The organism is Bradyrhizobium sp. 187, from assembly GCF_023101005.1.
Lineage (GTDB): Bacteria > Pseudomonadota > Alphaproteobacteria > Rhizobiales > Xanthobacteraceae > Bradyrhizobium > Bradyrhizobium canariense_D.
In genome coordinates, this window is sequence record NZ_CP064693.1 from 506,142 (window position 1) to 561,098 (window position 54,957).

Here is a 54,957-nt window from a genome sequence, read left to right on the forward strand (position 1 = left end):
GCGGCTGGCACACTACCAGCCCGCGACGTAGCCTTTAAAAGCCGTAACCTTTAAAAATTGTGCGGCAGTCCAGGCGTCACCGCCACCCCAGCGCAGGCGCCACATGCGTGAGGATCGCCTCGATGGCGTGCGCGCAATAGTCGACGCCGAGCTGGTTCGGAATCGTCAACAGCAACGTGTCCGCCTCGGCGATCGCCTCGTCCGCTCGGAGCTGCTCGATCAGCACATCAGGCTCCGCCGCATAGGAGCGGCCGAAGATCGCGCGGGTGCGCGGGTCGATGAAGCCGACCTGGTCCTCGCTGCCGCGCTCGCCGCCGAAATAGGCGCGGTCGCGATCGTCGATCAGCGCGAAGATGCTGCGGCTGACGGAGACGCGCGGCTCGCGGGGGTGGCCGGCCTCTTTCCAGGCTGCGCGATAGGTACGGATTTGCGCGGCCTGCTGCACGTGGAAGGCTTCGCCGGTCTCGTCGTTCTTGAGCGTCGAGCTCTGCAGATTCATGCCGTGCCTGGCGGCCCAGACCGCCGTGGCGTTCGAGCCGGCACCCCACCAGATCCTCTCGCGCAGACCTTCCGCATGCGGTTCGAGCCGCAACAGCCCCGGTGGATTTGGGAACATCGGCTGCGGGTTGGGTTTTGCAAAACCTTCGCCGCGCAAGATGTCGAGAAAGACCTCGGCATGACGCCGGCCCATGTCGGCGTCGCTCTCGCCGTCGGCCGGCCCGTAGCCGAAATAGCGCCAGCCATCGATCACCTGCTCGGGCGAGCCGCGGCTGATGCCGAGCTGGAGGCGCCCGCCGGCGATGAGATCGGCAGAGCCTGCGTCCTCCGCCATATACAGCGGGTTCTCGTAGCGCATGTCGATCACGGCCGTGCCGATCTCGACCTTGCTGGTCCTGGCGCCGACCGCGGCCAGCAGCGGAAAGGGCGAGGCGAGCTGGCGCGCGAAATGGTGCACGCGGAAATAGGCGCCATCGGCGCCGAGCTCTTCCGCCGCAACCGCAAGCTCGATGGATTGCAGCAGCGTGTCCGCAGCCGAGCGGGTCTGCGATTGCGGCGAGGGCGTCCAGTGCCCGAAGGAGAGGAATCCGATCTTTTTCATGGAGGCAACATATGGAGGACGGGAGGAGTTTGCGACACTTCGGCCGGAGGAAAGATGACGACCTGGGAAGCGCGTATGGGTAAGTGCCGCTCCTCGAGGGGGAAGCGGACCGAAGCAGACATCGCTGCCAGCTGGCCTTTTGGCCTAACTGAGACATGTGCGCCGCAGGATTGTTGCGTTGCAGAGCGCGTGGATATAAAAGGACGGCGGCGGCAAGATCCTCTGCAACGCCGGCTGCGCTACGCCCCTCCCCGGCATGCGGTACCTGATCCCATGACAAAAGCGCGCGCCGTGCCGATGCCCAGCAACAGCGTGCTTGCGCCGCTTTACGCGGGCGCGGACCTTTTGGACGCCTTTGCAATTCAACTGCCGGCGGGCGCCAGCGATGATGTAGAGGTGCTGGCACGCGCCGCGCTCGAGCGACAGGCGTGGTGGATTCGTGCGCTCACGCGTGTCCGCGATGTGGTGATGGCGGCAGTCGCGGTCAAATCGTCGCGCGCCGTCGGTCTTGCCGCGGCGGCGCGTGGGCCGGTTATCGGCTTCTTCCCGGTGCTGTCAAAGAGTGCGACGGAGTTGGTCGTGGGTGCGGATGACCGGCATCTCGACTTCCGCGTCACCATTCAACTTCGCGCCGATGCAGCAAATGGGCGCGAGCTGGTCGCGGGTACCGTGGTGCATTGCCATAACCGACTGGGGCGCATCTATCTTGCTACGATAGCACCGTTTCATCGCGTGATCGTTCCGGCCAGTTTGGAACAGGCGGCAAGAGCAATGAAGAATTGAGCAGGCTTGGTGGTCGTGACCGGCTGCGGTCGACCAACGAGTCGGCTTCTGGCCCCTCAGCTGACTTGCCGCGCAATCTGTCGAGGACCGCTTGTGACCCGGAGCAGACTTTCGGTGTCCCAAAACGATCGCTACTCGATCACTCTGTCCGCGAGTAAGAGCACTTGCTCCGGGACAGCCAAGTGCAATGCTTTGGCCGTTCGGAGGTTGATCACAAACTCGAATTTCGTCGGTTGCTGAACCGGCAAGTCCGCTGGATTCGCCCCTTTTAGGATGCGATCGACGTAATCGGCCGCTAGTAGAAATAGAGCCTTGATGTCCGGGCCATAAGCCATCATCCCACCTAGGTCTGGGTAATTGGTGACCTGATATACGGTGGGCAGCCCGTATTTGAGTGCAATTGACGGCAATGCCCGCCTCGGCGGGTCCGCCAGTACGTAAACGATTTCGCACTTCGACACCTGCATATCGGCGAACGCCTTATCGAGGTCCTCCGGGTTGGGAGCAACGAAGGGTTGGGCCAAAACGCCGATCGCGCTCGCTGCATTAGCGGCCACTTCGGCCATGGCCGGATGCACTGGGTTGTTTGAAGTGAGCACACAGATTCTCTGGAGCTTGGGAAACACAAGCCGAATGATGTCGAGCGTCTTGGCAGTGAGGTCAGCGAACATGTTCGCCACGCCAGTGATATTGCCCCCGGGCTTGGCAAAACTTTTGACGAAGCCAGAGCCTATGGGATCAGTGGATGGCGACATGATGATCGGAATCGTCGAGGTCACTCGTTGTGCCGCTGCAACCGCGGGTGTTGCTTCAGCAATTATGACGTCTGGCTTTAGCGAAACGAGTTCTTCAACCAGAGTTGGCAACAGCGCGTAACGGCCCTTGGCTTCTCGCAGTTCGATTATCAGGTCCTTGCCCTCCCGATAACCCTTGGCTTTGAAAGCTTCTCTGAACCACCCGATAATCCGGTCGCTTTGCCCGGAGGTAACCAGTCCGACGCGCCATGGCCGCGACGACTCAGCGTTCACAGCGGTGGCAATGGCAATCGAACAGGTGGTCATAAGCAAGGCACGACGACTTATTAAACGAGCCACGTGTCCCTCCTTCAGTCCGCAGCGCGAGGTTAGCAAGCGGCTTTCTCAAAGAACATGGTTTCGCTTGCTGCGGTGCAAGAGTCTGGAACTGGCCCATTGCTTGACCTGCGGCGGGCAGCCGGTCGAGGACTGCTTGTGACCCGAAGCGGACGTCACCCCTCCGGTATTCCGGCAAGACGCATGCCGGCACAAATTCGGTCGCGCCCGGCAAGGTAAATCGAATTGTCGCTGGAGGCGGAGGCGCGGAAGCGACGAATTGTGAAACTTGGATTAAGCGCAAGTCCCGCGTTTGCAGCGAATCGCGCTTCATCCAGAGAACCGACCAAGCCCAAGGCAGCGGCGAGCGTAAAATAGGCGAATGGATAATTGCGGTTGCCCTCAATACTTCTTCGTATCCAACCGAGAGCTTCTGAATCCGCTCCGATCTGCAGCTTGGCCTGGCCGACGACATTCATCCACCGGTAGTGAAAGACGTCGCGAGGAGAGAGGCGGAGAGCCTCGCAGATGTGGCCCTCGGTCTCAGCAGCACGCCCCATGCAATACTTCGCGAAGGCGATATAACAATGAGCTTCGGCCAAATTGCGATTAAGTGCCAACGCATGCTCGCATTCAGCAATCCCTTGGGCAGCGCGGCACGTAAAAATATAGGCGTCTCCTAGGATCAGGTGAGCCACGGCATCGTCCGGAGCCAGCGACAGTGCTTTGATCGCATTCGCTTCCGCTGCGGAAAAGCGCGCTGCCCGGTCATCAGTTAACATCTCGCCACCGGTTGTCAGATCGACGAATGCCGTGCCGACCAGCGCCGCAACAGATCGGGGATCGATGGCCAAGGCGCGTTCGAAAAAGCCGCGCGCTTCATTAAGGTGCTCGATGGTTAGACCCTTGAATATTGAAGCCATGCCCTGGAAATATAAATCGATTGCATCGGGATGGAGCGAACGTTCCGCTCGTCGCGCCTCGGCAACAATGAGCTGGGCATCTAACGTGTTAGCGAGCCTCGATACGATTTCGTCCTGCATGTCGAAAAGGTTGACGAGCGGCTTCTCGAAGCGTTCGGCCCAAAGATGTTTGCCGTTTTCAGCGTCGATGAGTTGCACGTTCACGCGAAGCCGATCACCGCTGCGCTGCACGGACCCTTCAAGCACGTAACGGACGTTTAACTGGCGTCCAACCTGCCGGACATCTGTTGACTTCCCCTTGTACGAGAAGGCGCTATTTCGGGCGATGACGAACGAGCCACTGATGCGTGACAGGTCCGTTGTTAGAGATTCAGTTACGCCATCGACGAAGTAGTCTTGTTCAGGATCACCACTAAGGTTGGCGAACGGCAGCACAACTATAGAAAGGCGAGGCGGTGAAAGTGGATTTGAGCTTGAGCGATCAAATCGTGACGCCGAGTCAGACCGATCCCGAACTACCGTATAGGCTCTGACCGGAACGGCGATGTTCTTGAGGTTCTGCTCACCCAGACTAGCGAACTCAATTCCGACCTTACCTCGGACGTGATCGTAAGCAGAAGACGAGATGCAGATGCCGCCAGGGTCTGCGATGCTCTCAAGCCGCGCGGCAATGTTGACATCGTCTCCGAAGATGTCATCGGGCTCAACGATTACGTCCCCGATATTGACGCGTACGCGGAAAGCAATACGCCTGTCTTCCTTGTCAGCAATCGTAACTTCTGTGATGTGGGTCTGGAACTGCACCGCAGCCCGAACCGCTTGGACCGCGCTTGGAAACGTTGCCAGGAACCCGTCGCCGGTGTTCTTCACGATATGACCACCATGTTCGGCGATCGCGGGCTCGACTGCCTCCGCTAGAAGCGTTGTCAGTTTGAGGTGCGTAGCCTCTTCATCAGTGTGCATGAGTCGCGAATAGCCGGCGACGTCAGCTGCCAATATCGCCGACAACTTACGCTGGATCCGGACTGGCGGTTGTTGCTGCATGCAGGCAACCTCTTCACGGTCTACCTTGTACGACGGAAGCAGCTGCTGTGCCAGCCGTCGCCCAGAGTACGGAGTGGAGGGTAGCCCGGGCATTGAGCTCGGGAGGATCCAAAGCGGGCTGGTCATCTACCGCACAGCCAATGGTTTTCGCGATCCGTCTACCCCGGGACGCTTTGCCGGAAGATTCGTGACGTGGCTCTCTACACGAGGACGTGAAGTCGCTTATTGGCCCCTAGCTGACTCACAAGGCGGGACTGGCTATGTCCGGTTTCGCGGACAGAGCGGACACCGGTTACCCCGCGAGCTATCGGGTTTACGACTACGCTCCCCAGCGCATCCGGGCGCGCATCGACGCCTGCTGTGTTGAATGGATTCAAGTCGGAGGACGGTTGCTTCGAGCCTCCGCGCGGGACGCGGTGTGAAGCTCGAGGATATCGATACGGAGTAGCGGTTGGAGCTCGCCCTGCCACGCGTGCCGCGACAATGGCATCTTGCGCCTGTTTTGCCCGACGAGTCAATATTTCGTCAAAACATAATTTCGGTTTTTCCGTTATCTCACCCCGCGGATTCAACGGATTCGGCAATCGCCTAAGTCATTGATCCCGCTCATGCCGGCTACTGTGCATGGGGTTGTTTTCGAGGTTTTTGTTTTGAGGGCGACAATGCGAAGCTGAACTGGACCTGATCCGGCTCGCCCGCTACTTCATCACCCGCAAATTCTTGGTCGTGAACCGCTGCGTCTTGCCGTCTGGACGAACCGGCCGCCGCGTGCCGGCGGCCTTGCCGGTGCCGGGCGGCTGGTGCGCGGGGACCAGCCGGTCGGGGCGCGAACCGATCAGATCGGCGCGGCCCATCTCTTTCAGGGCTTCACGCAGCACCGGCCAATTGTCGGGGTCGTGGTAGCGCAGGAACGCCTTGTGCAAGCGGCGCTGGCGCAGGCCCTTGATCGCCTCGACCTTGCCGCTGCCACCGCGCCGCACGCCGCGCAGCGGGTTGACGCCGGTGTGGTACATCGCCGTTGCGGTCGCCATCGGCGAGGGCAGGAAGGTCTGCACTTGATCCGCGCGGTAGCGGTTCTTCTTCAGCCATAGCGCCAGGTTCATCATGTCCTCGTCGGTCGTGCCCGGATGTGCCGCGATGAAATACGGGATCAAATAGTATTTCTTGCCGGCCTGTTCGGCCGCGGCATCGAACATCCGCTTGAACTGGTTGTAGGCGCCGATGCCGGGCTTCATCATCTTGTCGAGCGGCCCGCGCTCGGTATGTTCGGGCGCGATCTTGAGATAACCGCCGACGTGATGGGTGACGAGCTCCTTGATGTATTCGGGGCTCTCGACCGCGAGGTCGTAGCGCACGCCGGAGGCGACCATCACCTTCTTGATGCCCTTGGTCTCGCGCACCTTGCGATAGAGCCGGATTAGATCGTCATGCGAGGTGTTGAGATTCGGGCAGATCTCGGGGAAGACGCAGGACGGCCGCCGGCACGCGGCCTCGACCTTCGGGTCCTTGCACGCCATCCGGTACATGTTGGCGGTGGGACCGCCGATGTCCGAGATCACGCCGGTGAAGCCCGGCGTCTTGTCGCGGATCTTCTCGATCTCGCGCAGGATCGAGCCCTCGGACCGGTTCTGGATGATGCGGCCCTCGTGCTCGGTGATCGAGCAGAAGGTGCAGCCGCCAAAACAGCCGCGCATGATCGTCACCGAGAACTTGATCATGTCCCACGCCGGGATCTTCGCGTCACCGTAGGACGGATGCGGGGCGCGCGCGTAAGGAAGATCGTAGACGGCGTCCATCTCCTCGCTGGTCAGCGGAATCGGCGGCGGGTTGAGCCAGAGATCGCGATCGCCGTGGCGCTGCACCAGCGGCCGCGCATTGCCGGGATTGCTCTCCCGGTGCAGCACGCGGGACGCGCGCGCATAGGCTTCCTTGTCCTGCTCGACCTGCTCCAAAGCGGGCAGCCGGATCACGGTCAAGCCTTTCGTCCGCGATGCGCCCTCGTCGGCGGAGTCGAGATCGTCGGCGTGCAGCTCGGTGTAATCGTCGGGCACGTGGCGGAACAGCGCGACGCCCCTGATGTCGCCGAGCTCGCGCGGCGCCTCGCCGGCGGCAAGACGGTTCGCCACTTCGACGACGGCGCGCTCGGCATTGCCGTAGAGCAGCAGATCCGCCTTGGCGTCGGCCAGCACCGAGCGGCGCACTTTGTCGGACCAGTAATCGTAGTGCGCGATCCGGCGCAGCGAGGCCTCGATGCCGCCGAGTACGACCGGCACACCCTTGAACGCCTCGCGGCATCGCTGCGCGTAGACCACGGTGCAGCGGTCCGGCCGCTTACCGCCTTCGCCGCCCGCGGTATAGGCATCGTCGCTGCGTATGCGGCGGTCCGCGGTGTAGCGGTTCACCATGGAGTCCATGTTGCCCCCGGTGACGCCGAAGAAGACTTTTGGCTTGCCCAGTGCCTTGAACGGCTCGGCCGAATGCCAGTCCGGCTGCGAGATGATGCCGACCCGAAAGCCCTGCGCCTCCAGCAGCCGGCCGATGATGGCCATGCCGAAGCTGGGATGGTCGACATAGGCATCGCCCGTCACCAGCACGATGTCGCAAGCGTCCCAGCCGAGCGCATCCATCTCGGCGCGACTCATCGGCAGGAACGGCGCCGGCTTGTGCGGGCGTGCCTGCGCCATCAGGGGTTTTTCGGCGGCGATGATCTGGATGTCCATGGCGCATACGCATAGGACTCCGGGCCTCCGAATACAACCGACGGGCAGGTGAAAGATCCGGTTCCGCGACCGGCAGCCCGGGCGTGCGACCGCGTTAACCGTTCGCGAGCGCCGCCATCAGCTGTCTGCACCTTCTCGGGTCACGCGCAGGAACCAACTGCCCTCGCGAACATTCTGATGCAGGGTTGCGCTGGGCCCGGCTGGCGCGCGCTCGCCTCCGGGGTGTAATATTGCCTCGATGTTCGCCCCTGGCGGATGGGGGAGCCGTGAGTACAGTCATAGAGAACTTGCTGCTCCGAAAGCAGAAGCTGGTTGAGCAGCTCGAGAAGGCGCCCACGGCCGAGGACCGCGACAAAATCGAACACCAGCTCGAACAGATCAACACCGCGCTGGATTTTCTGGACAGGCCCGGCACGAAAAATGCGCGGTAGCAGCGCTCAATCGACCTGCAGCGCTTTGGCGTAGACCACGCCAGAATTGGTGACGTGCGTGGTCATCAGCGTCGCGAAGGCGGCAAACTCGCCGCGGGCGAACAGATCGAGCAGCTTGCGATGCTCGTCGAAAGACGTGCGCGTGCGCACGTCGATCGGCGAAGTCAAATTGGTGCGGAGTGCCGCGACGCGGCTAGATGCGAGCTGATAGGATTCGGCGAGATAGCGGTTGCCGCAATGGGCGAACAGCGCCTCATGGAAAGCGGCATCGGCGCGGCCATAGGCGATGTTGTCCCTGGCTGCAATCGCCGGCTCCATCGCCGCGATCGCCTCGCTCATCGTCGCGATCGCACCGGCGCGATCATGGCGGAAGGCGAGCTCAGCGGCCTTGGGCTCCAGCGCGATCCTGAACGTGCAGAGCGCGGTGATGTCTTCCGCGCTTGGCGTAAAGACAAAACTGCCGACCTGCGGCCGGATCACGACGAGGCCCTGCGCCTGCAGCTGACCCATCGCCTCGCGCACCGGGGTGCGGCTGACGCCGAAGGAGTTTGCCACCATCTCCTCGGAGATGGCGGCGCCGAGCGCGAACTCGCCGTCGATGATGGCCTGGCGCAGCCGCTGCATCACCCGCTGCGACAGCGATTTCGGCGCATCGAGCTTCAGCGATCGCATTGGCTCTCTCAGATCACCTTGCCGGGGTTGAGCAGATGATCGGGATCGAGCGCGGCCTTCAGCGTTCGCATCAGCGCGATCTCGGCCTCGCTGCGGGCATGACCCAGCCACTTCTTCTTCAACGTGCCGATGCCGTGCTCGGCCGAGACGCTGCCGCCCATCTCGCGCACGAGACCGTAAATGATCGCGTCCATCTCTTCCTTCGGCTGCTGCTCGACGGCAAGGCCGGTGACCCAGGAGACGAGATGCAGATTGCCGTCGCCGATATGGCCGTAATAGACGCTTTCGCATCCCTCGACGCCATCAGCCAGCGCCGCCTTGCAGCGCGTGACGAACTCGTCCATCCGCGCCACGGCGAGGCCGATGTCGTAGGAGATGTGCGGACCCAACACCTGGCCGAACTCGGCGCAGATGTCGCGCACGCGCCAGAAGCTTCGCGTCTGCGCCAGCGATTGCGCCACGGCGGCGTCGGCGAGCAGCCCGCGCTCCATCAGCTCTTCGAGCCAGCTTTGGAAGCGCGGCGCGTCGAGGCTCTCGTCGGCGCCCTGCGCTTCCACCAGCACGTAGAGGCCGTGGCCTGCGGCGACCGGCGGCTTGACGCCGGCGCGATTCGTGATCACGTCCCAGTAATCCGGCCACATCACCTCGAACGCCGACAGCAGCGGGCCGAGCCCGCTTCGCGCGGCGCCGAGCAGCGCGATCACCGCGGCATAGTCCTCGAGCGCGCAGAGCGCGGCCATGGTCGAGCGCGGCTTTGGAAACAGCCGCAGCACCACGCGGGTGATGATGCCGAGCGTGCCTTCCGAGCCGATGAACAGATGCTTCAGATCGTAGCCGGCATTGTTCTTCATCAGCTTGTTGAGGCTAGTGATGATGGTGCCGTCGGGCAGCACGACTTCGAGCCCGAGCACCAGTTCGCGCGTCATGCCATAGCGGATCACGCGATTGCCGCCGGCATTGGTCGAGAGGTTGCCGCCGATGGCGCAGGAGCCGCGCGAGCCGAGATCGAGCGGAAAGAAGAAGCCGGCTTCGTCGGCTGCCATCTGGATCGTCTGAAGCGGCGTGCCTGCTTTCACCGTCATCGTCATCGAGGCGTGATCGATCTCCTCGATCCCGCTCATGCGCTCGAGCGAGATCGCGACCCAGCCTGCTTCAGGCGATGCGCCGCGGCACAGCCCAGTCAATCCGCCCTGCGGCACGAACGGCAGATGCGCCTGCCGGCAGGTCAGAATCGCGTCGGCCACGCCTTGCGCATCGACCGGGCGGATCACCGCGAGCGGCGTTTGCGGCAGGCTCGCGCTCCAGTCGTTGCAATTGCGCGCGGGCACGTCGGTGCCGACAAGCACGGCAGCCGCGCCGAGGCTGTCGCGCAAGGCGCCGAGCAACTGGGTGGGCCGCTCGACCGGGGTCACCATGTCCATGCGAGACCTCCTCGGAATCTGGCTGCGTGTTATGCGCGCCATGACGGCGGAAAGGATTTGCGCCTTTGTTGTATGTAAGGTACAAGCCGCAAAGTAAAGCAAAAACAAGGCTTGCCAAGCTCTGGGTTTGATCGTCCGAGATCAGACGTGGTGCGAAGCCACAGCAACGGATGGTGCGATGACGGAGGCAATTCGCGGGTTCTGGGTGGCTTCGGCGACGCCGCTGGCGACGGACGGCAGCGTGGACTCCGCCAAGCTCGCCGCCCACGCCAAGCAACTCTTCGGTAAGGGCATCGACGGTGTCGTGCTGTTCGGCACCACCGGCGAGGGCACCTCGTTCAATGTCGCCGAACGCGTCGCGACCATCGAAGCCGTGCTCAAGGCCGGCGTTGCGCCGGACCGAATTGGAATCGGCGGCGGCTTCCCCGCGATCGGCGACAGCATCGCATTGACGCGTGCCGTGCTCGGTCTCGGCCTGCGCCACGTGCTGTATCTGCCGCCTTACTTTGACCGAAGCGTCAGCGCTGAAGGCATCGAGGATGCCTTTGCGGCGATCCTCGACGGCGTCGCCGACGATCGCCTGCGTGCCTATCTCTACCATATCCCGCAGATCTCGGGTGTCGCGATCCCGACCGGCGTCGCCGCGAATTTGCGCAAGCGCTACGGCAAGGTCGTTGCGGGCCTGAAAGACTCCAGCGGCGACTTCAAGCAATTCCAGGCCTTCCGCGCCGCCGCCCCCGAGCTCGCCATCACCGTCGGCAACGAGGTTGACATCACCCGCGCGATCGCCGCCGGCGGTGCCGGCACCATCTGCGGCATGGCCAACATCGCGCCGGAGCTGGTCAAGGCAATGATCGACGGCAAGGATGTCGAAGCACGGATGCAGGCTGCCGTGGACATCGTGGTGAAATCACCATCCTTCCTCACGACGCTGAAAGCCATCCTCGCGGCACAGACGGGCGACGCGAGCTGGCTACGCGTGCGGCCGCCGCTCCGGGCCTTGTCCGACGGCACCGCGCTCAAGCGCAAGCTCGACGAGCTGATGGCTCCCGCGATCGCGTGAGATCGCGCGAAGCCGCGACACGTTGCCGCGAATTCGCGCGCTGCGTGTCGCGGTCGCTGCGCAATCCATCGAGGATTGCCGAACAGCGCGATCAAAGCCTAGAACCATTCAACACTAGAGCGATTCAAGGCCGCTTGCGGTTCTCTTCACGAACAACGGCTGTTAGACGCGCCAGCTTCTGCGTCTGACTTGGAAGTGAATCGAAAGTGCGTGCTCATCTGGATGGCCAGCGCGTCAGCGGCGGTCGAACTCCTGCCGGCACGAGCTGCGCAGTCCTCCTCATTGGAGCAGCCGTTCTGCTCGGCGCACCTTCCTTCAGCGCGACGGCCGCCCAAGCGCAATCGGCTCTGCCGCCGGTGACGGTCGAGGCGCCGGCACCGCGGCCGAAAGCGGCGCGTGCATCGGACCAGTCCCCACGCCGCGCTCAGACCGCCGCGCGCCAGCGCAATCGCAATCCCGCACCCGCAGCGCCGACGCTCTCGGAGCGCGCGGCCGCGGAAGCCGCCGCGCAACAGGCCGCCAAGCTCGGCTACCGCGCGATGCCGAGCGCGACCACGCTGCGCAGCGGCGCTTCGCCGCTCGATACGTCGCAGGCTGTCAACGTGGTGCCCGAGCAGGTGCTGATGGACCAGCTCCCGCGAAACATCGACGACGCGCTGATCAACGTCAGCGGCATCACCCAGACCAACACGCTCGCCGGCAGCCAGGACGCGGTCATCCGCCGCGGCTTCGGCGACAACCGCGACGGCTCGATCATGCGCAACGGCATGCCGCTGGTGCAGGGGCGCAGCTTCAATCCCGCAGTCGAAAGCGTCGAGGTGCTGAAGGGGCCGGCCTCGCTGCTCTACGGCATCATGGATCCCGGCGGCATCGTCAACACGATCAGCAAGCGGCCGGAGCTGTACCAGCACGGCTCGGTTACGCTGCTTGGTTCGGCCTTCAGTGCTTCCAAGACCGGCGCCGACGGCTTGCTCGACATCACCGGTCCGATCGGTGATCAAGGCCTGGCCTATCGCTTCATCGGCTACGGCGTCAGCGAGGATTACTGGCGGAATTTCGGCCGCCATCGCGAGATGCTGGTTGCGCCGTCACTGGCCTGGTACGGCCAGGACACCACGGTGCAGCTCAACTACGAGCATCGCGAGTTCATCTATCCGTTCGATCGCGGCACGGCGTTCAATCCGGTGACGAAGGCGCCGCTGGCGGTGCCCAAGACGCGCCGGCTCGACGAGCCCTTCAATAACACGTGGGGCACGTCGGACCTGATCCAGGCGTCTGTCGAGCACCGTTTCAATCAGGATTGGAAGCTCTCCGCCGGCTACAGCTACAACACCGAGACCTTCAGCGCCAACCAGCTTCGTATCACCGGCATCAACTTCACGACAGGCGCCGAGACCCGCAGCAACGACGGCACGCAGGGTTCGCTCAGCAACGCAAGCTACGGAACGTCCTACGTTTCTGGCGGCTTCTGGCTCGGCGAGATGCGCAATGACGTGGTGTTCGGTGGCGACGGCCAGTATCGCACCATCTACCGGGACAATCTGATCCGGCAGACAACGCCCGCCTTCAATGTCTACAATCCCGTTTACGGCCTGATCGGGCCGGGAACGACGGTGTCCAATCCAGACAGTGCGCAGACCGACAAGCTTGGCCAGTGGTCGATATTCGTCCAGGACACGTTGCATCTGACAGAGCGGTTCGCCTTGGTCGGCGGCGTGCGCTACATGGACTACGACCAGATCGCCGGGCGCGGGAAGCCGTTTGTCACCAACACCAATGTGTCCCAGGACAAGATGCTTCCGCTCGGCGGCGCCATTTTCAAGCTCACCGACCAGATATCGCTCTATGCGAGCTATACTGAATCGTTGAAGCCGAATTCGACCATTGCGCCGATCGGCGTCACGATCGGCTCCAACGTCGCGCCGGAAGAAGGCGTGTCATACGAGACCGGCGTCAAGTTCGATTTGAACAAGCGCATCTCCGGAACGCTGGCGCTCTACGATCTCGACAAGAAGAACGTGCAGACGACCAAGACGAACAGCGCAGGCGTCGTGGAACTCCACACCGTGGGCCGTGCTCATTCGCGCGGCGTCGAGCTGGATGTCACCGGCAGGCTCACCGACAGCTGGGCCTTGATCGGCAGTTACGGCTACACCGATGCCCGCGTGACGGCATCCGAGGATGTCACGCTGCTCGGCAGGAAGCTGCAGAACGTCGCGCTGAACACGGCCTCGCTCTATCTGGTCTATGACTTCGGCACAGCCCTGCCGGGTCAGCTCCGCCTCGGCGGCGGCGCGCGTTATGTCGGTGATCGTCCCGGCGATTCGATCAACTCCTTCTTCCTGCCCCCTTATGTGGTCGCCGATATTTTCGCGACCTATGAGATGAAATACCAGAACACGCCGGTGATCTACCAGCTCAACGTCAAGAACCTGTTCGACACTGTCTACTATCCCTCCGCCGTCAATAATCTGAACGTCGCCCTCGGCGACGCGCGGCGGGTCTCGCTGTCGGCGACGGTGAAATTTTAGCGATGGGCATGTCGCGCAGGGACGCCCTTCGGATGATCGCGCCGAGCAGGAGGGCTCGCGCCGATGCGTGAGTCCTGGCGCGCGATCAAGGCCGCTCTGCTTCATGTCCATTCCATCGCGGGCCTCGTGCTGGCGCTGCTGCTCGCCGTGATCGCACTGACCGGTGCGATCATGAGTTTTGAGGACGAGATCGTCGATCATCTCAACGCCGGCATCATGCAGGTCGCGCCGCGCCAGGCACCGGCGCTGATGCCGGACGAACTGGTTGCGCGCCTGACTGCGGCGCAGGACGTCGGCAAAATCTCCGCCGTGACGCTGGCGAGTGATCCGTCCGCCGCGGTGCATGTGCGCTTCGCCCGCGACGAACGAGGCGCGCGGCCGTCCTCGCTCTATGTCGATCCCTATGACGCGCGCGTGTTGGGCACACCGGACGGCGAAGAGTTTTTCGCGACCGTGCGCAAGCTTCATCGCTGGCTGTTGATTCCCGGCGACGCCAAGGGCTGGGGGCGCCAGATCACGGGCGTGGCCGCGCTCGGCCTGATCGTGATGCTGATCTCGGGCCTCGTGCTGCGCTGGCCGCGTCGTGCAGGCAGCGTGAAGATGTGGCTGAAGCCGAATCTCGGGCTCAGTGGCCGCGGTCTGCATCGGTCGCTGCATGCGGTGATCGGCACCTGGGTCCTGCCGGTCTATCTGGTGATGACGTTCACCGGGCTCTGGTACTCGTTCGACTGGTACAAGGATGGCGTCGTCTGGTTGCTGTCGCGCCCGCAGATCGCCGCGGCGAAGATGCAGCCCAAGATGCCCACAAAGGCGTCGCGTGCTGCCGGTGTCAGCGAGACGGCACAGCCGATCGGCTTTGATCGCGCGTGGGCCGCCTTCCTGCACGAAGAGGGCGGCCGTTTCTCCAAGGCGTTGCTGACGCTGCCCGCCGGTCCGGGCACGGTGATACGGATCCGCTCCTGGGGGAAAGACTCGACCCTCGACACCACCCGTGACGAATTCCGCGTCGATGCCATCACAGGCCAATTCGTGTCTGCGGAGCGTTATTCCGATAAGACCCTCGGCGAGAAGACCATCGCGAACGTGCTCGATATCCACCGCGGCGCATTTCTGGGCTGGCCCGGCAAGCTCGCGTTCATGCTCGCGGCTGTGCTGATGCCGCTGTTCGCGGTCACCGGCGTTTTGCTTTATTTGTCGCGTCGAAAGCTGAGGCGGCTGGCGCAGCCACGGCTCGGGCGGCTTGTTCCCGGCGAATGAACGGGCTGCCGCAAAGGCTAGCCAACACTTCTGCAATCGTTCAAAAGCCCATGGCCAATCCTCGTCAGGGTTTACGCCATGAAGATCACCACCGTCACTCCCGCCGACATCCGCCGTGCACTGCTGCTCCGCGAGGAGATCGCGTTGCTTGATCTCAGGCACGAGGCTGGTTTCGCGACGGGACATCCGCTGTTCGCCGCCAACATGGCTGCCGATCGGATTGCGATCGAAGCGGACGTCAGGCTGCCGCGCAAGAATGTGCCGATCGTGCTCTATGATGACGGCGAAGGGCTCGTCACCGCGGGTGCCGAGCGGCTGGCCGCGCTCGGCTATACCAACGTCCGCGCGCTCGATGGCGGACTGAAGGCCTGGCGCGACGCGGGCTATCAAATGTTCGAGGACGTCAACTCCTACTCCAAAGCCTTTGGCGAACTGGTCGAGTCGCGTAGGCACACGCCCTCGTTCAGTGCCGACGAGGTGGCAAAACTCATCGCGGACAAGGCCAACATTGCCATCCTCGACGTCCGCCGCTTCGACGAATATGCTACCATGAACATTCCGGGCTCGGTCAGCGTGCCCGGCGCGGAGCTGGTGCTGCGAGCAGGACAGGCGGCACCCGATGCCGACACCACCATCATCGTCAATTGCGCCGGCCGCACCCGCTCGATCATCGGCACCCAATCGCTGATCAATGCCGGCGTGCCGAACAAGGTCCGGGCGCTGCGCAACGGCACTATCGGCTGGACGCTGGCGCGGCATACGCTCGACCACGGTGCTAACAGGCGTGGCGCGATCGGGCCGTTCGAGGGCGGTCCGGCCAATGCGCGCGATGTCGCCTATCGCGCCGGCGTGCGCCACATCGGTGCGAGCGAGATGGCTGCGCTTGTCGCGCAGACCGATCGCACGCTCTATCGCTTCGACGTGCGTGACGCCGAGGAATATGCAGCCGGCCATCTCCCGGGCTTTCGCCACTATCCCGGCGGCCAACTCGTGCAGGAGACGGACATGGCGGCGCCGGTGCGCGGCGCGCGTATCGTGCTGACCGACGATAAGGGCGTCCGCGCCGACATGACGGCATCCTGGCTCGCGCAGATGGGTTGGGAGGTCTATGTGCGGGAGGGCGGCTATGACGGCGCGCTCGAAATCGGGCCGCCGCACGTCCTCCCCAAGCCGGACCCCGCTCACCGCTACCGCCGCCCCTATGAAGGCACCGGCGTCGACGAGCGCGCGATGCAGGCCTATCTCGACTGGGAATACGGCCTGGTCGAACAGTTGCGTCTGGACGGAACGCACGGGTTTTACGTGATCTGACGACCGCCCCGCCATCTTCTCCCCGTATCCGAACCCTATTGTGCTGCGCGTCCCCCGCGGTCTATGAGCTGCGGCGAAGCTGTGACCCACGGAGATTCCATGCCAGCCCCAGGCCAAAGCCCTGAGCGGAACGCGAAGGCGCTGCTGCTCGAAGGCGTCAATGACAGCGCCGTGGACCTGTTCAGAACGGCGGGTTTCACCAATGTCGAGCGCCTGACCAAGGCGCTGGACGGGGAGGATTTGCGGCGGGCGCTCAAGGGCGTGTCGCTGCTCGGCATCCGCTCGCGCACCCAGATCACCGATCAGGTCCTGGAAGCGGCCGACCAGCTTCTCGCCGTCGGCTGCTTCAGCGTCGGCACCAACCAGGTCGATCTGCTGGCGGCGCGCAAGCGCGGCATTCCGGTGTTCAACGCGCCGTTCTCCAACACGCGCAGCGTCGCCGAGCTCGTGATCGGCGAGATCGTGATGCTGCTGCGGCGCATTTTCCCGCGCTCGGTGTCGGCCCATGAGGGCGGCTGGGACAAGTCGGCGACCGGCAGCCGCGAGGTGCGCGGCCGCACCCTCGGCATCATCGGCTACGGCAATATCGGCTCGCAGCTCTCGACCCTGGCCGAGGCGATCGGCATGCGCGTGATCTATTTCGACCGCACCGACAAGCTCCGCCACGGCAACACCGAGCCAGTCGAGAAGCTGGAGGAGCTGCTCGCGCAGAGCGACGTCGTCAGCCTGCACGTGCCGGAGACGCCGGAGACATCAGGGATGATCGGCGAGAAGGAGCTGCGGGCGATGAAGCCCGGCTCGCTCCTGATCAACAACAGCCGCGGCACCGTCGTCGATCTCGATGCGCTGGCGGGGGCTCTGCGCGACGGCCATCTCGCGGGTGCCGCCATCGACGTGTTTCCGGTCGAGCCGTCCTCGAACTCGGACCGCTTCAACAGCCCGGTGCAGGGCCTCGGCAATGTCATCCTCACGCCGCATATCGGCGGCTCGACCGAGGAGGCGCAGGAGCGCATCGGCGGCGAGGTGGCGCGCAAGCTGGTCGACTTTTTCATCACCGGATCGACCACGGGCGCGGTGAATTTTCCGGAAGTGCAGCTGCATCTGCGTCCCTCCGGCGCGCGCTTCAGCCACGTCCATCGCAACGTGCCCGGCATGCTGCGCCGGCTCAACGAGGTCTTCCTCCAGCGCGACATCAATATCGCCGCGCAATATCTGGAGACCTCCGGCGACCTCGGTTACGTCGTGCTCGATGCCGACCTCGGCGGCCAGGATTCAGGCGCGCTGCTGCAGCAGATCCGCAGCCTCGAGGGCACCGTCGGCGCGCGGCTGGTGTTTGAGCACTAGCACTGCATTGACGAGCGGCCGCAGGGCGCCTTGAATGCGGCCTGCTGGCACAACGAACAGAAACTCAAGGGGAAACGATGGCGCAAATCCATGTGAAGCTGTGCGCATTGCTGGTGGGCGCAGCGGGCGCGCTGGGCGCGAATTCCGCTTCAGCGGTGACGCTGACTGAGGATGCGGACACTGTCTGCAAGGGCCTCGTCGGCGGCGCTGACGCCGTGAAGGTGGATTCGGCGACGTTGGTGGCGCCGTCGCAACTGGCCGTCGCCGAACGCGGCCCGACGCCGTCGGGGCGCGTCACGCCCGCCAATCCCGGCTTCTGCAAGCTGCTCGGCCATATCGATCCCACCGATCCCAAGGCGCCGCCGATCAAGTTTCAGGTCAATTTGCCCGTCGAATGGAACGGCCGTTCGCTGCAATATGGCGGCGGTGGATTCAATGGCGTGCTGATCACGGGCCTGGCGCTGCCGCCGGCCTATCCCTTCGACAAGGCGTCGCCGCTCGCGCGCGGCTTCGTCACCTACGGCACCGATTCCGGTCACGAGTCCAAGCCGGGCGAGCCGCCGCAGCTGTTCGCGCTCAACGACGAAGCCTTCGAGAATTTCGCCCATCGCGCCTACAAGAAGGTGCGCGATGCAGCCGTCGCGCTGATGCAGCGCGCTTACGGCAAGGCGCCGGAGAAAATGTACTTCATGGGGTCGTCCGAGGGCGGCCGCGAAGGCCTCACCATGGCGCAGCGCTACCCTGATGATTTCGACGGCATCTTTGCCCGCGTGCCCGTCATCAACTGGGTCGGCCTGCAGCATGCCGGCACGCGTTCGGGGCTCGTGACCATGGGTGACGGCTGGATCAATCCGGCGCAGGTGAAGCTAGTCGGCGATGCCGTGCGGGCCGATTGCGACAAGGCCGACGGCTCCGATGACGCGCTGGTGCAAGATCCCGTTTCCTGCAAGGCGGCCTTCAAGGCGGAGACGCTGCGTTGCGCGAGCGGCAAGACGGGCGATCAGTGCCTCACCGACGCACAGATCAAGGCGATCGAGACCTTGCATGCGACCTACAAATTCCCGTTCGCGCTCGCCAATGGCCTCGACGATTATCCGGGCTGGGGCGTGTCGGGCGAGGACACGCCGGCGGTCGGCCCGACCGGCGGCTGGGTCGCGTGGTGGCTTGGCACGGCGCCTCCCGCGCAGCCGCCCGCGCCCAATAATGGCATCGCCTGGATCTACGGCGCCGGCGGCATCCAATACGTGTTCGCGCGCGATCCCAAGCTCGACGTGACGACGTATAAGCCCGAAGCACACAAGGCGCGGCTGCTCGAGGTCTCCAGCCTGATGGATTCCACCGACCCCGACCTCAGCCGCTTCCGCGCTCGCGGCGGCCGGCTGATCATGCTCGAACATATGGCGGACTACGCGCAAAGCCCCTATGCCGGCATCCGCTATTTCGAGAACGTCGAACGCAAGGTCGGCAAAGCCGAGACGGCCGAGTTCGCGCGGCTCTACACCGCGCCAGGGGTCGACCATGTCGGCTCCGGCGCGCCGGCCAATGTCGACATGCTGAGCGTGCTGGTCGACTGGGTCGAAAAGGGCAGGGCGCCCGGCGATTTGGAAGTCGCCGAGCAGAAGGTCGAGGCGCCGTCGTTTGCGACGCTTCGCGCGCTGCCGCTGTGCCGCTGGCCGGCCTGGCCCCACTACAAGAGCGGTCCGGTGACGGAGGCATCGAGCTTCACCTGCGCGCCGTAGCCGGCGCGCCACTTCGGAGCGTCACCCGGCGCCATTGCCTGCGCGCCGCCGAGCAGTTGCGCGTTGATCCGGCCGCCGGAGAACAGCATGTCGTCAAGGGCTTCGTCGATATCGGCGGAGATCACGGTGTTGCCGCCGTCCCGTGCGATGCTTCCTTGCGCCAGCCGCCGCATCAGCTCCTTGATGAAGGCGCAACTCGTGCCCTCGCTGCGTCGGGCAGCCTCCGCGATCACGGCCCCCTCGAGCGGCAATCCCCTGCCGTAGAGCCGGACCAGCTTGCCGCGGCCGGTCTCGTCTGGCAGCGGCACTTCGATGGCTTGATCGATGCGGCCGGGGCGACCCGCGAGAGCTCCCTCGAGGTCCTCCGGCCGGTTGGTGGTCAGGATGAACAGGATGTCGGCGTCTCCCTTCAGCCCGTCCATCTCGTTGAGCAGCTTGTTCAGCATGGATTCCTCACACGGCCCCATGTCATCGCGGTCGCGGGCGATGAGATCGACATCCTCGATCACCACCATCGACGGCTGGAGCAACCGTGCCAGGCTCATATAGGCGCCGAGCAGACCGATCTGCTCGGCCGTGATGATCAGCGTCGTATGCCCGGGCAAATGCGTTGCGAGATAACGGATCGTGTGGGTCTTGCCGGTGCCCGGCGGCCCGTACAGCAAGATGCCTTTGCGTGTCGATTGACCCAGCCGGCGCAATTGGTCTCGGGTGTTGACGAAGGTCAGAACGTTGCGATCGAGCAGCGGCAGGGTCTGCTCCGGCAGGATCACCTCGTCGCGCGCGACCTGCGGCAAGCGATGCACCGTGATGCCGCGCGAGCGACCGCGATAGTCGGAGTCGGCATCGAGCGACAGGATCTTGCCGCGATAGGTCCGCGCAGCCTGTACGGCTTCTTCCAATTCATTGAAGCATTGCTGGACCAGAGCCGCGCCTGCGGAACCTGAGGGTACCAGGATTTCGATCCGAATTCCGGGCTCGCGACTGTATTCGCGGTGTGCGCAGAGCAAAACCGCATAGCGGAGATGATCCTGCTCACACAGCCACAGCCCGTTATCCAGACACTTGACCGGGCTCTTCTCGCCTACGTCGACGTCGGAATATTGCAGCGGGGCAATCGCGATCGCATAGCGGCCCTCCTTGAGCAGTCGTGGAATCGACAGCGTTTCGTAGCGCTGCTCCTCGTTTAATCCCACCAGCCGGATGGCCTTGCCGAAGAGCCGGTCGACGGCGGCCTGGAGATCGACCCGCATGTGGCCAGGAAACTGGCGGATCGTGGTCACGAGTTTGCTGCGCGCGGTGCTGGCAAGGTGCCAATCGAGAACGTCGCAAGCAAAGTCGAAATCTTCCTCTTGTTCGTTCGAGGGTTCATCCGCCGCACGCATGCAGTCGCTGCACAGCCAGACCGTTCGGTCGCCGATACGAACGTCGGTCTGTCCCTCAGGCTTGCCACAGAGTTCGCAAGGAGTCTTGACCGCCTCTAGCGTGACCTGCAGTTGGTGGCCGGCCAATTCGATGGATTGTTGCGCAGATTTGAAAAGGGCTTCGGCAACCGATTGCGGGTAAGGTCCGCAAACCGCTTTTTCCTTCTGCTCGATCTGGGTGATCAGCGCGGTCGCTTCACGGTCTGATTTGCCGAAAACCTGCCGAAGCAGATCCATCACGAATTGGTCCGGCGTATCATCGTCATTATGAATTACGAGCTGGGTCGGCTGGTTCTCGCCACGCATACTGTTCATCACGAAAGGTCTCCGGGACAATCTATGATTGAATAGAACGAATAGAGAACATAAAAGGAAGCGGCCGTCAAGCGTGACGGCGGCGGCTAATTGCGATTGGTGGGTGAGGTCCTGGTGCGCCGGGGCGGCCCTGTTCCTCGACGACTCCCGCGGCACATGTCCAGCTGCCGTCCTTTGACAATCTGATCCGCCTCGATTATCTATTTCGCATGCGAAATAAAGACGCGGGCGCGAGACACCATCGGTTGATCTACCTGTTGAGCGTGGCGCAGCGGCGCGTGCAGCGCTGGATGGCGGCGCAGCCTTCGAGCGAGGTCACGCCGGCGCAAGCGGGGCTGCTGTTCATCCTCGGCAAGCAGAACGGCGCCCTGATGGGTGAGGTGGGCGCGGCGCTCGACATGGGGCCGGCCGGCATCTCGGGGCTGGTCGACCGTACGGCGGCGGCTAAACTGGTCGAGCGGCGCGCGGATCACGAGGATGGTCGCGCCTGGCGCGTCTGGCTGACGCCGAACGGGCGGACGGCACTGGCGCAGGCGAAGGCCAGCGCGGCACAGGTCAACGCGGCGTTGACGGACGGATTCACCAGTGCGGAGATCGATATCGTCGCGCGCTGGCTGACCAGCATTCAGGACAAGTTTCCAAGACAGCTTTCAACAGAGCTTTCTAGAGATCCATAGGAATAGAGGAGAGACCCATGACCGAGCACGTCCGGATCCGGAACGACGGCGGAATTCTCACGCTCACGCTGGCACGCCCCGACAAGAAGAATGCGCTGACGGATGCGATGTACGGCAAGCTCGCCGATGCCATCGAATCAGCCGAGCACGATCCGTCGGTCCGCGTGATCCTGATCCGCGGCGAAGGCGACATGTTTACCGCCGGCAACGATGTCGGCGAGTTCGCGGCGGTCGCGGCGGGCAAGTCGGAAGGAAGCCGCAACGTCGTGCGCTTCATCCAGTCGCTGGCGCGCTGCTCCCGGCCCTTGGTGGCCGCGGTGCAGGGCCGCGCCGTCGGCGTCGGCACCACGATGCTGCTGCATTGCGACCTCGTCGTGCTTGCCGCCAACGCGCAATTGTCGACGCCCTTCGTCAGCCTCGCACTGGTGCCGGAAGCAGCCTCCAGCCTGCTGATGCCGGCGCGCATCGGCTATGCGCGGGCCTACGAGATGTTCGCGCTGGGCGAGACGGTGCCGGCCAAATCCGCGCTGGAATGGGGGCTCGCCAACCGCGTCGTGCCGCTCGACAAGCTCGATGCCGAGGCGCTCGCGCTGGCGCAGCGTCTTGCCCGTCAGCCGGCCGGCGCACTCACCGCCACCAAGAAGCTGATGCGCAACGGCGAGACGCTGGTCGCGCAGATGAATGCCGAAGGCGAGCAGTTCGGGCTGCGCCTGCGCACCGCTGAGGCGCGCGAGGCCTTCACGGCGTTCGCGGAACGCCGCCCGCCGGATTTCACCAAGGTTGCGTGATATCCGGGACTGCGCTGAGGCTCGTCGGGCCGGAAACTCACGCCCATTCGATTAAAACCTTAACGGAACATTGGCATGTCGCGGGCAAGGTGGCGCTCGAAAGAATAGGCCCCCGACCCAGGCCCCCGACACCATGGCAATGTTTAAGAAATCGGTAAGTTCGCTCCTTCTGACCTTGATGGCCCTGCTGGCTGCGGGTGCGCTGGCCTCCACGGCGATCCAGATGGTTGGGGCGTTCGGCCGCTATAGCGACAGCCTCGAGACCGCGCGGCTTGCCGCGGCCGACAAGGCGATCTTCCATGGCGTGCTGGCGCTGCGCAACAATCGCGGCGATGCCCAGAGCGCGATCCTCGGCGAGGATGATCCGCGAGCAAAACTCGAGGCGGCGGAGAAGGCCGAGCAGGGCGGCTATGACGCCATCGGCGCCGCGCTCGCCACCGTCGATTTCGCCCGCCGCGACGAACTCGCCGGCACATTGAAGCAGGGCTGGAGCGCCGCCGCGCCGCAGTTCCAGCTGTTCTACGACGAGGCCAAGCGCCCGCGCGCGGAGCGCAAGATCGAGCGCACCAACTCCTGGTATGATGGCGTCACCAAGGTGATCGAAACGGCCAACCTCGCTTCCACCGCGGTGTCGAACCGCGCCTGGATGGACGACCCCTTCATCGCCCGCATGATCCAGGTCCGGCGCTTCGCCTGGCAGGTGCGCGACCGTTATGGGATCCATTGTTCGTCGCTTCGCTCCAACGTCAACAGCAGCAAGCCGCTCGACGACGCTCAGAAGCGGTCAGTGGCGCAATGGGATGGCACGATCGCCTCCGGTTGGGCGGGCATGGCCGAGTTGCTGGCCGCGCCCGGCGTGGCGGCGGAGCTGGTGACGGCAGCGGCGGACGCGAAGGCCAAGACCGACGGTGCCCTCAAGCAGATCGGCGACCTCACCAAGAATTTCGACGGCAGCGGTAAGCCCGCGATGCCCGCCGCGGAGTGGAATACGCTGTGTCAGTCACCCTTTGCGTCCATCGTCGCGGTGGCCAACAAGGCGCTCGACCAGTCAATCGTCCGGGCGGAAACGGTGCAGGCCAAGGCGCTCACCAATCTCGTCGTGCAGTCGCTCGCGTTCCTGCTCGCGCTCGCCGTGACCCTGACCGGCGTGTACGTGGTGCGCAATCGCCTGATGCGCCCGGTGCGCGCCATCCTGGACGCGATCGCCAAGATCAGCGCCCGCGACTACGCGACGCCCGTCCCGCAATCCAGGTATCCCGACGAGTTCGGCACCATGGCGGCCGCACTCGAAAGCCTGCGCGAGAGCGCGGCGACCGCGGAACGCCTGGGCCAGGAGCGCGAATCGCAGCAGGCGCTCCAGCTCGCCCGCTCCGGCACCGTCGATGCGGCCTGCCGCAGTTTCGACGACACCGTGCAAGCCGTCATTCACAGCGTTGCGGCGTCGACCAAGGAGCTCGATGCCACCGCGACCGACGTCCGCTCACTGGTTTCGGAATCGAGCAGCCAGACCGCGGCGGTCTCCTCCTCCGCCGAGCAGGCCACCAACAATCTCGAGACCATCGCAGCGGCGACCGAAGAACTCTCGGCGTCCGTCGGCGAGATCTCCGCGCAGGTGCAGGCCAGCGCCCGCGAGGCCCGCGAAGCCGTGTCGCAGGCAGCGCAGACCAATGCGACGGTCGAAATCCTCGATCAGACCGCTGGCCGCATAGGCGAGGTCGTGAAGATGATCAACGCCATCGCAGGGCAGACCAATCTCCTGGCGTTGAACGCCACCATCGAAGCCGCGCGCGCGGGCGAGGCCGGCCGCGGCTTCGCCGTGGTCGCCGGCGAGGTCAAGAGCCTCGCTTCGCAGACGGCGACGGCGACGGAAGAAATCTCCCGCCAGGTCGCGGAGATCCAGGGCGCGACGGGCCAGGCGGTCGCGGCCATCCGCGCGATCGGCGGCGCGATCAGCGGCATCGACGAAAAGATGACGGCGATCGCGGCAGCGGTCGAACAGCAGCGTGCGGCCACCACCGAGATCTCCCGCAACTTCCAGCAGGCCGCGCAGGGAACCCGCGAGGTCACCGACACCATCGGCAGCGTCGCCAGGCTGAACCAGGAGACGGGCAATGCCGGTTCGGCCCTGTCGGTGTCCGTGACGAAAATGTCCGCCGACGCCGATCGTCTCCGCGTCGCGGTCGAGGGCTTTTTGGGCGCGGTGAGGACCGCATAGCTTCGACAATCTTCCGTCCTTACGTCGTGCGATCGGCATTGCCGCCGATGCGCGCGGCGGGTACATCTGTGGCGCTGCGCGAGCGTCGCGGCAGATGTAAGAGATATCAGGGATGGAGAGTTCGATGCCGGTCACGCCCCAACACAAGGCCCAGCGCCCCTATCGCGGCGTGTTCCCGGTCGCGCCCACCATCTTCGACGAGCGCGGCGAACTCGACCTTGAGGGACAGCGCCGCTGCATCGATTTCATGATCGACGCAGGCTCGAACGGTCTGTGCATTCTCGCCAATTTCTCCGAGCAGTTCGTGCTCACGGATGCCGAGCGCGAGACCGTGATGCATGCGGTGCTGGAGCATGTCGCGGGCCGCGTTCCCGTGATCGTCACCACCACGCATTTCAGCTCGGCCGTCTGCGCCGCGCGCAGCCGGCAGGCCGAGGCGGCCGGTGCCGCCATGGTCATGGTGATGCCGCCCTATCACGGCGCCACCTTCCGCGTGCCCGAAAAAGGCGTCGTCGAATTCTTCAAGGTGCTGTCGGGCGCGATCAAGATTCCGATCATGATCCAGGATGCGCCTGTCGCCGGCACCCCCCTGTCGGTCGAACTGCTCGCGCGGCTGGCGCGCGATTTCGCCAACATCCGCTATTTCAAGATCGAGGTGCCGGGCGCGGCTGCAAAGCTGCGCAGCCTGATCGACGCCGGCGGCAGCGATATCGAGGGTCCCTGGGACGGCGAGGAAGCGATCACGCTGCTCGCCGATCTCGATGCCGGCGCCACCGGCGCGATGACCGGCGGCGGCTATCCCGACGGCATCCGCCAGATCGTCGATCCCTATTTCGCCGGCAAGCGTGAAGAGGCCAAAGCCGCCTACGAACGCTGGCTGCCGCTGATCAACTACGAAAACCGCCAATGCGGCCTGATCGCCTGCAAGGCGATGATGCAGGCCGGCGGCGTGATCAAGTCGGACACGGTGCGGCATCCGCTCCAGCCGTTGCTCCCGGCGACGCGGGCCGGGCTGCTGGAGTTGGCCAAGGAGCGCGATGCGCTGGCGTTGAGGTGGGGGAAGTAGCGCAACGCTGTCGTCCCGGCGAAGGCCGGGACGACGCTGAGTGTGAGGTGCGCACCCTGGCCTGATCCCGCCAGCTTCCATCTGGCTGAAGGCGTCGAATTAACGCGGTTCGGGCGGTTTCCCGCAGCCCGGCGATGACATATTGTACGCTCGCCAACCTGGCCCGCGGAGCAACTCAAGACATCGCGCAACAGCTCTTCATTATGCCGCTATTCCGAACCAGGTTGGTGCGAACCAACGAAACAGGGAGGCAGTGCCATGACGATGAGGCCGGATCCCACCTTTCACGCATCGCCCAAGCTTGCGATGGAAGCTCCTGCGGAGAACTTTGCCTACACGTTGCTGCTCAGTCCGGATTTCTCGAAACCGGATGCTCTCGCGGTGATCGACGCCAAGCCGGGATCGCCGACCTACAGCCAGATCGTCCACACCGTGACGATGCCCAACAAGGGCGATGAGTTTCATCACTTCGGCTGGAATGCCTGCTCCTCCGCCTTGTCGCCGCTCACTGGGCATGCCTTCATCGAGCGGCGCTATCTCATCATCCCCGGGCTGCGCTCGTCGCGGATTTACATCATCGATACCAAGCCCGATCCGACCAAAGCCAAAATCCACAAGATCATCGAGCCCGAGGAAGTCTTCAAAAAGACCGGCTATTCGCGGCCGCACACCATCCATTGCGGGCCGGACGGCGTCTATGTGAGCACGCTCGGCGGCGGCGGCAAGGACGGCACCAACGGGCCTCCAGGCGTCTTCATCATGGATTGCGAGACGTTCGAGGTCCTTGGACGATGGGAGATCGACCGCGGTCCGCAGACGCTGCACTATGATTTCTGGTGGAACCTGCCGCGCGACTACATGGTGACGAGCGAATGGGCATTGCCGCCGCAGTTCGAGAACGGGATCGTCCCGGAAGATCTGCTGGCGAACAAATATGGCCATCGTCTCCACTTCTGGGATCTCCGCGCCCGTCGCAACGTGCAGACCATCGACCTCGGCGCCAATCATCAGATGGCGCTGGAGGTACGGCCGGCGCACGATCCGGTTCGCGAATACGGCTTTGTAGGCGTTGTGGTCGACACCACGAATCTCGAAGCCTCGATCTGGACCTGGTGGCGCGAAGGCGGAAAATTCCATGCGGAGAAGACGGCGACGATCCCGCCCGAGCCTGCGCCAAAGGAGAAGCTCCCGCCGCTGCTTCAGGGCTTTGGCGCCGTGCCGCCGCTGGTGACCGACATCGACCTGTCGATGGATGATCGTTTTCTCTATGTCTCGTGCTGGGGCACGGGTGAAATGCGCCAGTACGACGTGAGTGATCCGCGAAAGCCGAAGCTTGCGGGCTCGGTTCACATCGGCGGCATCGCGCGCCGCACCCCCCATCCGAACGGCAAGGCATTTGCGGCCGGTCCGCAGATGGTCGAGATCAGCCGGGACGGCAGGCGGGTGTACTGGACCAATTCGCTCTATTCCACCTGGGATGACCAGTTCTATCCCGATGGCGTTCCGGGTTTGGAAGTCATGGCCAATGTCGGTCGCAATGGTGGCCTCGAGCTCGACAAGAACTACTTCGTGAGCTTCCCCGACGGATATCGTGCGCACCAGATCAGGCTGGAGGGCGGCGATTGTTCGACGGACTCCTTTTGCTACCCGTCGGCCTAGATTGGGCACACGCGAGCCTCGGCTGGCTGTGGCTCGCTCTTGTTGCGAGCGGTCTCTATCACGGGGTCAATCCGGGAATGGGCTGGCCGCTCGCCGTTTCGGCCGGGCTCATGGACAAGAGCCCGCGCGCGCTCTTTCGTGCGTTGTGGGCTCTGGCCGCCGGACATCTCCTGGCAACGCTTCTCGTGCTGCTGCCATTCGCGTTCCTGCTCGTGCTGGCCGAGTGGCAGCGTTCGATCCAGCTCGGCGCGAGCCTTTTCGTCATCGGCTTCGGCGTCTATCGGCTGGTCGAGCGGCGCCATCCGCGCGCGCTGGCACGAATTCCGCCGACGCAATTGGCGCTCTGGTCATTTGCCGTTGCCATTGCTCACGGCGCCGCCTTGATGCTCGTGCCGATCTATCTCGGGCTCTGCCAGGCCTTCGAACTCGATGCCGGCCATGAGGCCGCCGGCGCGCTGATGAAGGCGAGTCTCGGGATGGCGGTTCTGGTGTCTTTGGTGCACGTCGCTGCCATGGTCAGCGCCGGCGGATGTCTGGCGTGGCTGGTCTACCGCCATCTGGGATTGAGGTTCGTCTCGCGAAGCTGGTTCAATCTGGATCTAATCTGGGCCACCAGCCTCATTCTGGTTGGCGTTGTGGCCTTCGGCTTCAATCTCGCGAGCTGGCACTGACGCTTACTGGGTCAAAGCCCACTCGCCGATGATGCGGAAGCGAGCCTTGGCGTGGTCCTGTTTGAACAGCGCGACGCGATCGATCGCAAGCGTCTTGAGGCCGAGCGCAGCAAACCTTCCCTGCAGCATTTCCAGAATCGGCCCGCGCCGCTCCACGTCGAGCCGGCCCGTCAACGTCATGTGGAAACGGAATTCCTCCATCACGTAAGGATAGCCCCAGCGGTCGAGATAGTGGCGCTGCCGTTCGCTCAGCTTCTCCGGCTTGCGCCGCGCACGGTCTTCCGCGCTCAGCGGCGCGCGGAAGGAGTCGAAGTCGCGCGCGCAATCGGCGGCGAGCTGCTGGAGTTCGCCGACCGGCTCCCCGGGAATGACGGCGATGAAGCCGCTGATGGAATCGACGACCGGGCGGATCACCGGAATTGCGCGTGCCCTGCCGGCGAATGTCGCGCAGGCCGCAACAAGCTCGACCTCGCGCCTGTCGGACGCCAGCGCCATCGGCGCCTTCAGCGTGGCGTGAAAGCCGTATTTGCGGGGATCGGCGGTAACATCACGCCAGTCCGGCGCGAGACGCGATGCGTCGGCGGGAAACGGCAGCTCGTTGCCGGTATAGGCATCGTAGCCGAGCAACTCCGCGCCGAAGCGGGTGAGCGCGCTGTCGCTGCCTGCGGCAAAATAGATCGCGTAGCGGGGGAAACTCGTCATCGTCCGAGCATAGCGGGTTTATGCCGCGGCGACAGCTTGGCGCGGGGTAGCTGGCATGCCAAGCAACCGCGTCGCCTCGGTGAGATGCACGAGCTTGCCGCCTGATATCACGGCGATCAGCCGCGGCCGCAGCGGCATGCTGTCGTCGACCAGCAGAATGTCCGCGCGCCGGCCTTCCGCGAGCACGCCGCGATCTGCAAGACCGGTCGCGCGCGCGGGCGCGGCGGAGACCAGATTCCAGGCCTCGGTCAGCGGCAGCACGCCATCGGCGGCGAGCCGGAACGCAGCGAGCAGCTGCGCGGGATAGTTGTAGTCCGAGGCCAGAACCGAGCAGAGCCCTTTGGCGATCATGTCGGATGCCCTGGTCCAGCCCGTGTGGCTGCCTCCGCGCACGACGTTCGGCGCGCCGTAGACGATGGCGTCACCGTGGCTTGCTGCCGCCCGCGCTGTCTCCTCGTTGATCGGAAACTCCGCAATCGCCACGCCCATGGCGCGAAAGCCTTCGCGCATCGCCGGCGTCGCATCATCGTGCGAGAGCATCCGCACGTCGGCGGCGCGGGCCGTCGCGGCCAGCCGTGACACGGAAGCCGGCACATCCGCGGCGCGGGACATTATGTGTCCGACCAGCCGGTCGAATTCCTCGCTCGACAGGCCGGTGCGCTCCACCATGCGATTGCGCTTGCGCGGCTTGGCCATGTCCCCAACCGTGCCGTCCATGTGGTCGTTGAAGGCGAACAGGTCGACGCGGCCCTCAGTGAGCCATTGGCTGATCTCGGTTTCGGCGTCGAGATTGTAGGTCTCGTGGCGCAGGTGAAAGCGGGTGTCGGCGGCGAATTGCGGGCGCTGCCGTTCGATCGCCTCCATCAGGCTGCGCGCATTGCCGGCGCTGCGCAGGCCCGGCTCCCACGAACAGGTCGTGGCGTGAAAAACCGTGGTGATGCCGTTGCTGATCGCCTGGCGGTCGCTGTCGGCGAGCGCGACGTCGATCGGGAAATCGACCCCGGCGCGCGGCATCATCTGTCGCTCGAAGGCATCGCCATGCAGATCGACGATGCCCGGCAGGACCAGCAGATCGCGCGCCTTGATCGCCAGCCGCGCCCGGCTGCGCGAGGCATTGATCTCTGCGATGTCCGTTCCGGACACGAGAAGCGACGTTTCGGCGAACTCGGAGCCGATCAGGGCCCGCCCGCCCTCGAGGAATATGTCTGTCACGCGACCGCGCTTCGTTTGCTGGCAGAAGAGGGTGCCCCTGCTTCGTATGCCGTGAGGAAATCCTCAATCCCGAGCTTGCGGAAATTGGGCAGGGCTTCACGCAACTTGTCGTGATCCCAGTCCCACCAAGCGAGCCTCGCAAGCCGCCCCGCAACCTCTTCCGAGAACCGCCGGCGAACGATGCGCGCCGGATTGCCGGCAACGATGGTGTAGGCCGGCACGTCCTTGGTGACGATGGCGCCGGCCGCGATCACCGCGCCGGTGCCGACGTTGCGGCCCGGCAGCACGATCGCGCCATGGCCGATCCAGACGTCATGGCCGATATGGACGTGATGCTGGCGCCGCCAGTCGAAGAACTCGGTGTCGTCGCTCTCGCCTTCGAAATAGGCGCTCGAACGATAGGTGAAATGCGCCTGCGTGGCGCGGTGCATCGGGTGATTGCCCGGATTGATCCGCGTCATCGCCGCGATCGAGCAGAATTTTCCGATGGTGGTGTAGGTGATCTGGGCGTCGTTCACGACATAGGAGTAATCGCCCATCGTCACTTCGTGCAGCATCGTGCGCGCGCCGACCTCGGTGTAGGCCCCAAGCCTGGCGTCGTGCAGCTTCGCGGAGGGATCGACAGTCGGCTGGACCGAAAGAGCTTTGGCGGCCATGTTGAATCCGAACGAGAGGGCGGGCGTTTCTCTTCGAGCGGCTTGATGACAATGTCATGACGACGCCATGACAGGGGATGAACAGGAGATGAGGTGTGTAGGATCGCCGCACCGCAACGTCCGTGTCACACAAGTGTCAAGCGCCGGCGTTAGCGGTGGGTCCCAGCTACTCTGGAGCCCTGCATGCTGGTGGTTGAAGGTCTGACGTGTCGCTTCGGCGTGAAAGCCGCGGTGGACGACGCCTCGTTTCAAGTCTCTCCCGGCGGCTTCGTCGGCGTGATCGGACGCTCCGGCGCCGGCAAGTCGACCCTGCTGCGGACCATCAACCGTCTCGCGACCCCTGCACAGGGCCGCATCCTGTTCGACGGCCTCGACGTCACGGCGCTGCGCGGCAAGGAGCTGCGGCAGTGGCGGGCGCGCTCGGCGATGATCTTTCAGCAGTTCAATCTGGTGGGCCGGCTCGATGTGCTCACCAACGTCCTGATGGGACGGCTTGCGACGATGCCGGCCTGGCGCTCGCTGTCGCAGACCTGGCCCGAGCAGGACAGGGCGCTGGCGATGTCCGCGCTCGAACAGTTCGACATTGCCCCGCTCGCGGCCCAGCGCGCCGATCAGCTCTCCGGCGGCCAGCAGCAGCGCGTCGCGATTGCCCGCGCGCTGGTGCAGCAGCCCGACATCATCCTCGCCGACGAGCCGATCGCCTCGCTCGATCCGCGCAACACCAAGATCGTCATGGATGCGCTGCTGCGCATCAACAAGCACTTCGGCATCACGGTGCTCTGCAATCTGCATTCGCTCGACCTGGCGCGCAGCTATTGCGACCGCCTGATTGGCATGGCGCAGGGCCGCGTGGTGTTCGACGGCGCGCCGGCCGAGTTGACCGACCACGTGGCGCGCGAGCTCTACGATCTCGAAGCCGCCGAAGTCATGGGCGGCACGCCTGCACCGGTGCGACAGGGCATTCCGGCGCTTGGAACGGCGGCCGCCGCCTGAGCTGCGCCGCATCAGGACTTACCAATTTTGCGTCAACCGAACCTCAACCAATGAAGAGGCTATCATGATTACTCGCAGATTGATTCTCGCCGGCGCCGCCGCGCTCGCGTTGACGACTTCGGCCTCCGCCGAAGACTGGAAAGCCAAATATCCCGAGCTGACCTTCGCGGTCATTCCGGCGGAAAACGCCTCGGGCGTGACCGAGCGCTGGGCGCCGTTCATGAGCTATCTCTCCAGGGAATTGGGCGTGAAAGTTACGCTGCGCATCGCCAACGACTACGCTGCCGTAATCGAAGGCCAGCGTGCCGGCAACATTCACATCGCGAGCTACGGCTCGGCCTCGTTCGCCCGCGCCCGCCTGACCGGCGTCAAGACCGACGCCTTCGCCAACGACATCAACTCCGACGGCTCCACCGGTTATTACTCGGTGTTCTTCGTCAAGGCGAGCAGCGCCTACAAGAGCATCGACCAGCTCAAGGGCAAGAACCTCGGCCTGGTCGACCCGAACTCGACCTCCGGCAACAACGTGCCGCGCTTCGAGCTCGACAAGATGGGCATCGCGGACGCCGACACCTATTTCAGCAAGGTCGTCTTCACCGGAAGCCACGAGAACGCGATCCTGGCGCTGGCGCAGGGCACGGTCGACGTCGCGGCCAACCAGTGGACCAGCGACAACGACTCGACATTAGCGCAGATGCTGACCAAGGGCATGCTGAAGAATGCCGATGGCTCGGCGATGAAGAAGGATGATTTCCGCATCATCCACAAGTCGGCGCCGATCATCAACGGCCCCTATGCCTACAATTCTGAGCTGCCGGAAGAGGCCAAGGCCGCCATCGCCAAGGCGTTCTTCGACGCGCCGGCCAAGGACAAGGCTGCGTTCGATCGCCTCCAGGACGGCCAGAAGAAGGGTTTTCATCCCGCGACCACCAAGGATTGGGATGGCACGATCGAGCTGATCAAGTTCGTCGATGCGCTGCGTAAGAAGAAGGCGTCCTGAGTTTCGGGACGATGCCACTGGAGCCGGGTCGATGGACCCGGCTCTTTCTCTTTGATTGACCATTTTCCTGGCCAAGATGACCGTCGCGGTTTCGATCCTCCCCGAGCAACAGCTCGCCGTGCTCAACGCCGCCTATCGCCAGGCGGTGGCGCGCAAGCGGCTCCGAATCCTGTCTGGAGCCGTGATCTTCGCCGCAGCACTGTGTCTGGCCGCGATCGGCGCTGAAGTGAATCTGCGCACGCTGTTCGCCCACTTTGGCAACTTCATCAGCTATTTCGACCGCATCCTCACACTCGACACCGGCCAGCGGGTCTGGACCGATGTCGGCGAGTGGCTGTGGGGCTGGCGCAAATGGCTGAGGATGCTGGGCGAGACTTTGCTGATCTCCTATGTCGGCACGCTGATCGGCGCGACTTTTGCGTTTTGCCTGAACTTCTTTGCGGCTGAAAACACCTCGCCCGCGCCGTGGTTGCGCTTCGTCGTGCGGCGCCTGCTCGAATTCGCCCGCACGGTCCCCGGCATCGTGTTTGCCCTGATGTTCGTGATCGCCTTCGGGCTGGGGCCGATGGCGGGCGTGCTGGCGATCGCGATTCACTCCACCGGCGCGCTTGGAAAGCTGTTCTCGGAGATCGTCGAGAACGCCGACATGAAACCGGTCGAAGGCGTCCGCTCGACCGGCGCGAGCTGGCTGTCCTGCATGCGCTTCGCCATCCTGCCGCAGGTCACGGCGGGCTATGCCAGCTACGCGCTGCTGCGTTTCGAGATCAACGTCCGCGAGGCCTCCGTGATGGGCTTCGTCGGTGCCGGCGGCATCGGCCAGGAGCTCGTCGTCGCCATCCGCAAGTTCTACTACTCGGACGTCAGCGCCATCCTGCTCACCATCATCGTCACGGTTTTCATTATCGACATCAGCACCGGCTGGCTGCGCGGCCGCCTGTTCGGCAAGGAGGCGCGGACGTGACGGGGCCGCAGGACATTGACACATCAGCGCTTCGCGCGCGCTACCCTGATGTGTTCGACCGGCCGGCTTCGGCGCGGCTCCCGATGCCGGCGATGATCGTCGCGGCGCTCGCGGTTCTGATTTACGGCCTCGTCGATCTCGACTTCTCGCCGTCGCGGTTCGTCGCGGGCCTCAACCAGCTCGGCTGGATCAGCCTGATGATGATCCCGCCGGATCCCGGCTCGTCGCTGCCGGTCTATCTGAAGGCGCTGGGCGAGACGCTGTCGATCGCGCTGCTCGGCACAACGCTCGCCGCGCTGTTCGCACTGCCGGTCAGTCTTCTTGCGGCGCGTAATGTCGTGCCATCAAAGCTGCTGCGCTTTCCGGTCCGACGTTTCCTGGATTTGATTCGCGGCGTCGACACGTTGATCTGGGCGCTGGTGTGGATCAACGTGGTCGGGCTCGGCCCGTTTGCCGGCGTGCTCGCCATCGCCGTGTCGGATTTCGGCGCCTTCGGAAAACTGTTCTCGGAGGCGATCGAGGGCGCCGATCAGAAGCAGGTCGAGGGCATCCGCGCCTCCGGCGGCAGCGCGCTGCACGAGATTCGCTTCGGCCTGCTGCCGCAGGTCCTGCCCGTGATTGCCGGGCAGGTGCTCTATTTCATCGAGTCGAATACGCGCTCGGCCACCATCATCGGCATCGTCGGCGCCGGCGGCATCGGCCTCCAGCTCGCTGAGCAGATCCGCGTGCTGGAATGGCAGAAGGTGTCGTTCCTGATCCTGATGATCCTGGTCGCAGTCGCTGCGATCGATTTCGTTTCGGGCAAATTGCGTTTTGCGATTATCGGGCGGCGGGCGGTGGCGTAACCTTCTTCCTTCTCCCCTTGTGGGAGAAGGTGGCGCGAAGCGCCGGATGAGGGGTCTGCATCCTCAATTCAGATCAGTGCGCGGAGGCAACCCCTCACCCGTCTCGCCGCTAGCGCGGCGAGCCACCCTCTCCCGCAAGGGGAGAGGGGCAGAGGGCAGCCAGTTCACCCGTTCTCCACCAGAAATTCCACCCGCTCCGCGGCAAAGCGCGAATGCTTGGTCACCAGCGGCTTGCCGTCGAGATCGTGATCGGTGGCGTCGACCACCAGGATCGGCCGTCCCAGCGCCAGATCGAGCCGTGCGGCGTCGGTTGCGTCGACGATACCGGCGGTGATCCGGGTCGCGCCGCGGCGATAGTCCCGGACGCCGTAATGCTCGAGCAATTTCGTCATCGAGCGGGTCGCGGCAAACACGTCGCCCGCAGCCGGGAATAGCTGCGCCGACAGCCACGTCGTGGAGACACAGATCGGCGTGCGGTCGGCGAGGCGCATCGCCTCGATCCGGACCAGCGGTGCGCCGGTCTTGAGGCCAAGCTCCCGCGCGAGTTCGCGGGTCGCAACGTCAGCGGACGCCTCGATCAGCCGGCCATGCGGTTCGCGGCCGTCCGCGCCGACGATCTCGGAGAAACGGGTCCGCGAGCGCAGTGGATAAGCGAGCTTCTGCGCCTCGACATAGGTTCCGCTGCCGCGTTCTGCCCGCACGATGCCGCGCTCGGCAAGCGCGGCCAGCGCGCGTCGCACGGTGTGGCGGTTGACGCGATAGGTTTCGGCGATCTCCACCTCGCCCGGCAGCTTGTCGCCCGCCGCAAAGCGGCCGTCGGCGATGCCGCGCTCGATGCCGTCGGCAACGAGACGCCACAACGCGACGCCGGAGGAGGCTGTGTCCTGCATGCTCATGTGGCCGGGAAGCTACTCCAGAAATCGCGCCTTTGTCACGAAACAGTCATGGCGCTCCGCTATCAAGTTGTCTAGTATCATAGACAACTTGGATTCGGCAAGTTCTGCAGAGAAGTCGGTGGATGCGGTGACCCAGCACAATAATCAGCAAGCCCAGCGCAAGGCCGCAATGGCCGTGCTGGCGCACGCGGAGGCGGACGAGATCGCCGCTCGCCTCCAAGCTCTCGCTTTGCCGGCGCATCAGGATCTGCGCGCGCCGGAAAACGGCCTCGTCATGCTGCGCGGCCGGGTCGGCGGCGATGGTGCGCCGTTCAACCTCGGTGAAGCCACGGTGTCGCGCGCCGCGGTGCGGCTTGCGAGCGGCGAGGTCGGTTTCGGCTACACGCTCGGTCGCGACGGCGAGAAGGCGCGGCTGATCGCGCTGTGCGATGCCCTGGTGCAGTCCAGCGATTTCGGCGCCGCGGTGGAGCGGGACATTATCGCGCCGTTGCGTGAGCAGCTGATGGTCAGGCGCAAGCAGGTGGCGGCCCAGACCGCCGCGACGAAGGTTGATTTCTACACCATGGTGCGCGGTGAGGGGTGAGATCATGACCACGATTGCGGAACTGCCGCCGGGGTTCGCCGATAAGGTCTTGTCGGCGCAATCGACCTTTCGCTCGGTCATGGACGCGATGGCGCGGCCGGGATCGGTGCAGCGCATCGTGCCGACATCAGGAGCGCCTCGTGTGATGATGCGCGGGACGGCCGCGATCGCGCTGACGCTGTTCGATCACGACACGCCGCTCTGGCTCGATGCGCGCATGCATGAGACTTCCGACGTCGTGAAATGGCTGAAATTCCATACTGGTGCGCCGGTGGTGCAGGATTCTTCCATCGCCAGCTTCGCGCTGATCAGCGACGGCGGGGCGCTGCCTTCGCTGGAGCGCTTCGCGCTCGGCACCAGCGAATATCCGGATCGGTCGACCACGTTGATCCTGCAGGTCGAGAGTCTCGATTCGGGACGCAGCTTCGAGCTGCGCGGGCCCGGCATCGACGGCGTCGCCACGCTCCAGGCGTCGATCAAGCCGTTCGACGTGTTCGAGCGACTTCGTATTAACGAGGCGCTGTTTCCGCGCGGTATCGATGTGGTGCTGGTCGCCGATGACGCCATGGTTGCGATCCCGCGCACCACGCGTATCGTGAGCAGGGGAAGCTAAGCATGTATGTCGCAGTCAAAGGCGGCGAACGCGCCATCGAGAACGCCCATCGCCTGCTCGCCAGTGCGCGGCGTGGCGACCAAAGCGTTCCGGAAATCTCGCTCGACCAGATCTCCGAGCAGCTTGGTCTCGCCGTGGACCGCGTCATGAGCGAAGGCTCGCTCTATGACCGCGAGCTCGCGGCGCTCGCCATCAAGCAGGCGCGCGGCGATCTGATCGAGGCGATCTTCCTGGTCCGCGCCTTCCGCGCGACGCTGCCCCGCTTCGGCGCCAGCGAGCCGGTCGAGACCGGCGCGATGCGGATACGGCGGCGGGTGTCCTCGACCTTCAAGGACATTCCCGGCGGCCAGATCCTCGGCCCGACCTTCGACTATACCCACCGCCTGCTCGATCCCTCGCTCGCCGAGGGCTTTGTGCCGGAGACACCGGCGACGGCCGAAGCATCGTCTGCGCCAACCCCGCGGGTGACCGACATCCTCGGCCGCGACGGGCTGATCGAATCCTCGCCTCAGGCTGAGGACGGCGCCAGCGTCGGCGATCTCACTCGCGAGCCGCTCAATTTTCCCGCCGATCGTGACCTGCGCCTGCAAAATCTCGCGCGTGGCGACGAAGGTTTTCTGCTGGCGATGGGCTATTCCACCCAGCGCGGCTACGGCCGCAACCATCCCGTCGCCGGCGAGATTCGCTTCGGTGAGGTCGAGGTTGAATTCTCCGCGGAAGACGTCGGCTTCGCCGTGCCGCTCGGCTCGATCGAGCTCACCGAGTGTCAGATGGTCAATCAGTTCAAGGGCTCCGCGACGGAGGCGCCGTGCTTCACCCGCGGCTATGGCCTCGCCTTCGGCCAGAGCGAGCGCAAGACGATGTCGATGGCGCTGGTCGACCGCGCGTTGCGTGCGCGCGAGCTCGGCGAAGAGGCACTCGCCCCCGCGCAAGACGAAGAATTCGTGATGTCGCATTCGGACAACGTCCAGGCTACCGGCTTCGTCGAGCATCTGAAGCTACCGCATTATGTCGACTTCCAGTCTGAGCTCGGCCTGTTGCGCAAGCTGCGGAAGGAATTCACTGAGGCCAATGCGCCCGATGCCATGAAGGAGGCCGCGGAATGAACGCGCCCGCCTACAATTTCGCTTATCTCGACGAACAGACCAAGCGGATGATCCGCCGCGCGATCCTCAAGGCGATCGCGATCCCCGGCTATCAGGTGCCGTTCGCCAGCCGTGAAATGCCGATGCCCTATGGCTGGGGCACCGGCGGCGTGCAGGTGACGGCCGCGATCCTCGGGCCCGAGGACGTGCTGAAGGTGATCGACCAGGGCTCCGACGACACCACCAATGCGATCTCGATCAGGAAGTTCTTTGCCAAGACCGCCGGCGTCGCCACGACGACGGCGACGATCGATGCGACCGTGATCCAGACCCGCCACCGCATCCCGGAGACGTCGCTACACGCAAATCAGGTGCTGGTCTACCAGGTGCCGATTCCGGAGCCGCTGCGCTTCCTCGAGCCGCGCGAGACGGAGACGCGGCGCATGCACGCGCTCGCCGAATACGGCCTGATGCATGTGAAGCTCTACGAGGACATCGCCCGCTTCGGCCACATCGCGACGGCTTACGCCTATCCGGTGAAGGTCAATGCGCGCTACGTGATGGACCCGTCGCCGACGCCCAAATTCGACAATCCCAAGATGGACAATTGCCCCGCGCTGCAACTGTTCGGCGCCGGCCGCGAGAAGCGCATCTACGCGATCCCGCCCTATACGCAAGTTGTGTCGCTCGACTTCGAGGACCATCCCTTCGAGCCGTACCGCTTCAACGCGCCGTGCGCGTTGTGCGCCGCTGAAAATTCCTACCTCGACGAGATCGTGACCGACGACAAGGGCGGGCGCATGTTCGTCTGCTCCGACACCGATTATTGCGAGGGACGTCAGGCCGCCGGCCATCACGGCAGCCTCAGCGCCGCGCCGTACAAGGACAAGGCGCAGGAGGCATCGAATGGCTGATCAAGACATGCTCGAGAACGACGAGCCGCTGCTGGTCGCAAAATCCCTCAGCAAGTCCTATGGCCGGATCGCGGCGTGCCGCGACGTGTCCTTTGCGCTCTACCCCGGCGAGGTGCTGGCGATCGTCGGCGAATCCGGCTCGGGCAAATCGACGCTGCTGCAGCTGCTGTCGGGTCAGCTCGCGGCAAGCGACGGTGAGGTGTCCTACCGGATGCGCGATGGCGTCACCCGCGATCTCGCCACGCTGGGCGAGGCCGAGCGGCGCTTCCTGTTTCGTACCGATTGGGGCTTCGTTCATCAGGATCCCGCGCAGGGGCTGCGCATGGCCGTCTCGGCCGGCGCCAATGTCGGCGAGCGGCTGATGGCGGTGGGGTGGAATCACTACGGCCGCATCCGCGATACCGCGTCGGACTGGCTGACTCGCGTCGAGATCGACATCGCGCGCATCGACGATGCGCCGCGGACCTATTCCGGCGGCATGCGCCAGCGGCTCCAGATCGCCCGCAACCTCGTCACCGAGCCGCGGCTGGTGTTCATGGACGAGCCGACCGGCGGCCTCGATGTTTCCGTGCAAGCCCGTCTGCTCGACCTCGTGCGCAGCCTGGTCGCGGAGCTGCATCTCGCGGTCATCATCGTCACCCATGATCTCGCGGTCGCGCGCCTGCTGTCGCATCGGGTCATGGTCATGAAGGGCGGCCGAGTCATCGAGACCGGCCTCACCGATCAGGTGCTCGACGACCCCCGCGAGCCCTATACCCAGCTGCTCGTCTCCTCGATCCTGCCGCCATGAGCCTTCCAACGTAATGAGCCTTGCAAGAAGAGTTCTCCAATGACCGCCATGATCGACATTGCCGACGCCAACAAGACCTTCACGATGCACCTGCAAGGTGGCATCGAGCTGCCCGTGGTGCGCGGCGTGACCTTTCACGTCAATCCCGGCGAATGCGTCGTGCTGTCGGGGCCATCAGGCGCCGGAAAATCGTCGATCCTGAAGATGATCTTCGGCAATTATCGTTGCGATTCCGGCCGGATCGGCATCCACCATCGCGGCGCGCTGGTCGATCTCGCCACCGCCGAGCCGCGGCAGGTTCTCAACATCCGCCGCGCGACCATTGGCTATGTCAGCCAGTTCTTGCGCGCGGTGCCGCGCGTCGCGACCCTCGACGTGGTCGCCGAGCCGCTGATCGTCAACGGCCTGGCGCGCGCGGAGGCGCAAGCCCGTGCTGGCGAACTGTTGCATCGCCTCAACATCCCCGAGCGGCTCTGGCAGCTTCCGCCCGCGACCTTTTCCGGCGGCGAGCAGCAGCGCGTCAACATCGCGCGCGGCTTCATCTCGGATCTGCCGATCCTGCTGCTCGACGAGCCGACCGCGTCGCTCGACGCCGCCAACCGCGCCGTCGTGGTTGGGCTGGTAGCCGAAAAGAAGCGCCAGGGCGTCGCCGTGGTCGCCATTGTCCATGACGACGAAATCCGTCATCAGATTGCCGACCGCACCGTCGACGTCACCAGCTTCGCCGCCGCGGCCTGAAGGAAATGGACATGAACGCCAAGAAGGACATCGTGATCGCCAACGCCAGGATCGTGCTGGCGGAACGGGTGATCGAGCAGGGCTGGCTTGCCCTCGCCGATGGACGCATTGCCGAGATCGGCGAGGGCAGGGCGCCCGCGGGGGCAGAGGATGCCGGCGGCGATCTGATCATGCCCGGCTTGATCGAGCTCCACACCGATCACCTCGAGGCGCATTACGTGCCGCGACCAAAAGTGTTCTGGAATCCAGTCGCCGCCGTCGTCTCCTATGACGGCCAGCTCGCGACATCAGGCATCACGACGGTGTTCGACTCGCTCCGGGTCTGGCGCGAGGATGGCGCCGAGGAAGTCGACGGCCGCGCCGGCACGCTTGCCGCCGCAATCACGACCGCTCGCGATGCTGACCTGCTCCGCGCCGATCACTTCCTGCATCTGCGCTGCGAAATCCCGATGCCGAGCGTGGTCGAGGAGGCCAGGGAGCTGATCGACCGTCCCGACGTGCGGCTGATGTCGCTGATGGACCACACCCCCGGCCAGCGCCAGTTCCGGGACGAAGGCAAGCTGCGCGACTATTATCGCGGCAAGGGCGGCGGCAAGACCGACGCCGAGCTCGACGAGCTGTTCGCGAAGCGCTTCGAATATCAGAAGGCCTATGCCGCGACCAACATGCGCGAGATCGTGGCGCTGGCCCACAAGTACAAGATCCCGCTGGCGAGCCATGACGACACCACTGAGGAGAACGTCGTGGACGCCGTGCGCGATGGCGTTTCGGTGGCGGAATTTCCGACCACGCTGGAGGCCGCGCGCGGCCTGCACGAGGCCGGCATCGACATCCTGATGGGCGCGCCGAACGTCGTGCGCGGCGGCTCGCATTCCGGCAATATCGCCGCGGTCGATCTCGCCCGCGAGGGCCTGCTCGACATTCTGTCGTCGGACTACATCCCCTCGAGCCTTCTGATGGCCGCGCTGCACTTGCCCGAGCACGTGCCCGCCATCACTCTTCCGGCGGCGATCCGCACCGTGACGAAGGCGCCCGCGGAGGCAGTCGGCCTGTCCGACCGCGGCGAGATCGCGATCGGCAAGCGTGCCGATCTGATCCGCGTGCATGTCGCGGGCCGCGTCCCCGCGGTCCGCAGCGTCTGGCGCGAAGGAAGCCGTGTCGCATGAGCGAGGCCGTCACCGTGGCGGGAAAGACAACGGGTGCGATCGGGCCCGGGCGGCTCGTGCTCGTGGTCGGTCCCAGCGGTGCCGGCAAGGACACGCTGCTGCGGCTGGCGCGGGCAGCCTGCATCGAGGATCACGACATCGTCTTCCCGCGCCGTGTCGTGACGCGGGAATCCTCGGCCGACGAAGACAATATTGCGGTGAGCCCTGACGAATTCCGTCGCGCGCGCGAGCATGGCGAATTCGCCGTGCATTGGGAGGCGCATGGGCATTGCTACGCGCTGCCCCGCGACCTCAACGACGATATTCGTGCCGGACGCGCCGTCGTGGCCAATGTTTCGCGCACGGTGATCGGCGCGCTGCGCCAGGCCTATGCAAACATCGTGGTGGTCGCGGTCACCGCGCCGCCGGATGTGCTGGCGCAGCGGCTTGCTGCTCGCGCCCGGGACAGCGACGGCAATATCGCCGAACGGTTGACGCGCAGCGTCGACGACGCATCGGCCCAGGCCGATGTCACCATTCTCAACGCGCACAGCGCGGAGTATCATGGCCGCCAGCTTCTGCGCGTGATCAGGAATCAAGGCTGGCACGAATAGCCGGCACAACAAGGAGACTGGAATGTCGGTGATCGAAACGGTCGAGCAGCTGGAGGCCATCTACGGCGTCACCAACGACGCCTCGACCGTGAAAGTCGCCGACCACGTCACCCCACTCTATCGCGTCTTCATCGAAAAGGCCCCGTTCGCCGCGCTCGCTACCATCGGACCCGAGGGGATCGACTGCTCGCCGCGCGGCGATCTCTCCGGCTTCGTCCGCATTCATGACCCGAAGACGCTGATGCTGCCGGATCGCCGCGGCAACAACCGGGTCGATTCCTTGCGCAACATCGTGCGCGATCCCAGGGTATCGCTGATGTTCCTGATCCCCGGCTCCGGAAATGCGGTTCGGGCCAATGGCCGGGCGCATCTGTCCATCAATTCCGAATTGCTGGCCTCGTTCAAGGTCGACGGCAAGGCGCCGCGCAGCGTCATGGTGATGACGGTCGACGAAATTTACTTCCAGTGCGCCCGCGCCATCGTCCGCTCCGATCTCTGGAATCCCGACAAGCGCATCGACCCCAAGACGCTGCCGACGCCCGGCCAGATCCTCGCCGAGATGAGCGAGAACAAGGTCGGCGGCGCGGAGTATGATCGCGCCTGGCCGGAGCGTGCGGCCGCGACGATGTGGTGAGTTCGTTCTTCCCCTCTCCCCTTGCGGGAGAGGGTGGCTCGCCGCGTAGCGGCGAGACGGGTGAGGGTCTCTCTCCGCGTGCGACTCTCTTGAGGATTCGCGGAGGCAAACCCCTCATCCGGCGCTTCGCGCCACCTTCTCCCGCAAGGGGAGAAGGAAGAACTCATCGCGAGATGAATTCGTTTGTCGGCGCTCGCACCCGGAGACGCGCCCCTGTGCGCTCATCGCAATTATGGATAGCCATTTCATTGACCGTTCGCGCTGAACGCTCGATATTCGACGCATCGACACTGCTCCTTCGAGCCGAAGCCGCGATATGAGAACCGATCACCAGCGCAGTAACAATGACATGCATGCGTGCATGACGCGCCGCTGTTTCTCGGCGGCCACCGGCGCATGTTGTTGTTGCTGACCGCCGCCTCCTAGCAGCACCTCACCCAGCAAATCCCAAGAAGCAAATCCAAAGACAGGAACGCCGAGACCCGGCGGACGAGCAGTCATGTCCCGAACTCAATCGAATGCCTACATCATCGAGATCCACGACCGCGCCGCCGGCATCGTCACGAGGGATACGCGCGGCTTCCGCTTCTTCTCCTCCGAGCGTCTGTTCGACAGCCTCGAAGGCCGCCAGTTCCGCTCGGCGCGCGAGGCGGAGCGCGCCGCCCGTGCGGTATTCTCCGAGCGGGGCCGGCGCGCGAACTGATCAGCTCCGGCGGCGCGCCCTGGTGCGTGCCGCCTTCTTTGCGGCGGTGGAGCGGGCCTTGGCGCCCTTGGTGCGGCTCGCCTTGCGCGCGGCGGCTGAACGCGACGCGGCCGTTCGCCGGCTCGCGGCGCGCTTGCCCTGCTTCGACAGTGCGCTGCGCGATGCGGTCGAGCGCGGCTCCTTCTTCAAAACCTTTTCGACGGCTTGCGACACGCGCGGCCGGCGCTTCGGGGTGCGCTTGCCCTGACCGACGTCATAGGCATATTTGGCGCTGCGGCGCGTCGCCTTCTTGACGCGTCCCTTGCGCGGCGGCGGCAGATCGACGCCGGCGCGGCGCGCTTCGGAGAGACCGATGGCGATGGCCTGCTTCGTCGAGCGCGCGCCATGCCTGCCCTTGCGGATCTTGTCGATCTGGTCCTTGACGAATTCGCCGGCCTGCGTGCTTGCCGATTTTCCGGCACGCTTGTCTTGCCTGGCTTTGCGAATGACTTCCTGTCTTGGCATGGGTCCAGTTCCCTCTGGAATTCACGGGAATGTCTGACCGCAACGCGCAAGATGGACGATTGATCCTGTCAGTTCCGTAGCGCAGCGAGCAGTTCATCGGGGCGTTCGGCCATGATCATGTGGCCGGCGCCCGGCACCACGACGGTCTTCGCATGCGGGATCGCGGCGGCAAGTGCCTTGCCGGCCTTCACCGGCGTCATCATGTCCCGTTCGCCGAGGATGAGTGTGGTGGGCACCTTCACGCTTGCGGCTGCTTGCAGCGCATTGGCGTAAGCATTGCAGGCCGACAAATCCCTGAACAGCACGCCCGGCTCGCAGTGTTTCAATACGGCCTGGGCGCCGCCATGCATCCACAGGCCCGGTGCGAGGCTGCCGCCGAACTCAGCGTTGAAGCCGAGTCCCCAGATCGAGACCATGTCGTTTGCATCCTGCGAATTGGCTTCGGCCGCTTTCAGCAGATCCGGGCCGACCGTCATGGTCGCGGCCGTGCCGATCAGGCTGAGCGCGGAAACCTTGTCGGGGTGACGTGCGGCCGTCTCCAGCGAGATCAGCGATCCCATGGAATGGCCGATCAGATGCGCTTTCGTCGCTTCGGCCGCATCGAGCAGGGCCGCCGTCCAGTCGGCCATTTCGGCGATGCTGCCGAGCGAAGGTCCGGGCGAGCGGCCGTGGCCGGGCAGATCCGGCGCCAGCACGCCAAAGCCGTGATGGGCGAACCAGCGGGTGTGCAGTGCCCAGGTCGAACGGTCGAAACCGGCGCCGTGGAGGAAGACGACGGCGGGCAGGGACTTGTCGAAGTCGCGGCCGCCGGTTGCGACCAGCACCTCGGCGCCGTTGACGGAGAGCTTCATGGTGTCAGACCTTTTGCGAGATGCGCAGCGCCTGCGCGAGATCGTCGATGATGTCGCTTCCGGTCTCGATGCCGACCGAGAGTCGCACCAGCTCTTCGCCGATGCCGGAGGCCTTGAGCTGCTCGGCGTCCATCTGCTGGTGCGTGGTCGAGGCGGGGTGGATCACCAGCGTCTTGGCGTCGCCGACATTGGCGAGATGACTGATCATGCGCAGCGATTCGATGAATTTGCGGCCCGCGGGCCGGCCCCCCTTGATGCCGAAGGAGACGATCGAGCCGGCGCCGCGCGGCAGTAATTGTTTTGCGAGCTGGTAGTCCGCATGATCTTCCAGCGAGGGATGCAGCACCCAATCGACCGCCTTGTTGGCTTTCAGTGCTTCCAGCACGAGGTGCGTGTTCTGCATGTGGCGGTCCATGCGCACGCCGAGCGTCTCGACGCCCTGCAACAGCTGGAAGGCGTTGGTCGGCGATAGACAAGCGCCGAAATCGCGCAGGCCTTCGGTGCGCGCGCGCATGATGAAGGCGGCGGTGCCGAACTGCTCGTCGAAGACGATGCCGTGATAGCCGCCATAGGGCTCGGTCAGCACGCCGAATTTTCCGGATGAGCGCCAGTCGAAACGACCGCCGTCGACGATGGCGCCGCCGATCGCGATGCCGTGGCCGCCGATCCATTTGGTCGCCGAATGCATGACGATGTCGGCGCCGAGCTCGATCGGACGGCTGAGATAGGGCGTGGCAAAGGTGTTGTCGATCAGCAGCGGAATCTTCGCGTCATGCGCGATCGAAGCGACTTTCGGAATGTCCAGCACCTCGAGCCCGGGATTGCCGATGGTCTCGCCGATCATCAGCTTCGTGTTCGGCTTGATCGCCGCGCGGAACGCGTCGAGATCGCGCGGCTTGACGAACGTTGTGGTGATGCCGAAGCGCGGCAGCGTGTGCGCCAGCAAATTGATGGTGCCGCCATAGAGCGAGCTCGATGCCACGATATGGTCGCCGGCGTTCAGAAGCGTGGCGATGGCCAGATGCAGCGCCGCCATGCCGCTCGCGGTGCAGATCGCGCCGACGCCGCCTTCCAGCGCCGCAAGCCGTTCTTCCAGCACGCCGGTGGTCGGATTGGAGATGCGCGTATAGATGTGGCCGGCGCGTTCGAGATTGAACAGCGCGGCGGCGTGATCGGAATCCTGGAACACGTAGGACGTGGTCTGGTAGATCGGCACGGCGCGGGCGCCGGTCGCGGGATCCGGATGCTGGCCCGCATGCAGGCTCAGGGTCTCGAAGGCGGGCGGTTTTGGCGCGGGCATGCGTGGCCTCGTTGCTCGGTCGGCGGAGGCGGCTCTTGTGCCATAAAATGGCGCGCTGCGTCAGCCCATTGACGCGTTGTCTAACCCCGGATCGCCTGCTCGATGATCCGCGCCTCCCGCAGCAGGATCTCCGCGACCTCCTGTTCGCGTCGTGGGCCGAGCCTGGTGCGAACGGCGGAGACGGTCATGGCGGCAGCGGGACGGCCGTCCGGGGTCTCGATCCAGGTCGAGATCGACTTCGTGCCCTGCACGAGACCAATTTCCCTCATGCCGTATCCCAGCCGTCTTGCGGCGGTGACCTGGCCCAGCACCGTCGCAACATCGGTCCGGTAGGCCTCCAGTCTCTTCTCGTTGGCTGCGACGATTTTTCGCGCGTCCTGCACCGGCATCGCGGCGAGGATGGCGACGCCTGCGCTGGAGACGCCGAGCGGTCGGCGCGCGCCGACCTCAATCGACAGCACCTGGATCGGATAGACGCCAATCCGGCGATCGACGCACAGCGTGTCATTGCCGGTCCGCACCGTCAGGAACAGCGTGTCGCCGATCTCGGCCGAGGCACGTTGCAGCGACGGATTTGCCGCGATCAGCAGCCGCGACGGCCGAGGCCGTGCGAGCGCGAGCTCCGGCACCTGGTTGCCGACCGCGTAGCGGCCGGTCCGGTCATGCCGTTCGACGATGCCTTCCTCGATCAGCACGTGGACGATGCGGTGCACGGTCGGGCGGGTGAGGCCGGTCGCCCGCACCACCTCGGCCAGCAGCACGCCGTCTTCGCGGCCTGCGGCAAGGATGCGCAGCACCGCGAGCGCGCGCCGGATCGCCTGCGCGCCCTGTCGCGGTCCCGTGATGCGGCGGGTGGATTTCGCGGAAGTCGTCTTGTCCATAATATGGACGAGAACGCCACAATTCACTCGACAGGTAAAGCGCCCATCTGGAGATTGCGCTCCGAATCGACATGCCGTGTACGACGTCAGGCAAATCGACGTAAAATTGGAAGCGCCGCCGGGAGGTTAACATGCGATTAATCTGGATTGCCCTAGCTGCCGCAGCGGCGATGTTGACGGGACCGGCGTCGGGCCAGCAATGGCCGGCGCGCAACGTCAAGCTGATCGTGCCCTATCCGGCCGGCGGCAATGTCGATAGCGCCGCGCGCATCATCGCGGACAAGCTCCAGGAAAAGCTCGGCCAGCCCTTCATCATCGAGAACAAGGCGGGCGCCGGCGGCATGATCGCGGGCGAGGCTTTCGCGAAGTCCGCGCCCGACGGCTACACGCTGTTCGTCGGCGCCAACGGCCCGGTGCTGTTCGCGACCGAGATCAACAAGCGCGACGTCTATAATTGGAAGAAGGATTTCCTGCCGATCTCGACGATCTCGATGACGCCGCTGGTGCTCGAGGTGCATCCGTCGGTGCAGGCGACGACTTTCAAGGAATTCATCGGCCTCGCCAAGCGCGAGCCGGGCAAGCTGACGATGGCCTCGCCCGGTCCCGGCACCACCAACCATTTGCTCAGCGAACTGATGCAGTCCAGCCTCGACCTGCAATGGGTCACCGCGCACTATCGCGGCAATGCGCCTGCCGTCAACGATCTCTTGGGCGGGCAGGTGCAGTTCGCGTTCGACCAGCTCACGGTCAGCCTGCAGCATATCAAGGCCGGTCTGTTCCGCGCGCTGGCCGTCACCAGCCCGCACCGCCTGAAGTCGCTGCCCGACGTGCCGACCTTCGCCGAGCTTGGTTACAAGGATTTTGACGGCCAGACCTTCACCGGCCTGTTCGCACCGGCAGGCACGCCGGCGCCCGTGATCGACAAGCTGCACGAGGCACTGACCGCGATCCTGAAGGACCCCGCCGTGGTCGACAAGTTCGAGAAGCTCGGCGGTGAAGCCGTCGCGATGACGCCCGACGAATTCAAGGCCTATCTCGCGCGCGAGGACGCCAAATGGATTCCGATCGTGCGCAAGGCCAACATCAAGGCGGATTGATCGATGCGGATCGACCCCAGCGAGCTCGGCGCCGAGCGCATCTACCGGCTGATGACCGGCATCGTGGTGCCGCGTCCGATCGCCTGGGTGACGAGCCTGTCGCGCGCAGGCGTGGTCAACCTCGCGCCGTTCAGCGCCTTCACCTTCGTCTCGCAGAAGCCGCCGATGCTCGCGATCAGCGTCGGCCGCAAGGGCGCGGACTACAAGGACACCGCGCATAACATCCTCGATACCGAGGAATACGTGATCCACATCGCCGATACCCCGCTGATGCAGGCGGTGCACGACTCATCGGTCGAGCATCCGCCCGAGATCAGCGAGGTCGCGGAGCTCGGCCTTGAGACGCTCCCGAGCGAGCGCATCAAGGTGCCGCGGCTCAGCGTTGCACCCGTTGCGATGGAGTGCCGCTTTCGGCAGTGCCTCGAATTCGGCGACGCCCGCAGCCGTCTCATCGTGGGCGAAGTCGTGATGTTCCACCTCCGCGACGGCCTCGTGAACGACGGCAAGGTCGAAACCGTCGCGCTCGATCCGATCGCGCGCATCGGCGGGCCGCGCTACGCCCGGCTCGGCGAGATCGTGACGCTGCACGGCGTGTTCCAGACTCCCAAATCGAAAGACTGAGCGCGCCGCCCCCGCGCGCGCCCCAAGACCATTGGAGAACGACCATGCGACTCCTAAGCTATCTCGTGGACGGAGAGCCGCGCTACGGTGCCGTCATGGAAGGCGGTGTCGTCGATCTGACCCGGCGGATCGGCCGCGACTTCTCCGACGTCAGGGCGCTGATCGCAGCCAACGCGCTGGCCGACGCGCAGGAAGCCGTCGCCGGACAAAAGCCGGACTACGCGCTGGAAGAGCTCGTGCTGCTTCCGCCGGTGCTGGCGCCGGAAAAGCTCTGGTGCATCGGAGTCAATTACGCCGAGCGCAATGCGGAGTATAAGGACAGCTCTGACCTGCCCAAATATCCCAGTCTGTTCGTGCGCAGCATGTCCTCGATGACGGGCTCAGGCCAGCCGCTGGAGAAGCCTCACGTCTCCGAGCAGCTCGACTATGAAGGCGAGCTCGTCATCGTGATCGGCCAGGGCGGCCGCCACATTTCGCGCGAAAAGGCCTGGGCGCACATCTTCGGCATGACGCTGTGCAACGAGGGCACGATCCGCGACTGGCTCCGCCACGGCAAGTTCAACGTCACGCAGGGCAAGAATTTCGACCGCTCCGGCAGCATCGGTCCGTGGATCGTCACCGCGGACGAGCTCGATCCGCGCGGGCCTCATGACATCGTCACGCGCGTCAACGGCGAGGTGCGGCAGCAGGACACCATCGAGCGGCTGATGTTCCCGTTCGATTTCCTGATCTCCTATCTCTCGACCTTCGCAACCCTCAAGCCCGGCGACATGATCGTGACGGGCACGCCGACCGGCGCCGGCGCCCGCTTCGACCCGCCGCGCTGGCTCAAAGTCGGTGACGTCGTCGAGGTCGAATCCAGCCGCATCGGCGTGCTGCGCAACACCGTCGCGGCGGAGCAATAGGTCATGCTGGATACTGCCACGATCGAACGTCTTGCCACGCGGCTCGACGAAGCCGAACGCACCAAGACGCTGATCACGATGTTTTCGAAAGACCATCCCGATTTCAGCATCGAGGATGCCTATGCCGTTCAGCGCGCCTGGACCAGACTCCAGCTCGGACGCGGCCGGGTCATCAAGGGCCACAAGATCGGCCTGACCTCGAAAGCGATGCAGAACGCGGTCGGCATTTCCGAACCCGATTACGGCGTGCTGTTCGCCGACATGTTCTATGCCGACGCCACGCCGATTCCGTTCGACCGCTTCCAGGCGCCGCGAATCGAGGTCGAGCTCGCCTTCGTGCTGAAGGCGCCGCTGCGCGGGCCCGATTGCACCATCTTCGACGTGCTCAACGCCACCGACTACGTCACCCCGGCGCTGGAGATCCTGGAGACGCGCATGCACCGCGTCGATCCCGAAACGGGCAAGGCGCGAAAGGTCATGGACACGATCTCGGACAACGCGGCGAACGCCGCGCTGGTGCTTGGCGGCCGGCCTTTCCGTCCGATGGACGCGGACATGCGCTGGATAGGCGCGCTGTTGTTCCGCAACGGCGAGGTCGAGGAAACCGGGCTTGCCGCCGGCGTGCTCAACCATCCCGCCAACGGCATTGCCTGGCTCGCCAACCGCCTCGCGCCGCATGACGAGCATCTGGCCGCCGGCGAGGTGGTGCTGGCGGGATCGTTCACGCGTCCGGTCGACATTCGCCGCGGCGACACGTTTCATGCCGATTATGGCGCGTTCGGCTCGATGTCGTGCCAGTTCGTCTGAATCAACACATGAAAGGGAGCGCATCATGACCGGTCACACGCGGCGCAAGAGCATCCATATCGGCGGCTTCAAGCATGCCAACCCGATTCCGAACGCCTGCCGCATCGGCAATCTCGTGATGTCGGGCGTCATTCTCGGCCGCGATGCGACTGGTGCGATGCCCGAGAGCCTGGAGGCGCAATGTGCCAACATGTTCGCGCATATGAAGGCGACGGTAGAGGCCGCCGGCGGCACCACCGACGACATCATCAAGATGACGGTGTGGCTGAAGGACCGTACGCAGCGCGGGCCTGTGAATGTCGAGTGGCTCAAGATGTTTCCGGACGAGCATTCGCGCCCGGCGCGCCACGCGCTGCCGATGGACAACATGGACGGCGGCGCGCTGGTGCAGTGCGACTTCACCGCCGTAATCGACTGAGGGAGTTTTGCGCATGCCGACCTATCTTCCGTTCGACCCGAACCCGCGCCGCCCGGTCAAGGCGCCGCCGCCCAAATCCGTCGACAGCCAGTTTCACGTGCTCGGCCCCCTCGACAAATATCCGGAGCGTCCCGGTGCTGCCTATCGGATGCCGACCGCGACCTGGGAGGCGGCGCTGCGCGTGCACAAGACGCTCGGCATCGAGCGCGGCATCATCGTGCAGACCACGACGTATGGCGCCGACCATGCCGTCGTGCTCGACGGTCTCGCCGCGATGGGCCCGAACTATCGCGGCTGCGCCAACGCGCTGGTGTTCGCCGAGGCGAACGATTCGTATCTCGCCAAGCTGCATGATGCTGGGGTCCGCGGCGCGCGCTTCAGCTTCCGCCAGGAGCTCGGCGCTGTGCTGTCGGATGCCGATTTTGCCCGCGCGATTGCGCGCATCCGCGAGCTCGGCTGGTACGTCAAGATCCAGCCCGAGAAGGACGGCATCGTCTCCAGCGTCGCCAAATACGAGAATCTCGACGTGCCCGTGCTGATCGACCACATGGCGCGGCCCGATCCTGAAGCCGGCAGGAACGATCCGAACCTGCGCAAGATGCTGGAGCTGCTCGGCAAGGGCAATTTCTGGGTGATGCTGTCGCTCGGCGAGAAGACCTCGAAGCTCGGGCCGCCCTACGACGACGTCATCCCGATCGCGCGTGCCTATATCGAGGCAGCAGTCGACCGCTGCGTCTGGGCGAGCGACTGGCCGCACCCGGTCTCGGTCAAGCAGCCGCCCAACGACGCCGATCTGCTGGAGTTGATGTACCGCTACGCGCCCGACCAGTCGACGCTGGAGAAGATCCTGGTGCACAATCCGGCCAAGCTGTTCGGCTTTCCGGATTAGGGCGCTCACGGCCTGCCACGAGCGCAGCTTCACCGTCGCAACAATCGAACCCGCTCACCCCGCCAACCGATCCCTTACCCCGGCCGCGATCTCGAACGAGCGCAGCCGCGCGGCATGGTCGTAGATCTGGCCCGTGGTCATCAATTCGTCCGCGCCGGTCTCGGCGATCAGCGCCTTCAGCTTCGCTTCGACCATGTCAGGCGAGCCGACCGCCGAGCACGACAGCGACTGGCCGACCATCGCCTTCTCGGCTGGCGACCACAGCGCGTCCATGTCGTCGACCGGCGGCGGCAGCGGTCCGGGCGTGCCGCGGCGCAGATTGATGAACTGCTGCTGCAGCGAGGAGAACATGCGCCGCGCGTCCGCGTCGCTGTCGGCGGCGAACACGTTGACGCCGATCATCGCATAGGGCTTGGCGAGCTGCGTCGAGGGTTCGAACCGCGCCCGATACTCCCGCAGCGCCGGCATCATCATTTGCGGTGCGAAGTGTGAAGCGAACGCGAACGGCAGGCCGAGCATCCCTGCGAGCTGCGCGCCAAAGGTGCTGGATCCCAGGATCCACAGCGGCACCTTCGTCCCCATGCCCGGCACGGCCCGGATGGCCTGGTTCGGCTGCACGTCGCCGAGCAGCGCCTGCAACTCCAGCACGTCCTGTGGAAAATTCTCTGAGCTGGTGGCGAGATCGCGGCGCAGCGCGCGTGCGGTGAACTGGTCGGTGCCCGGTGCCCGCCCGAGCCCGAGATCGATCCGCCCGGGATAGAGCGAAGCCAGCGTGCCGAACTGCTCGGCGATGACGAGCGGCGAATGGTTCGGCAGCATGATCCCGCCGGACCCGACCCGGATCGTCTTCGTCCCGCCCGCGATATGCCCGATCACCACCGACGTCGCCGCGCTCGCGATCCCCGTCATGTTGTGATGCTCGGCCAGCCAGAACCGCTTGTAGCCCCAGCCCTCCGCATACTGCGCGAGATCGAGCGAATTGCGGAACGCTTGTGACGCATCGCCGCCTTGGCGGATGGGCGCGAGGTCGAGCACGGAGAAGGGGATCATGGAAGGGTCCGGATGGAGCGTGCGGTGGTAACGTGGACTCGACATGTAGGAGCCGGTCGCAGGAATACCAGCCGAAACGATCATGGTGCTGCGCCGGCGGCTCCATCGCGCGGAGACGAGGCCATCGCTGCGCTGCATGCGGCAAATTCGCCTGTATGGAAACCGCGGGCCGCATTGCCGCGTTGCCGGCCGGTTTGATCAACGGCGACGATTTTCATTTCGGGGGCTTTCTTTGGACAGATTCAACATTGGTGTTCATGTCGTTGCGCTGGCTGCGGCCTTCGCACTCGCCGTTCCCATTGGCTGGGACCGCGAGAAGCGGGCGCGAAGCGCGGGCTTGCGCACCTTTCCACTGGTCGCAATGGCAAGCTGCGGCTTCGTGCAGGCCAGCGAAAGCCTGCTCGTGCATTCGCCTGACGGAATGGCGAAGGTGATCGAGGGCCTCATCACCGGCATCGGCTTCATCGGCGGTGGCGCAATTCTCAAGCAGGGGAATTCGGTGCAGGGGACCGCGACGGCCGCGAGCCTCTGGGCGACCGGCGCCATCGGCGTCTCCGTCGGGCTCGGCGCTTTTGATGTCGCGGTGACGGTCGCCGTATTCACGTTCCTGACGCTTCGCTTGTTGACGCTGGTCAAGGAAGAAGACGATCACTGATGCATGTGCGAGCGGCCTGCACCCCGTTCACAACAACGTCATCGCGACCCGCTGCGTACCCCGGCCCAACTGTGCGTCTGGCGCGTTTTCTTGTACACTCACTGAGCCATTGGACGCTCGCCAGGAGGAACCGACATGACCACGGTCGTACTCAATCGCCGGAGCCTCCTCGCCGCGGGCGGCTCGATCCTCGCAACCGGGCTCTTGGCGACCGGCGTCCCCGGCCTGCTGTTGCCTGCCCGCGCGGACGGCCTCGCACCGACCGAGACGATGTCGGGCGGGGCGAACAACTACCGCAAGGGCGCGGCGATCGTGGAGCGGATCGGAAAGGGTGGCTTCTGGATGAGCGGCACCGTGCGCCGCGCCGGCGACGGGACTCCCTTGGCCGGGCAGCGCATCCAGATCTGGGCGCACACGGTCGAAGGCCAGGAGCACGAGCCGCAGAGTCATGGCGCCACGCTCACCGACAAGGACGGCAAGTTCCGGCTCGAAATGCCGCAGATCATTCCCATCTTCGGCCAGCCGCATGGCCACCTCGCCTATGACAGCGGTGAATTCAAAACCGTCTTCCTGCGGCCGATAATGCGGAGCGCAAAGGAAACCAGCCTCGAGGCGCACTTCGTCCTGCAGCCGGCCTGATCGCATTGGAGATGAAGGGGCGGAGATCGGCCCGGGCGCCCCTGATCTGGATCGCCCTTGCCTTGGCCATCGGCGTGCCGATCGCGCTCGCTGCGGGAAGCGAACAGCTCACATGGCGCGGCCCGGTCTACATCCTCGCCGGCTTCGCCGGGATCATCGCGCTCGGTCTCGTGCTCGTTCAGCCCCTGCTGATCGGCGGATACCTGCCGGGCTTGTCGGCCTATCGCGGCCGGCGCGCCCACCGCTGGATCGGCGGCGCGCTTGCTCTGGCGGTGGTGATCCACGTCGCCGGCCTCTGGATCACCAGCCCGCCCGACATGATCGACGCCCTGACTTATACGTCACCGACACCGTTCTCCCCCTTCGGCGTGACCGCCATGTGGGCCATCTTCATTGTTGCGCTCCTGGCTCTGCTGCGCCGGCGGCTGGGATTGCGGTTGCGCACGTGGCGCATCGTCCATATTCCCCTCGCGATCGTCATCGTCGCAGGCAGCGTCGCCCATTGCCTGCTGATCGAGGGGACGATGGAGACGATCTCGAAGGCTGCGCTTTGCGCAGCTGTGCTGGCGGCGACCGTCAAGGTGATGGTTGATCTCTGGAGAAGGCGGACGTTGCGCGATAGCAGCATTGCGCGGCCGTAAGCGTAGGGTGGGCAAAGGCGCGTAGCGCCGTGCCCACCATCTATCTATCAATGGTGGTTGGTGGGCACGCTTCGCTTCGCCCAGCCTACGAGATCCGAAACTTTCGCTGACCCCCCTTGTTCCAACACGTTCGGCGTCGTTACCGCTGGTATCGGCTCCGCTTGCCCGGGAAGGCGGTCAAGATTATCCTCGCGCGATGGCCGTCAGTGTCCCCGACCTGAGAGCATTCCTGCTCGCCACACCGTTCTTCGGCGGTATCCCGGATCAAAGTCTCGACCTCCTGATGTCGATGCTGGTTGAGTGCCGATTTGATACCGGAGCAACCGTCGTGACGGAGGGCGAGCCCGGACGCTCGCTGTTCATCGTCAAATCCGGCCGGCTGGCGGTGAGCA

55 protein-coding genes and 1 pseudogene (2 of these 56 running past the window's edge) are annotated in these 54,957 nt (G+C 64.7%); 39 read left to right on the forward strand and 17 right to left on the reverse strand.

What is annotated here, in order from left to right; genetic code table 11:
• A protein-coding gene (locus IVB19_RS02440; protein WP_247820955.1) for a hypothetical protein crosses the window boundary here: on the forward strand, positions 1 to 31 show its 3' end. The gene continues 1,550 nt to the left of window position 1, outside the view; 31 of the gene's 1,581 nt are visible here — the last part of the coding sequence; the start codon falls outside the window, past its left edge; the stop codon is at positions 29 to 31.
• A gap of 45 nt (positions 32 to 76) precedes the next feature.
• On the opposite strand, the gene IVB19_RS02445 is transcribed toward IVB19_RS02440, so the two are convergent.
• Positions 77 to 1,099: an LLM class flavin-dependent oxidoreductase gene (locus tag IVB19_RS02445; protein WP_247820956.1), complete on the reverse strand. Its 1,023-nt coding sequence runs from the start codon at positions 1,097 to 1,099 to the stop codon at positions 77 to 79.
• A gap of 273 nt (positions 1,100 to 1,372) precedes the next feature.
• On the opposite strand from IVB19_RS02445, the gene IVB19_RS02450 reads away from it, so the two are divergent.
• Positions 1,373 to 1,882, forward strand: a complete 510-nt coding sequence (locus IVB19_RS02450; protein ID WP_018453046.1) for a DUF2867 domain-containing protein — start codon at positions 1,373 to 1,375, stop codon at positions 1,880 to 1,882.
• Positions 1,883 to 2,013: 131 nt separating this feature from the next.
• Here the strand turns inward: IVB19_RS02450 and IVB19_RS02455 are convergent, their stop codons facing one another.
• From IVB19_RS02455 to IVB19_RS02465, 3 genes are all read right to left on the reverse strand, one after another.
• Positions 2,014 to 2,976, reverse strand: coding sequence for an ABC transporter substrate-binding protein (locus tag IVB19_RS02455; RefSeq protein WP_247820957.1), 963 nt, complete (start codon positions 2,974 to 2,976; stop codon positions 2,014 to 2,016).
• 152 nt (positions 2,977 to 3,128) lie between these two features.
• Complete coding sequence (locus tag IVB19_RS02460; RefSeq protein ID WP_247820958.1) at positions 3,129 to 4,919, reverse strand: adenylate/guanylate cyclase domain-containing protein; 1,791 nt, start codon at positions 4,917 to 4,919, stop codon at positions 3,129 to 3,131.
• 698 nt (positions 4,920 to 5,617) lie between these two features.
• Positions 5,618 to 7,639: a YgiQ family radical SAM protein gene (locus IVB19_RS02465; RefSeq protein ID WP_247820959.1), complete on the reverse strand. Its 2,022-nt coding sequence runs from the start codon at positions 7,637 to 7,639 to the stop codon at positions 5,618 to 5,620.
• Positions 7,640 to 7,905: 266 nt separating this feature from the next.
• On the opposite strand from IVB19_RS02465, the gene IVB19_RS02470 reads away from it, so the two are divergent.
• Complete coding sequence (locus IVB19_RS02470; protein WP_162847272.1) at positions 7,906 to 8,070, forward strand: hypothetical protein; 165 nt, start codon at positions 7,906 to 7,908, stop codon at positions 8,068 to 8,070.
• 6 nt (positions 8,071 to 8,076) lie between these two features.
• Here IVB19_RS02470 and IVB19_RS02475 read toward each other — a convergent pair whose 3' ends face one another.
• Positions 8,077 to 8,742 carry a GntR family transcriptional regulator gene (locus IVB19_RS02475; protein ID WP_018453055.1) on the reverse strand — a complete coding sequence of 222 codons (666 nt, stop codon included), beginning with the start codon at positions 8,740 to 8,742 and terminating at the stop codon, positions 8,077 to 8,079.
• Between the two features lie 8 nt (positions 8,743 to 8,750).
• Positions 8,751 to 10,163 (reverse strand): FAD-binding oxidoreductase, encoded by a 1,413-nt coding sequence (locus IVB19_RS02480; RefSeq protein WP_247820960.1) that lies wholly within the window; start codon positions 10,161 to 10,163, stop codon positions 8,751 to 8,753.
• A 178-nt stretch (positions 10,164 to 10,341) separates the two neighbouring features.
• Between IVB19_RS02480 and IVB19_RS02485 the strand changes: the two genes are divergently transcribed.
• The 6 genes from IVB19_RS02485 to IVB19_RS02510 all read left to right on the forward strand — a co-directional run bounded on the left by IVB19_RS02485 (position 10,342) and on the right by IVB19_RS02510 (position 19,408).
• A complete protein-coding gene (locus IVB19_RS02485) occupies positions 10,342 to 11,226 on the forward strand; it encodes a dihydrodipicolinate synthase family protein (RefSeq protein ID WP_204512559.1) in 885 nt (294 codons plus the stop codon).
• A 206-nt stretch (positions 11,227 to 11,432) separates the two neighbouring features.
• Positions 11,433 to 13,757 carry a TonB-dependent siderophore receptor gene (locus IVB19_RS02490; protein WP_247820961.1) on the forward strand — a complete coding sequence of 775 codons (2,325 nt, stop codon included), beginning with the start codon at positions 11,433 to 11,435 and terminating at the stop codon, positions 13,755 to 13,757.
• A 63-nt stretch (positions 13,758 to 13,820) separates the two neighbouring features.
• Positions 13,821 to 15,014, forward strand: a complete 1,194-nt coding sequence (locus IVB19_RS02495; protein ID WP_018453059.1) for a PepSY-associated TM helix domain-containing protein — start codon at positions 13,821 to 13,823, stop codon at positions 15,012 to 15,014.
• A 78-nt stretch (positions 15,015 to 15,092) separates the two neighbouring features.
• Positions 15,093 to 16,325 (forward strand): rhodanese-like domain-containing protein, encoded by a 1,233-nt coding sequence (locus IVB19_RS02500; RefSeq protein ID WP_247820962.1) that lies wholly within the window; start codon positions 15,093 to 15,095, stop codon positions 16,323 to 16,325.
• Between the two features lie 99 nt (positions 16,326 to 16,424).
• The gene (serA, locus tag IVB19_RS02505; RefSeq protein ID WP_204512557.1) at positions 16,425 to 17,669 is read left to right on the forward strand and encodes a phosphoglycerate dehydrogenase; all 1,245 of its coding nucleotides are present in this window, start codon (positions 16,425 to 16,427) and stop codon (positions 17,667 to 17,669) included.
• Positions 17,670 to 17,746: 77 nt separating this feature from the next.
• On the forward strand, positions 17,747 to 19,408 hold the full coding sequence (locus tag IVB19_RS02510) for a tannase/feruloyl esterase family alpha/beta hydrolase (protein WP_247820963.1): 1,662 nt from the start codon (positions 17,747 to 17,749) through the stop codon (positions 19,406 to 19,408).
• On the opposite strand, the gene IVB19_RS02515 is transcribed toward IVB19_RS02510, so the two are convergent.
• Entirely contained in the window at positions 19,357 to 21,147 is a 1,791-nt protein-coding gene (locus IVB19_RS02515; protein ID WP_247821654.1) for an ATP-dependent Clp protease adaptor ClpS, read from the reverse strand. The two genes, IVB19_RS02510 and IVB19_RS02515, sit on opposite strands and share 52 nt — an antisense overlap.
• Positions 21,148 to 21,356: 209 nt before the next feature.
• Here IVB19_RS02515 and IVB19_RS02520 point away from each other — a divergent pair, with 209 nt between their 5' ends.
• The 6 genes from IVB19_RS02520 to IVB19_RS02545 all read left to right on the forward strand — a co-directional run bounded on the left by IVB19_RS02520 (position 21,357) and on the right by IVB19_RS02545 (position 28,223).
• On the forward strand, positions 21,357 to 21,824 hold the full coding sequence (locus IVB19_RS02520) for a MarR family winged helix-turn-helix transcriptional regulator (RefSeq protein ID WP_247820964.1): 468 nt from the start codon (positions 21,357 to 21,359) through the stop codon (positions 21,822 to 21,824).
• 17 nt (positions 21,825 to 21,841) lie between these two features.
• The gene (locus IVB19_RS02525) at positions 21,842 to 22,612 is read left to right on the forward strand and encodes an enoyl-CoA hydratase (RefSeq protein ID WP_018453065.1); all 771 of its coding nucleotides are present in this window, start codon (positions 21,842 to 21,844) and stop codon (positions 22,610 to 22,612) included.
• A 133-nt stretch (positions 22,613 to 22,745) separates the two neighbouring features.
• A complete protein-coding gene (locus tag IVB19_RS02530; protein ID WP_247820965.1) occupies positions 22,746 to 24,827 on the forward strand; it encodes a methyl-accepting chemotaxis protein in 2,082 nt (693 codons plus the stop codon).
• A gap of 124 nt (positions 24,828 to 24,951) precedes the next feature.
• Positions 24,952 to 25,893, forward strand: coding sequence for a dihydrodipicolinate synthase family protein (locus IVB19_RS02535; protein ID WP_247820966.1), 942 nt, complete (start codon positions 24,952 to 24,954; stop codon positions 25,891 to 25,893).
• 258 nt (positions 25,894 to 26,151) lie between these two features.
• The gene (locus IVB19_RS02540; protein WP_085351558.1) at positions 26,152 to 27,552 is read left to right on the forward strand and encodes a selenium-binding protein SBP56-related protein; all 1,401 of its coding nucleotides are present in this window, start codon (positions 26,152 to 26,154) and stop codon (positions 27,550 to 27,552) included.
• A gap of 77 nt (positions 27,553 to 27,629) precedes the next feature.
• Entirely contained in the window at positions 27,630 to 28,223 is a 594-nt protein-coding gene (locus tag IVB19_RS02545; protein WP_247821655.1) for a hypothetical protein, read from the forward strand.
• 3 nt (positions 28,224 to 28,226) lie between these two features.
• On the opposite strand, the gene IVB19_RS02550 is transcribed toward IVB19_RS02545, so the two are convergent.
• Genes IVB19_RS02550 through IVB19_RS02560 form a run of 3 tightly spaced genes read right to left on the reverse strand, consistent with a single transcriptional unit; the run spans position 28,227 to position 30,793 of the window.
• Positions 28,227 to 28,925 (reverse strand): DUF1045 domain-containing protein, encoded by a 699-nt coding sequence (locus tag IVB19_RS02550; RefSeq protein ID WP_018453070.1) that lies wholly within the window; start codon positions 28,923 to 28,925, stop codon positions 28,227 to 28,229.
• Positions 28,926 to 28,943: 18 nt separating this feature from the next.
• Positions 28,944 to 30,137: an alpha-D-ribose 1-methylphosphonate 5-triphosphate diphosphatase gene (locus IVB19_RS02555; protein WP_247820967.1), complete on the reverse strand. Its 1,194-nt coding sequence runs from the start codon at positions 30,135 to 30,137 to the stop codon at positions 28,944 to 28,946.
• Positions 30,134 to 30,793, reverse strand: a complete 660-nt coding sequence (locus tag IVB19_RS02560) for an LbetaH domain-containing protein (protein WP_247820968.1) — start codon at positions 30,791 to 30,793, stop codon at positions 30,134 to 30,136. Before IVB19_RS02560 ends, IVB19_RS02555 begins: the two co-directional genes overlap by 4 nt.
• A gap of 183 nt (positions 30,794 to 30,976) precedes the next feature.
• Between IVB19_RS02560 and phnC the strand changes: the two genes are divergently transcribed.
• The 4 genes from phnC to phnE (IVB19_RS02580) all read left to right on the forward strand — a co-directional run bounded on the left by phnC (position 30,977) and on the right by phnE (IVB19_RS02580) (position 34,592).
• The gene (phnC, locus tag IVB19_RS02565) at positions 30,977 to 31,786 is read left to right on the forward strand and encodes a phosphonate ABC transporter ATP-binding protein (protein ID WP_018453073.1); all 810 of its coding nucleotides are present in this window, start codon (positions 30,977 to 30,979) and stop codon (positions 31,784 to 31,786) included.
• Positions 31,787 to 31,850: 64 nt separating this feature from the next.
• Complete coding sequence (phnD, locus tag IVB19_RS02570) at positions 31,851 to 32,786, forward strand: phosphonate ABC transporter substrate-binding protein (RefSeq protein ID WP_247820969.1); 936 nt, start codon at positions 31,851 to 31,853, stop codon at positions 32,784 to 32,786.
• Between the two features lie 76 nt (positions 32,787 to 32,862).
• Positions 32,863 to 33,747 (forward strand): phosphonate ABC transporter, permease protein PhnE, encoded by an 885-nt coding sequence (gene phnE, locus IVB19_RS02575; RefSeq protein ID WP_247821656.1) that lies wholly within the window; start codon positions 32,863 to 32,865, stop codon positions 33,745 to 33,747.
• On the forward strand, positions 33,744 to 34,592 hold the full coding sequence (gene phnE, locus IVB19_RS02580) for a phosphonate ABC transporter, permease protein PhnE (protein WP_247820970.1): 849 nt from the start codon (positions 33,744 to 33,746) through the stop codon (positions 34,590 to 34,592). Before phnE (IVB19_RS02575) ends, phnE (IVB19_RS02580) begins: the two co-directional genes overlap by 4 nt.
• A 164-nt stretch (positions 34,593 to 34,756) precedes the next feature.
• Here the strand turns inward: phnE (IVB19_RS02580) and phnF are convergent, their stop codons facing one another.
• Entirely contained in the window at positions 34,757 to 35,488 is a 732-nt protein-coding gene (gene phnF, locus IVB19_RS02585) for a phosphonate metabolism transcriptional regulator PhnF (RefSeq protein ID WP_018453077.1), read from the reverse strand.
• A 118-nt stretch (positions 35,489 to 35,606) separates the two neighbouring features.
• Between phnF and phnG the strand changes: the two genes are divergently transcribed.
• Genes phnG through IVB19_RS02630 form a run of 9 tightly spaced genes read left to right on the forward strand, consistent with a single transcriptional unit; the run spans position 35,607 to position 42,604 of the window.
• Entirely contained in the window at positions 35,607 to 36,071 is a 465-nt protein-coding gene (phnG, locus tag IVB19_RS02590; protein ID WP_247821657.1) for a phosphonate C-P lyase system protein PhnG, read from the forward strand.
• A gap of 4 nt (positions 36,072 to 36,075) precedes the next feature.
• Positions 36,076 to 36,684 carry a phosphonate C-P lyase system protein PhnH gene (gene phnH, locus IVB19_RS02595; protein ID WP_018453079.1) on the forward strand — a complete coding sequence of 203 codons (609 nt, stop codon included), beginning with the start codon at positions 36,076 to 36,078 and terminating at the stop codon, positions 36,682 to 36,684.
• Between the two features lie 2 nt (positions 36,685 to 36,686).
• The gene (locus IVB19_RS02600) at positions 36,687 to 37,790 is read left to right on the forward strand and encodes a carbon-phosphorus lyase complex subunit (RefSeq protein WP_247820971.1); all 1,104 of its coding nucleotides are present in this window, start codon (positions 36,687 to 36,689) and stop codon (positions 37,788 to 37,790) included.
• Complete coding sequence (locus IVB19_RS02605; RefSeq protein ID WP_247820972.1) at positions 37,787 to 38,683, forward strand: alpha-D-ribose 1-methylphosphonate 5-phosphate C-P-lyase PhnJ; 897 nt, start codon at positions 37,787 to 37,789, stop codon at positions 38,681 to 38,683. The genes IVB19_RS02600 and IVB19_RS02605 overlap by 4 nt, the downstream gene beginning before the upstream one ends.
• The gene (gene phnK / locus IVB19_RS02610; RefSeq protein WP_247820973.1) at positions 38,676 to 39,473 is read left to right on the forward strand and encodes a phosphonate C-P lyase system protein PhnK; all 798 of its coding nucleotides are present in this window, start codon (positions 38,676 to 38,678) and stop codon (positions 39,471 to 39,473) included. The genes IVB19_RS02605 and phnK overlap by 8 nt, the downstream gene beginning before the upstream one ends.
• A 39-nt stretch (positions 39,474 to 39,512) precedes the next feature.
• Positions 39,513 to 40,211, forward strand: coding sequence for a phosphonate C-P lyase system protein PhnL (gene phnL, locus IVB19_RS02615; RefSeq protein WP_247820974.1), 699 nt, complete (start codon positions 39,513 to 39,515; stop codon positions 40,209 to 40,211).
• 11 nt (positions 40,212 to 40,222) lie between these two features.
• Entirely contained in the window at positions 40,223 to 41,377 is a 1,155-nt protein-coding gene (locus IVB19_RS02620; RefSeq protein ID WP_247299237.1) for an alpha-D-ribose 1-methylphosphonate 5-triphosphate diphosphatase, read from the forward strand.
• Positions 41,374 to 41,970, forward strand: coding sequence for a phosphonate metabolism protein/1,5-bisphosphokinase (PRPP-forming) PhnN (phnN, locus tag IVB19_RS02625; protein WP_247820975.1), 597 nt, complete (start codon positions 41,374 to 41,376; stop codon positions 41,968 to 41,970). The genes IVB19_RS02620 and phnN overlap by 4 nt, the downstream gene beginning before the upstream one ends.
• A 22-nt stretch (positions 41,971 to 41,992) precedes the next feature.
• The gene (locus tag IVB19_RS02630; RefSeq protein ID WP_247820976.1) at positions 41,993 to 42,604 is read left to right on the forward strand and encodes a pyridoxamine 5'-phosphate oxidase family protein; all 612 of its coding nucleotides are present in this window, start codon (positions 41,993 to 41,995) and stop codon (positions 42,602 to 42,604) included.
• A gap of 327 nt (positions 42,605 to 42,931) precedes the next feature.
• Here the strand turns inward: IVB19_RS02630 and IVB19_RS02635 are convergent, their stop codons facing one another.
• On the reverse strand, positions 42,932 to 43,105 hold the full coding sequence (locus IVB19_RS02635) for a hypothetical protein (RefSeq protein WP_158091562.1): 174 nt from the start codon (positions 43,103 to 43,105) through the stop codon (positions 42,932 to 42,934).
• Between IVB19_RS02635 and IVB19_RS02640 the strand changes: the two genes are divergently transcribed.
• Complete coding sequence (locus tag IVB19_RS02640) at positions 43,104 to 43,307, forward strand: hypothetical protein (protein ID WP_204512543.1); 204 nt, start codon at positions 43,104 to 43,106, stop codon at positions 43,305 to 43,307. The genes IVB19_RS02635 and IVB19_RS02640 overlap by 2 nt on opposite strands.
• Here the strand turns inward: IVB19_RS02640 and IVB19_RS02645 are convergent, their stop codons facing one another.
• The 4 genes from IVB19_RS02645 to IVB19_RS02660 all read right to left on the reverse strand — a co-directional run bounded on the left by IVB19_RS02645 (position 43,308) and on the right by IVB19_RS02660 (position 46,843).
• On the reverse strand, positions 43,308 to 43,811 hold the full coding sequence (locus IVB19_RS02645; RefSeq protein WP_247820977.1) for a DUF6496 domain-containing protein: 504 nt from the start codon (positions 43,809 to 43,811) through the stop codon (positions 43,308 to 43,310).
• Positions 43,812 to 43,879: 68 nt separating this feature from the next.
• A complete protein-coding gene (locus IVB19_RS02650; RefSeq protein ID WP_247820978.1) occupies positions 43,880 to 44,662 on the reverse strand; it encodes an alpha/beta fold hydrolase in 783 nt (260 codons plus the stop codon).
• 4 nt (positions 44,663 to 44,666) lie between these two features.
• Positions 44,667 to 45,962, reverse strand: a complete 1,296-nt coding sequence (locus IVB19_RS02655; RefSeq protein ID WP_247820979.1) for an O-acetylhomoserine aminocarboxypropyltransferase — start codon at positions 45,960 to 45,962, stop codon at positions 44,667 to 44,669.
• Between the two features lie 80 nt (positions 45,963 to 46,042).
• Positions 46,043 to 46,843 carry an IclR family transcriptional regulator gene (locus IVB19_RS02660; protein ID WP_247820980.1) on the reverse strand — a complete coding sequence of 267 codons (801 nt, stop codon included), beginning with the start codon at positions 46,841 to 46,843 and terminating at the stop codon, positions 46,043 to 46,045.
• A gap of 131 nt (positions 46,844 to 46,974) precedes the next feature.
• On the opposite strand from IVB19_RS02660, the gene IVB19_RS02665 reads away from it, so the two are divergent.
• The 6 genes from IVB19_RS02665 to IVB19_RS02690 are packed head-to-tail and all read left to right on the forward strand — an operon-like array spanning position 46,975 to position 51,580.
• Positions 46,975 to 47,940 (forward strand): Bug family tripartite tricarboxylate transporter substrate binding protein, encoded by a 966-nt coding sequence (locus IVB19_RS02665; RefSeq protein ID WP_247820981.1) that lies wholly within the window; start codon positions 46,975 to 46,977, stop codon positions 47,938 to 47,940.
• A 3-nt stretch (positions 47,941 to 47,943) separates the two neighbouring features.
• Complete coding sequence (locus tag IVB19_RS02670) at positions 47,944 to 48,561, forward strand: flavin reductase family protein (protein ID WP_247820982.1); 618 nt, start codon at positions 47,944 to 47,946, stop codon at positions 48,559 to 48,561.
• 44 nt (positions 48,562 to 48,605) lie between these two features.
• A complete protein-coding gene (locus IVB19_RS02675; protein WP_247820983.1) occupies positions 48,606 to 49,466 on the forward strand; it encodes a fumarylacetoacetate hydrolase family protein in 861 nt (286 codons plus the stop codon).
• Positions 49,467 to 49,469: 3 nt separating this feature from the next.
• Positions 49,470 to 50,273 (forward strand): 2-oxo-hept-4-ene-1,7-dioate hydratase, encoded by an 804-nt coding sequence (gene hpaH / locus IVB19_RS02680; RefSeq protein WP_247820984.1) that lies wholly within the window; start codon positions 49,470 to 49,472, stop codon positions 50,271 to 50,273.
• A 25-nt stretch (positions 50,274 to 50,298) separates the two neighbouring features.
• Complete coding sequence (locus IVB19_RS02685) at positions 50,299 to 50,691, forward strand: RidA family protein (RefSeq protein ID WP_018453094.1); 393 nt, start codon at positions 50,299 to 50,301, stop codon at positions 50,689 to 50,691.
• A gap of 13 nt (positions 50,692 to 50,704) precedes the next feature.
• Positions 50,705 to 51,580 (forward strand): amidohydrolase family protein, encoded by an 876-nt coding sequence (locus tag IVB19_RS02690; RefSeq protein WP_085351535.1) that lies wholly within the window; start codon positions 50,705 to 50,707, stop codon positions 51,578 to 51,580.
• Positions 51,581 to 51,634: 54 nt separating this feature from the next.
• On the opposite strand, the gene IVB19_RS02695 is transcribed toward IVB19_RS02690, so the two are convergent.
• The gene (locus tag IVB19_RS02695; protein WP_247821658.1) at positions 51,635 to 52,630 is read right to left on the reverse strand and encodes an LLM class flavin-dependent oxidoreductase; all 996 of its coding nucleotides are present in this window, start codon (positions 52,628 to 52,630) and stop codon (positions 51,635 to 51,637) included.
• Positions 52,631 to 52,862: 232 nt separating this feature from the next.
• On the opposite strand from IVB19_RS02695, the gene IVB19_RS02700 reads away from it, so the two are divergent.
• From IVB19_RS02700 to IVB19_RS02715, 4 genes and pseudogenes are all read left to right on the forward strand, one after another.
• Entirely contained in the window at positions 52,863 to 53,285 is a 423-nt protein-coding gene (locus IVB19_RS02700) for an MgtC/SapB family protein (RefSeq protein WP_018453097.1), read from the forward strand.
• A 135-nt stretch (positions 53,286 to 53,420) separates the two neighbouring features.
• Positions 53,421 to 53,924, forward strand: a complete 504-nt coding sequence (locus IVB19_RS02705) for a peptidase associated/transthyretin-like domain-containing protein (RefSeq protein ID WP_018453098.1) — start codon at positions 53,421 to 53,423, stop codon at positions 53,922 to 53,924.
• A gap of 11 nt (positions 53,925 to 53,935) precedes the next feature.
• A complete protein-coding gene (locus tag IVB19_RS02710; protein WP_247820985.1) occupies positions 53,936 to 54,565 on the forward strand; it encodes a ferric reductase-like transmembrane domain-containing protein in 630 nt (209 codons plus the stop codon).
• 196 nt (positions 54,566 to 54,761) lie between these two features.
• A pseudogene (locus IVB19_RS02715) lies at positions 54,762 to 54,957 on the forward strand (cyclic nucleotide-binding domain-containing protein) (it continues 280 nt past the right edge of the window).

Bases quoted from the DNA above. Each gene is read 5' to 3' on its own strand.
- IVB19_RS02445 (WP_247820956.1), bottom strand. From the start codon at position 1,099: ATGAAAAAGATCGGATTCCTCTCCTTCGGGCACTGGACGCCCTCGCCG.
- IVB19_RS02450 (WP_018453046.1), top strand. From the start codon at position 1,373: ATGACAAAAGCGCGCGCCGTGCCGATGCCCAGCAACAGCGTGCTTGCG.
- IVB19_RS02460 (WP_247820958.1), bottom strand. From the start codon at position 4,919: ATGCAGCAACAACCGCCAGTCCGGATCCAGCGTAAGTTGTCGGCGATA.
- IVB19_RS02465 (WP_247820959.1), bottom strand. From the start codon at position 7,639: ATGGACATCCAGATCATCGCCGCCGAAAAACCCCTGATGGCGCAGGCA.
- IVB19_RS02475 (WP_018453055.1), bottom strand. From the start codon at position 8,742: ATGCGATCGCTGAAGCTCGATGCGCCGAAATCGCTGTCGCAGCGGGTG.
- IVB19_RS02480 (WP_247820960.1), bottom strand. From the start codon at position 10,163: ATGGACATGGTGACCCCGGTCGAGCGGCCCACCCAGTTGCTCGGCGCC.
- IVB19_RS02485 (WP_204512559.1), top strand. From the start codon at position 10,342: ATGACGGAGGCAATTCGCGGGTTCTGGGTGGCTTCGGCGACGCCGCTG.
- IVB19_RS02495 (WP_018453059.1), top strand. From the start codon at position 13,821: ATGCGTGAGTCCTGGCGCGCGATCAAGGCCGCTCTGCTTCATGTCCAT.
- IVB19_RS02500 (WP_247820962.1), top strand. From the start codon at position 15,093: ATGAAGATCACCACCGTCACTCCCGCCGACATCCGCCGTGCACTGCTG.
- serA (WP_204512557.1), top strand. From the start codon at position 16,425: ATGCCAGCCCCAGGCCAAAGCCCTGAGCGGAACGCGAAGGCGCTGCTG.
- IVB19_RS02510 (WP_247820963.1), top strand. From the start codon at position 17,747: ATGGCGCAAATCCATGTGAAGCTGTGCGCATTGCTGGTGGGCGCAGCG.
- IVB19_RS02515 (WP_247821654.1), bottom strand. From the start codon at position 21,147: ATGAACAGTATGCGTGGCGAGAACCAGCCGACCCAGCTCGTAATTCAT.
- IVB19_RS02520 (WP_247820964.1), top strand. From the start codon at position 21,357: ATGCGAAATAAAGACGCGGGCGCGAGACACCATCGGTTGATCTACCTG.
- IVB19_RS02525 (WP_018453065.1), top strand. From the start codon at position 21,842: ATGACCGAGCACGTCCGGATCCGGAACGACGGCGGAATTCTCACGCTC.
- IVB19_RS02530 (WP_247820965.1), top strand. From the start codon at position 22,746: ATGGCAATGTTTAAGAAATCGGTAAGTTCGCTCCTTCTGACCTTGATG.
- IVB19_RS02535 (WP_247820966.1), top strand. From the start codon at position 24,952: ATGCCGGTCACGCCCCAACACAAGGCCCAGCGCCCCTATCGCGGCGTG.
- IVB19_RS02540 (WP_085351558.1), top strand. From the start codon at position 26,152: ATGACGATGAGGCCGGATCCCACCTTTCACGCATCGCCCAAGCTTGCG.
- IVB19_RS02545 (WP_247821655.1), top strand. From the start codon at position 27,630: ATGGGCTGGCCGCTCGCCGTTTCGGCCGGGCTCATGGACAAGAGCCCG.
- IVB19_RS02550 (WP_018453070.1), bottom strand. From the start codon at position 28,925: ATGACGAGTTTCCCCCGCTACGCGATCTATTTTGCCGCAGGCAGCGAC.
- IVB19_RS02560 (WP_247820968.1), bottom strand. From the start codon at position 30,793: ATGGCCGCCAAAGCTCTTTCGGTCCAGCCGACTGTCGATCCCTCCGCG.
- phnC (WP_018453073.1), top strand. From the start codon at position 30,977: ATGCTGGTGGTTGAAGGTCTGACGTGTCGCTTCGGCGTGAAAGCCGCG.
- phnD (WP_247820969.1), top strand. From the start codon at position 31,851: ATGATTACTCGCAGATTGATTCTCGCCGGCGCCGCCGCGCTCGCGTTG.
- phnE (WP_247821656.1), top strand. From the start codon at position 32,863: ATGACCGTCGCGGTTTCGATCCTCCCCGAGCAACAGCTCGCCGTGCTC.
- phnF (WP_018453077.1), bottom strand. From the start codon at position 35,488: ATGAGCATGCAGGACACAGCCTCCTCCGGCGTCGCGTTGTGGCGTCTC.
- phnH (WP_018453079.1), top strand. From the start codon at position 36,076: ATGACCACGATTGCGGAACTGCCGCCGGGGTTCGCCGATAAGGTCTTG.
- IVB19_RS02600 (WP_247820971.1), top strand. From the start codon at position 36,687: ATGTATGTCGCAGTCAAAGGCGGCGAACGCGCCATCGAGAACGCCCAT.
- IVB19_RS02605 (WP_247820972.1), top strand. From the start codon at position 37,787: ATGAACGCGCCCGCCTACAATTTCGCTTATCTCGACGAACAGACCAAG.
- phnK (WP_247820973.1), top strand. From the start codon at position 38,676: ATGGCTGATCAAGACATGCTCGAGAACGACGAGCCGCTGCTGGTCGCA.
- phnL (WP_247820974.1), top strand. From the start codon at position 39,513: ATGACCGCCATGATCGACATTGCCGACGCCAACAAGACCTTCACGATG.
- IVB19_RS02620 (WP_247299237.1), top strand. From the start codon at position 40,223: ATGAACGCCAAGAAGGACATCGTGATCGCCAACGCCAGGATCGTGCTG.
- phnN (WP_247820975.1), top strand. From the start codon at position 41,374: ATGAGCGAGGCCGTCACCGTGGCGGGAAAGACAACGGGTGCGATCGGG.
- IVB19_RS02630 (WP_247820976.1), top strand. From the start codon at position 41,993: ATGTCGGTGATCGAAACGGTCGAGCAGCTGGAGGCCATCTACGGCGTC.
- IVB19_RS02640 (WP_204512543.1), top strand. From the start codon at position 43,104: ATGTCCCGAACTCAATCGAATGCCTACATCATCGAGATCCACGACCGC.
- IVB19_RS02635 (WP_158091562.1), bottom strand. From the start codon at position 43,105: ATGACTGCTCGTCCGCCGGGTCTCGGCGTTCCTGTCTTTGGATTTGCT.
- IVB19_RS02645 (WP_247820977.1), bottom strand. From the start codon at position 43,811: ATGCCAAGACAGGAAGTCATTCGCAAAGCCAGGCAAGACAAGCGTGCC.
- IVB19_RS02650 (WP_247820978.1), bottom strand. From the start codon at position 44,662: ATGAAGCTCTCCGTCAACGGCGCCGAGGTGCTGGTCGCAACCGGCGGC.
- IVB19_RS02655 (WP_247820979.1), bottom strand. From the start codon at position 45,962: ATGCCCGCGCCAAAACCGCCCGCCTTCGAGACCCTGAGCCTGCATGCG.
- IVB19_RS02660 (WP_247820980.1), bottom strand. From the start codon at position 46,843: ATGGACAAGACGACTTCCGCGAAATCCACCCGCCGCATCACGGGACCG.
- IVB19_RS02665 (WP_247820981.1), top strand. From the start codon at position 46,975: ATGCGATTAATCTGGATTGCCCTAGCTGCCGCAGCGGCGATGTTGACG.
- IVB19_RS02670 (WP_247820982.1), top strand. From the start codon at position 47,944: ATGCGGATCGACCCCAGCGAGCTCGGCGCCGAGCGCATCTACCGGCTG.
- IVB19_RS02675 (WP_247820983.1), top strand. From the start codon at position 48,606: ATGCGACTCCTAAGCTATCTCGTGGACGGAGAGCCGCGCTACGGTGCC.
- hpaH (WP_247820984.1), top strand. From the start codon at position 49,470: ATGCTGGATACTGCCACGATCGAACGTCTTGCCACGCGGCTCGACGAA.
- IVB19_RS02685 (WP_018453094.1), top strand. From the start codon at position 50,299: ATGACCGGTCACACGCGGCGCAAGAGCATCCATATCGGCGGCTTCAAG.
- IVB19_RS02690 (WP_085351535.1), top strand. From the start codon at position 50,705: ATGCCGACCTATCTTCCGTTCGACCCGAACCCGCGCCGCCCGGTCAAG.
- IVB19_RS02695 (WP_247821658.1), bottom strand. From the start codon at position 52,630: ATGATCCCCTTCTCCGTGCTCGACCTCGCGCCCATCCGCCAAGGCGGC.
- IVB19_RS02705 (WP_018453098.1), top strand. From the start codon at position 53,421: ATGACCACGGTCGTACTCAATCGCCGGAGCCTCCTCGCCGCGGGCGGC.
- IVB19_RS02710 (WP_247820985.1), top strand. From the start codon at position 53,936: ATGAAGGGGCGGAGATCGGCCCGGGCGCCCCTGATCTGGATCGCCCTT.